Below are 54,822 nucleotides of genomic sequence, written 5' to 3'. Positions count from 1 at the left end.
CGCGGCATGTGGTCACGCCAGGACGCCATCGGGCGCCCGAGGACGCGCAGGCTCAGCCCGGCCGCCGCGGCATGGGACGCGATGGACAGGCCGTACGGGCCGGCTCCACTTGGCCACCAGCGGCAGCCCCAGTTGCCAGGCCGCCGCGCCCGCCTGCGCCGGGCTCTGCGGAATCAGCGTCACCGGGTGCGGAACGCCCACGCTCTCGCAGACGGTGGCCAGTTCGGCCTTGTCGGCGACGCGTCCGGCGAGGGTGCCGGACTGCCGTGTGGCAGCAGGTACCCGGCGGCGAGCCCCTCGCCCAGACGGCTCACCGCGAGGGCGCTCGCGTCATCCATCGGGACCAGTACGGCAGGTCGGGAAACCCGGGCGGCCACTCGGCGCAATACCGCGGCGATGTCCGCGACGGACGAACCGGGCGGGGGTGGAGGGTGCATCTCGCTCACAAAGCGCGATCTGCGGACGGGACTTCCCGCGTAGTCGGCGACGAGGTGCACCTCCACACCGGCTCGGCCGAGCGAGCGTACGGCTCCCGGCGTTCCGTGGTGAAAGGGATTCCGGTCGATGCGCAGCAGCACGGCGGGGACCCGGTTGTCGAGGTTCGGCACGGGCTTTTCCTTCGGATCGGTGACTGGGCCGGCGAAGTGGACGGGATCAGCGACGGGATCGGTGACTGGGTCGGCGATGGGATCTGAATGGCAATCAGGATAGGGAAGCAGGCTCAGGACCGGGATTGGGATCGGGAGCCGGGAGCCGGGAGCGGGATTGGAATCGGCGACCGGGTCGGGCGGAATCGGGACGAGTGCGGTGATCAGGTGGATCACCCTTGCGAGTGATCATCAGGACTGGAGGCCGGAACCCCGGTTGGCTGAATGAGTATTCATATGACTGAGTGTCAGTAATCGGAAATGGAAATCCGAGGATCAAGAGGGAGAGAGGAGCAGGCATGGCCCCACAGCAGCAGCGGCCCCGGAGCGGAAGACTGGCGTTCATCGCGGCCGGCATCGTCACGTCGGTGGCCCTTGCGTCCGGCCCGGCATACGCCGTGGGCGCTGGGGCGGTGCGGGTCGGTGACCCGCCGGCTCCGACACCCACGGCGGCGACACCGCCCGCGAACTCCTCGGCCACCGGCGGCGTTCCGACTCGGACTCCGGCCCCGACTCCGACCCCGATCCGGTCGTCGGGGTCGGCGCCCACCGAGCCGACCAGGACCGCCGCCGTACCCGCAGGGCCCGGCGCGACCGGGGTGAGGCCCGTGCCGCCCGTCAGGCAGGCCCCCGCTCAGCCGCCCGCCTTCGGCGCCTACCTCGACTACGGCACCGGGGGTATCGCCCGCATCGAGCAGTTCAGCCAGTGGCTGGGCGGTACCGAACTGCGGGTCGGGCACACGTATCTGCCCGGCGACCGCTGGAGCAACATCGAGGGTGCGCCCGGATTCCTGGACGCCTGGGCGGACTGGCGCCTCCGACGGGACGACCGGATGCTCGTCCTCAACGTCCCGATGATGGAGCGCAACGAGGAGGGGCTCTCCGACAGCCAGGTCCGCCGGCTGCTGCGTGAGGCCGAGGCCGGAGCCTTTGACCACCATTTCCGCGCGCTCGCCGAGCGGCTCGTCGAGCTGAAGGTGCCCGACACCGTCATCGTGCTCGGCTGGGAAATGAACGGCGTCACGTACACCCATCGCTGCGGTCCCGACCCGGAGGCCTGGAAGAAGTACTGGAACAGAATCGTCACCGCCATGCGGGCGGTGCCGGGACAGAAATTCCGGTTCGACTTCGCCCCCAGCCGCGGCCGGGACGGTATTCCCTGGACCCAGTGCTATCCGGGGGACGACACGGTCGACATCATCGGCATGGATTCGTACGACCAGCCGTCGGGGCTCTCGTTCGACGAGCAGGTGAAGGAGCCGTACGGGCTTCAGGAGCAGGTGGACTTCGCGAAGGCCCACGGCAAGTTCATTTCCTATCCCGAATGGGGTCTTTACCACAACGGAGACAACGCGGCGTACATGAAGGACATGCTCGCGTGGATCGACGAGCACAAGCCGCTGTACAACACGCTCACCGACTACTGTCCGCACGGCGTGTGGCAGTGCGAGGACAATCCATTGGCGGCCCAGGCCTACCGCGCCGCGCTGTCCCACTTCTCCGATCCGGAGACGACCGTTCCGGCGCCGGACGCGACGCCGACATCCGACCAGACCTCGACGCCCACATCCGAGTCGACGCCTACGTCTGAGCCGGTCTCGACGCCGACGCCCGAACCGGTTTCGACGCCGACGTCTGAGCCGGTTTCGACGCCTACGCCCGAACCGGTTTCGACGCCGACGTCTGAGCCGGTTTCGACGCCTACGCCCGAACCGGTTTCGACGCCTGAGTCGACCCCGACCCAAACGCCCAAGCCGGTTTCGACGCCGACGCCTGAGCCGGTTTCGACGCCTACGCCCAAGCCGTCTCCGACGCCGACGTCCGAGCCGGTGCCGGTCAAGACCCCGACGCCCAAGCCGGCCTCCACGCCGACACCCGAGCCGGCCCCGACAGCCGAGCCGACCCCGACGCCCGAGCCGGCCCCGGCACGTGAGCCGGCCTCGAATGCGACGCCGGATCCGGACACGTCCGTGTCCCCGGCCACCTGTTCGTCGCTGGAGCTCGGCGACTGGGTGGAGTACTGGATCGGCGGGAAGGTGTGCATGCCCGTCGACCTGTCGAGCGACTGGTGGTCGCTCGACTGGTGACACCCCGGTGGCGGCGGGTCGTTCAGGGCCTGCCGTCACCGCGCTTCTTCCAGCTCCGCAGCAACTCCTTGCCCCGTCGGCGCGCGGCGACGTCGCAGACGACCACCGACATCAGCGGCGCCGTACGCCGACGGGCGAGAAGGAGCCGCTGGTTGACGACGGGATCCGGGCGCCAGTGGTGCTTGTAGGGTTCGTCGCCGCGCAGCAGGCTCAGCGTCCCGCGGCCGCCCGCCTCGGTGTGCCGGGAGCAGGCGTCGAGCAGTATCACCGCCACGTCCGCCTTGCGTTCACGCAGCTGCGGATGGGCGCCGTAGAGATAACCGCCTGCCAGGCGCGGCGACAGCAGGGTGAGGTCCACGGCCATCACGGTGTCGTCGAGCCGGAACTCGGTGACCACCGCGTCCCCGGACCGCACCATCGGACCCACCGAGCGGACCAGATGCTCCGAGAACCGCTCGTGGAGGTGTTCGGACGTCACCTTCCGGCCCACCCACTGCAACCGGTGCAGTTCGAGCAGCCGGCCGAGGGCCGCGTCCACCTCGTCGTGGGCCACGACCCGTTGTTCGACTCCGAGCGCGGTGTGCTTGCGCAGCTTGGCCCGGACGCGCTGTTGGGCCTTGGCCGAGGGGAGGCGTTCCACCAGCTCGTCCATCGAGGTGGCGGGCAGTTCCAGGCAGAGGGAGTCCTGGAGTCGGCGGCGCGGCCCGTGCCAGTGCTCGTAGATCCGCTCCACCGCGGCGCCGGGACGGACCTCGCGGAAGTCGATCAGCGCAGTGCGGGCCACGGCCGACAGGCCCTCGGAGAGCGCCGCCGCCGCCCGGTCGGCGTGCTCGTCGTCGAGGAGCACGTCCGCGTAGTCGGAGATCGCCCCGCCGAGCGGCACGAGCGTCGGCAGCGGACGGCGGGCCCGCATCAGGGGTGCGACGGCGAGCAGTTCGTCGCCCTCGCGCACGACCACCAGACGCAGTCGCCCCGGTGTCCCGTACGACAGCCACCAGGAGTGCAGCCAGGCGTGGCTCTGGAACGCGGTGGCGGCGCCGCACCGGCGGTACAGGCGCCCCCAGGCCGCCGCCAGCCCGGCGAACTCCCGCTCGTCGGTGACGAGTTCGGCTCGCGCGGTGCTCCGTACACCGGTGTGGAGTGTCCCGCTCACAGCTGGCCGTGCACATCGACGGCAGTGGCCGGGCCCGGCACCGAGGCCGGACGGGCGGGTTCGCCGGACCGCCGGGGACGGACCAGCAGCACGAGTCCGCCGATCAGCCCGCCCGCGCTCGCGCCGACCAGACCTGTCACCGTCGGGGACGCCGAGGACGCCGAGGTCGGCTTCACCGCGCGGGAGAACGACAGGAGTTCGACGTGGGTGCTCTTCTGGCTCGCGTTGGCGTGCTGGGTCAGTGAGCGGGTGACGGCGTTGGCCATGTCGGCGGCCCGGTCCGGCCGCGAGGAGGTCGCCGAGACGGCGACCATCGGAGCGTCCGGGGAGGTCGCCGTCCGCACGCTCGCCTCCAGGGTCTTCACCGGCACACCGGCCCACACCTGCGCGTCCCCGAGCACCGCGAGCTGCGTGGCGACCCGGCCGTACGCCTGGGCGAAGCCGAGCGCGGCCGACGGATCGCCCTTCTCCGTCGGTACGGCGATGACATAGCTCGTGGCCGTGTAGGTCGGGGTCTTCACCACGCCGTACGCGCCGCCGAGCGCGCCGCCGAGCACGGCTCCGGCGACGAGCAGCGACCACTGCGGCATGGTCCTCGCCCGGGAAAGGGGCGAACCCGAGGAGCGGTGGCCCCTGGTGAGGTTTTCGGACATGTGGAACTCACTCCAGTCAGGTGCGCGAGACAGCGGCCGCGTACACGTCCATGAGTTGTGCGGCGCTGCGGGTGATGCAGTAGTGGTGGGCCGCCTCCGCGGCCGAGCGAGGGGCGGGACCCTCCGCTCGGACGCCGGTCAGGGCGCGGGCGAAGGAGTCCGCGCCGCCCCGGACCCGGACGGCACCGCGGGCCGCCTCGGGCGGCAGGTCCTCGACGGCCGGGCAGGAGACGTACAGCACCGGCAGTCCGGCCGCGAGCGCCTCCACGACGGCCAGCCCGAACGACTCCTCGGGGCTGGGCGAGGCGAGGACGTCCATGGCACCTATCAGCGACGGCAGATCGGCGCCGGGAAGGCCGCCGGTGGGGCGCTCGCCGGTGAACAGGACCCGGTCCGCGACCCCGGCGTCGTGCGCGGCTCGCCGCAGCACGCTCTCCTCCGTGCCCCCGCCGACCAGCAACAGCCAGCAGTCGCCGGGCAGTTCGGCCAGTGCGCGGATCAGGACGTCGAACCGTTTGCCCGCCGCGAGCCGGCCGACGCCGCCGATCACGTACGCGCCCTCCGGCAGCCCGAGCCGGCGGCGGGTGCGTTCGCGCAGCACCGGGTCGAAGTGGAAGCGGGCGAGGTCGACGCCGTTCGGCACGATCTCGATGCGCGGTCCGGGCACGCCCCAGCGGCGCAGCCGTTCGGCGACCGTGGGCGAGACGGCGACGGTGGAGCGGCCGAGCCGCTCACTGGCCAGATACAGGGCGCGTACGCCCGGGCTGAGCCGCCGTCCCTCCATCTGCGAGTCGCCGAGCGAGTGCTCGGTGGCCACGACGGCCTTCACCCCGGCAAGCCGGGCGGCGAGCCGTCCGTACACGCAGGCCCGGTAGAGGTGGGTGTGCACGAGGTCGTAGCGGCCCGCGCGGATCACCTTCACCAGGCGGGGGAGCGCGCCGAGGTCGCGGTTGCCGGTCATGCCGAGATGGATGACGCGCACACCGTCCTCGGTGAGCCCGTCGGCGACCGCGCCCGGGTTGGTGAGCGTGACGACGTCGCATTCGACGGGCAGATGCCGTAGCAGCAGCCGCAGTTGCTGCTCGGCGCCGCCGACGCCGAGACCGGTGATGATGTGCAGCGCCTTCATCGGCCCGCCTCGACCGGGCGTCGGCGCAGGCGGTGCAGCCTGTGCTTCAGGAACAGGCGTACGAAGGTGTCGTTCTCGCCGATGTGCACGCGGGGAAGGGCGTAGGTGCCGGTCAGCGGGCCGGGGTCGATCGCGCAGCCGTAGCTGTATCCGGCCTGGCGGACGGCGTCGACGACCCGGCGGTCGACGGTCCCGTACGGGTAGCAGAAGCCGCCGACGGGAGCGCCGATCAACTCCGAGAGCACCGCTCTGCTGTCCGCGACCTCGGCATGCAGCACGGCGTCGTCGGCCTTCGTCAGATCGACATGGGTGAGTCCGTGCGAACCGACCTCCATGCCCTCGGAGGCGGCGGCGAGCCGGATGCCCTGCTTGCTCAGCAGCGGCTTGCGGGGACCCAGCGGATCCCAGGCGTTGTCGCCGCCGAGTCGCCCGGGCAGGACGAAGAGGGTGGCGCCGAAGCCGTGGCGCTGCAGGAGAGGGAGAGCGGTCCCGACGAAGTCGGCGTACCCGTCGTCGAAGGTGAGGCCCACCAGATCGCGCCCCTGGCCGCGGGCGCGCGCCGCGAGCAGGTCCGTCATGCGCACCCCGCGCAGACCACGCCGACGCAGCCAGCCCAGCTGCTGGTCGAGCCGGTCCGGGGAGACCGTGATGCGGTACGGGTCCTCGGAACAGTCCCCGACGGAGTGGTACATCGCCACCCAGGGCGGTGCGTCGAGGGAGCTCGTGCCGGTACGTCTGCTGCTGTCAGCGGAAACGGGCATACGGAACCCTTCGTTTGACGGAACGGAGTGCGGATGCGAATCCCTCGACCCGGAAGACCCAGGCCAGCAGGACGAAGACGACGGTCACGACCGTGCCGCCGCCGACGAGTCCGAGCAGCGGGGAGTCGGCGCGGCTCGCGCACAGGTCACCGGCCGCCGCGGCGACCAGCGCGGCCCGCAGCGGTTTGCCGATCTCGGTCACCACCTTGCGGGTGCGGATCGGCACACTGCGCGGCCCCATGCCGTACAGCAGGAGCAGGGCGCTGAGGGTGATGCCGGTCGCGTTGGCGGCGGCGATCCCGCACACCCCCCAGCGACCGACGGCCAGCACGCCGATCCAGCAGGTCGCGACGATCCCGGCGGTCATCGCGAACAGCGGGTACCAGGTGGGCCGCCCCGAGGAGAAGTACGAGCGGATGAGCGCGCCGACCAGGGTGTGGCCCAGCAGCCCGAGGGCGTACACACGCATGACCGCCGCCGTCGCCGCCGTGTCCTGGGCGGTGAACGCGCCTCGCTGGAACAGCAGTTGGATGATCTGCGGGGCGCACGCGACGACCGCCGCCGTGCCGAGGAGCACCGTGCACGAGATGAGCGTCAGATCACGCTCCACCCGGTTGCGGGCCCGCTCGGTGTCGCCCTCGGCGATGGCCTGCGCGACCACCGGGAAGGTGACCGTGCACAGCATCAACGAGAGCACCATCGGCATCTGCGCCACCTTCTGGGCGTAGTTCAGATGCGAGATGGCCCCGGCGGGCAGCGACGAGGCCAGGAAGCGTTCGACGAGGACCTGGGACTGCCGGCACAGCGCGAAGAGCAGGACCGTGCCGATGAGGGTCAGATCCATCGGTCGGGCCGGCTCACCGGCCGGCGCCTCGCCCGCCGTCTCCCCGCGCCGCAGCTGCCCCCACAACGAGGGTCCCTGCGCCACCACCATGAGCGCGCCGCCGACCGCGACACCGAGAGCCGCCGACCGCACACCCCAGCGGGCGCCGAGGACGAACATCGCCGCGATGATCCCGGCGTTGTACGCCACGTAGATCGCCGCCGGCGCCACGAAGCGCCGGTGCGCCCGCAGGGCCGCGCTGCAGTACCCGGCGAGCCCGAAGGAGAACACACAGGTCGCGGTCAGCCGGGTGCAGTCCACCGCGAGCCGGGGATCGGGCAGGCCGGGCGCGAGTGCCTCGACCAGGTACGGTGCCCCCGCGATCAGCAGCGCCCCGACGGCCGCGAAGGCGAGCGCCAGCCGGGGCAGCGTGGCGGCGACCAGCGCTCGTACGGGATCACCGGCTGCTCCCTGTGCGCGCCGTGTCACGGCCATGCTGAACGCCGGGATCAGCACGAAGGCCAGCCCGTCCTCGATCAGCAGCGTCGCCGCGAACTCAGGCAGCGTCCACGCGACGAGAAACGCGTCCGTGTCCGACCCGGCCCCGAACAGATGCGCCAGCGCCTGATCCCGGCCGAGACCCAGCACGGCACCGGCGATCGAGAGGGCGATGGTGACGAGGGCGGCCTTGGCGAGAAACCGGTTGGAAGCCGGCTGGGGCCGGCCCGCACCCGCTTTCTCACGGGACTCGGAGGGCACCGCGGCGACGGGCGCGGACGGAGGGAGAGGGGAATCTGTGGGGGAGTGGATCGGGGAGCTGACCGGAGAGCCGGTCGGGGAGTGGATCGGGGAGCCGGTCGGAGAGCCGGAGGTGCGGCCCGAGGCACGGGCGGAGGGCAACCGGACAGCGGACTCGAAGCCGGTACCCGTCCCCGGGCCGGTCCCGGTGCTGATGCCGGTGCCGGTCACTGCCCCCATGTCCGCCCCCGTGCCCATGTCCGCCCCCGTGCCCGTGTTCATCCCAGCGCCCCCCAAGCCCGTCCCCACACCCGTGTCCGCCCCTCTTCCCGTCCCGAAACCCGTGCCGGTCCCCCCACCCGTGTCCGCCCCTCCGCCCGTCCCGAAGCCCGTGCCGGTTTCCGGGTCTTCCCCCGCCCTGGGCGGCGTCGTCGTCATCGCGCCGCGGCCTCTTCCGGTACGGAGGCGGCCGGTGCCGTCGTGTCGGCGACCGCCGGTGCCGACGGATCCATCAGCGCCCACCAGCCGATGACACCGAAGACGACGGCCGTCAGGACCGTGGAGGGGCCGCCGATGTCCGCGTACACGAAGTCGACCAGCTGCCAGACGATCAGCCCGCACGCGACGAGCGCGCAGTCCGTGCCGGGCGGGGTACGGCCCGTGGCGAGGTTGGGCCCTGCGGCGTCCTGTGGCGTGCGGCGGACGCGGACGAGGCCGCGCAGCGCGCACACCAGGAGCGCGAGCCAGCTGCCCGCGAGGGCGAGCAGCCCGATCAGGCCCTGTTCGCCGAGGACGAGGAGATACATGTTGTGCGGCGAGAGCAGCGGCTGCTTTTGAAAGGCGGCGCCCGCGCCCGCGATGTCGCTGCCCGAGGAGAGTGCGAGCGAGGCATGACCGTCCCGGTTGTCCGGGAAGCCCTTCAGCCCGACGCCAGTCAGCGGGTGTTCGCGCCACATGTCGGTGGCCGCCGCCCACATCGTGTACCGGTCGGTCACTGACTGGTCCGGTGCGTCGGTGACCTGCGTGATGCTGGCGACGCGATCCTGGAGCATCGCGGTGCCGACACCCAGCCCGCCCACGAGGATCATCCCGGCGGCGGCCACCGCCGCGCCCACCTTCACCGCGCGCCGCATCCCCGCCAGCACCAGCTGCGCGCCGCAGGCCACGGCCGTCGCGATCCACGCGCCCCGGCTGAACGACAGCGCGAGCGGCGGCAGCAGGGCCAGCGCGCACAGCGTGGCGACGGAGCGCTGCCGCGCCTCACCCGTCCCCAGGGCCAGTGCCACCGCGCACACCAGCCCGAACGCGACCACCGTCGCCATGCCCATCACATCGGCCGGCCCGAAGGTGCCGACCGCCCGGACGCTCTCGCCCTGGTACGAGGCGCCGGTCCCGGTGACGTACTGCCGCACCCCGACCGCCCCCTGCCACAGCGCCAGAGCCACGAACGACCAGGCCAGCAGCCGCAGATCGCGCCGGTCGCGCACGAGCAGCAGGACCGCGGCCGGTACCAGAACGAAGATCTGCAGATAGCGGGTGAGGCCGGTGATCCCGGCCCCCGGGTCCGCCGCCCCGGCCGCCGAGACCGCGATGCCGACCACCGGGAGCCCGAGGACCAGGGCGGCGGTCGCGGACAGGGGGCGCCGCCGGGCCCGTACGAGATGGATCGCGCAGCAGAGCACCACGAGACCGGACATGGCGTCCGCGATGGTCGCGCCGCCCTCGGCGCTCGGTGAGGGCGGCAGCCCGAGCAGCGCGATCACGGCGACGACGGGCAGCACCGGCAGCGCGCGCCGGAGGGCGGCGGTCACGGTGTCCAGGGGGGTGACGGGCAGGGCGTGGCTCATCGGTTCAGCTCCCCGTCGGGCGCACGAGCGCGACGGCCGTGCGCAGCAGGATGCAGATGTCCTGCCACAGCGACCAGTTGTCGATGTACGCGTTGTCGAACCGGCAACGGTCCTCGATCGAGGTGTCGCCGCGCAGCCCGTGCACCTGGGCGAGCCCGGTGATTCCGGTCTGCATCCGGTGACGGGCCGCGTAGCCCGGGTAGGTCTGGCTGAACTTGGCCACGAAGTACGGCCGTTCGGGGCGCGGTCCGACCATGCTCATGTCGCCCCAGAGGACGTTCAGGAGCTGGAGCAGTTCATCGAGCGAGGTGCGTCTCAGGAAGTGGCAGAAGCGGCTCATCTCCTGTTCGCCCGCCACACTCCAGCGGGTCGCCGCCTCGTGCGCGTCGACCGGCCGGTGGGTGCGGAACTTCAGCAGCGTGAACGGCCGTCCGTCCTTGCCGATGCGCTCCTGCCGGAACACCACACCGGGCCCGTCGGTCAGCCGCAGGACGACCGCGCACATCAGCAGCAGCGGACTGACCAGCAGCAACAGCGTGCCGGAGACGGCGACGTCGAGGAGCCGCTTGCCGAAGGCGGTGCGCCCGCGGCCGATCGACAGGCGGCGACAGGCGAACCCGGCCAGCGTGTGCCGGCCCTCCCGGTCGTACGACGAGGAGTCCGGGTCGACCTCCCACAGCTCGCAGCCCGCGAGGGCCAACGCCCGCAGCATCGGCCCGCGTTCGCTCGAGGGTTCCACCACGAGCACAGCCCGCACACTGTTCTGGATGAGCGCCCGCTGCACTTCCTCGCCGGTGGCGAGGACCGGCAGCCCGTCGATGCCGGCCGACTGGCCGGAGACGACACCGACCGGCCGTACCCCGCAGTTCGGATGACGCAGGAAGGCCGCGGCCACCCGCTGCGCCGTTCCCACGGGACCGATCACCAGGGCGGCGCCGGGGCGCTGCACGAGGGCCCGGCGCCGCCGCCAGTGCACCGTGCCGCGGCCCGCGCAGCTGATCGCCGACTGCGTGGCGCACCCCAGGGCCAGTGTCTGTGCCGACAGCGCGCCGTCCGGGGCGAACGCGGCGAGCACGGCGGCCAGCGTGCACCAGGTGACCGCGATCCGCGCGCAGACGGCGGGCAGTTCGTCGAGCAGGGCGGGCAGCGGAGCCGGCCGGTACAGTGACGCCCGCGCGTTCAGAGCGACCACTCCGAGCAGCAGTGCGACGACGAACAGCGGGTGCCGCTGGATCTCCGTGAGCGTCTGCCCGGCCGCCAGCGCCGCGACGGCGTCCATGGCGGCCAGCGGCAGCCAGGAGGCGCTCCGGGGCGCGGTCCGCGGACCGGCCGGGAACCTGAAACCGCCGCCGGCCTCGCGCGAAGGCATGACCGAGACGGGCGAGAATCCGTACTCCCGGGGCTGTCCGCCGGGGGAGGGAACGGTGCTTTCCGCAGTCACGAGTGGATGGACTCCCTGCACTCGGTGTGGTCCGCGCACATGACGCTCCCAGCGTGCTGCGGCTGTCGGCCGACCAGCAGTTCGCGGTACACCCCCGCGACCGCGTCGGCCGTGAGGCGCACGTCGTGCGTGGTCAGTACGTGGCGGCGTCCCTGGTGACCGAGCGATTCGCGCAGCAGCGGATCGGACAGCAGTGCGCCGATCGCCTCGGCCAGCGGTTCGGGCTCCGGCGAGGGCACCAGGCAGCGGGAGTCATGCCCTGGCGGCAGGCTCTCGCGGGCGCCGTCCACGTCCGTCATGACGACCGGACGCCCGCAGGCCATCGCCTCCAGCGGAGCCAGCGCCATGCCCTCCCAGCGGGACGGCAGCACCACCAGATCGGCGGCCTGGTACCAGGGCACCGCGTCGGCGGCGGCGCCGGCGAACAGCACGTCACGCGGTGCCCCGGCGCGCAGCCGCGTGGCGTCCGGACCGTCCCCGACGAGCACGAGCCGGGCCGTGGGCACCCGTCGCAGCACCGAGGGCCACGCCTCCAGCAGGATGTCCTGCCCCTTCTGCCGGCACAGCCGTCCCACGCACACCACCAGCGGTGCCGCCGGGCCGACCCCCGCGAGCAGCGGAATGCCGGCCCGTACGGTGTCCACGGACGCGGGGTGGAAACGCTCCGGGTCGACGCCGTTGGGGATCACTCGCCAGGGAGCGCGCACTCCGGCGCGTACGCCGGTCGCGCGCTCCGCCTCGCTCACGCACACCACTCGGGACGCCCAACGCGCCCCCCACCGCTCCCACCGCAGCGCGAGCGCCGCGGCGGCACCGTCGACGGCCTCGAACGACCAGGCGTGCGGCTGGAACACCGTCGGCACCCGTCCGCGCAGCGCGAGCCGGGCCGCGAGCCCCGCCTTGGCGCTGTGCGCGTGCACCACATCGGGCCGCACCCGCGCCAGGACACGGCCGAGCCGCCGCACCTCCTGAGCCAGCTGCGGCCCCGGCGCACGCGTCGCGTGCCAGGGCCGTACGTCCGCGCCGAGCGCCCGTACCTCCCGGGCGAAGCCGTTGCCGTCCGGGCAGGCGAGAGTCACCCGTGTTCCGGCGGCGAGCTGTGCCCTGACGAGGTCGGTGACCACCCGGGCGACGCCGCCGTCGATCGGCTGCGTGACATGAAGGACCTGCGGCGGAGGGTCTGTTGGCAGATGCATGCGCGGTTCCTTGCTCACGGGCGGCACGCCGGGGCGCGCGTCACTGCTTCGCGTCGACGGCGGCGAACAGTGCTCCGACCCAGGCCGCGTCCCGCTGCGAAACGATCCGGAAGGCCAACTGGTCACCCCCGCGACGGATCCCCTTGCCGAGTTCGAGGACGTCCGAGTCGTAACCGAGCGTGTTCTTGTACGCGGGCACTCTCTTGACGGCCCCGGGTCCGGGCTCGCCGATGGTCGAATTCAGCACGTCGTCCCGGGGGTTGGCGGAGTCGCCCAGCACCGTCGGCGCCCCGCGGCCCGTCGAGACGGACAGCGAGTCGCCCTTGCGTCCGCGGTCGCCGTTGTACGCGACCAGGCCCACCCGGCCCCGCACGTTCCGGGGAAGGTTCAGCCTGCCCAGCGGGACCATGCGCTCCCCGCCCGGGCCGAGCACCCCGAAGCCGTCCCACATCGCCAGATGTCTGAGCGGCTCCGACTTCTTCTCGTACGCCACCATCAGCGTCCAGCCGCCCCATGCCCCGGCGGCGGACCGGCCCATCGCCATGTTGACCTGGGCCACCGTGTAGAGCCCCGAACCGCTCGCCCGCACCAGCCTCGTGACGTCGGCGGAGGCCTGGAACGCGTCGGCCCCGCGGGCCACCCGGTGTCCGACCGCACGGTCCGCGACCAGATCCTTGTACGCGCCGCCGGGCTCGGCGATCAGCACCCGCCCGTTGTCCTTCGGCGGCTTCTGCTCGCCGACACGGAGGTTGCCGCCCCAGTACAGCCGCGCGTACGTGACATGCGCGCCCTTGGGCAGACGGACCTCCGCGCGGCTGGAGTTGTAGGTGTTCGGGTCGTTGTCGACGTCGATGCAGAACATGTCGAAGTCGCCGTTCGCGGCCCGCCCGCCCCGGCGCGCCGCGGAGCACGCGGGCGCCGGAGCGCGGGTGATCCCGGCTGTCCTCACGGGGCCGCGGGGCAGGGCGGTCTTCGCGGAACTCCGGCAGCTGATCGAGGAGTTCGCGGCCCGCACGATTCCGCCGTGCTGGAGTGTGTGGTACCGCTGCGTGAACGCCGGCGTCCGAGCCTCCGCGGCGGGCGCCCTGTCGGCGGGCGCCTCCGCGGACGCGGGGCCACCGGGCGCCCAGAAGGTGGTGAGGGCGGAGCAGCCCACGATCGCACGGCGCAGCAGCAGGCCCGGGGAAGTACGCATGACCGGCGGTGCCCTTTCGGGGGAAAAGGTTCTGGACCAGCGGAAGGACGGAAGTCTGAGGATCAGAGGGGTGCGCGTCGGCCCCCCGTCCGCTCCCGACGCCGGTCGGCGCCTGCTTCCAGACGCCTTGGAGGAGCCCGACTCTAGCCGGTGTCCGTATTTATCCGGGAAAGATTGCATGTGTGTCGGAATCGTCAAGCTCGACCGTTTGCGAGATCACCCCTTTGGAGGCACAACCCGCGTGTGCGCCGCGCGTTGAATCCAGAGCCGGGCATCCCGCCCGGATGTTGTGTCGATTTCCAAGGAGCACTTCCCCATGTCGCGTATCGCGAAGGGCCTGGCCCTGGCCTCCGTTGCCGCCGCCGCTGTGGCCGGCACCGCCGGCATCGCCGCCGCCGACAGCGACGCGCACGGCGCGGCCGCCCACTCCCCGGGCGTCCTGTCGGGCAACGTCGCGCAGGTTCCCGTTCACGTTCCGGTCAACGTCTGCGGCAACACCATCAACGTGATCGGTCTGCTGAACCCCGCGGTCGGCAACGCCTGCGTCAACGACTGACGTCAGCGCGGACCCTTCTGGCCGGCCGTCACCCCGAGAGGGGGGCGGTCGGTCCGCGTTTTCTCGCACGGGACAGAAGGACGGGGTCCTACGGGGTCGTCCGGGGTCCTATATGAGGATGAGACGCCCCGTTCGTCCGGTCGGGTGCGGGTGGGGCGCAGGGATTTTCTGCTCGCGGAGTTTCCGTCGCGTTCGGTGCTCGTTAGGCAGCGCAAAGAGGAATTCCCTCCGGTGACATGAGTCGCCGAAGAAAGGAACACGATGAAGTCTCTCAAGGTCGTCGCTGTAGTCGCCGGGTCCCTGGCCGTGGCCGGTGCCGCCGCGCCCGCGTTCGCCGCCGGAGCCTCCGGCCTCACGCCCTCCAGCCTCAACGGCGCCCTGGAGACCGTCACCAGTCAGCGTTCGCTCAGCGCGCAGGACGTCCTGCCTCTGCAGCACCAGTCGAACGCGCTCGACACCGAGAACAAGAGCTCGCCGCTCAACGGCGTGAACGGCGCGACGAAGAAGATCAACAAAGCCGTCGGGCCTCAGCAGCTTCTCGGCGGGATTCCCCTTCAGGGTTAGTCGTATCCATTGCGTGCGTGTCTTTCCGTAATGCCCGTCGATATTTCTCTAGGCTCTGGAGAAAATCTCCGAGAAAATCTCCGAGGAAAGGACTGACAATGAACACTGCCAAGAAGGCCGCGCTGATTTTCGCCACCGCCGGAATGGCCGCGGGTGCCGCAGCGGGGAGCGCTGCCGCGGACTCCGGTGCCGAGGGTGCGGCGGTCAATTCCCCGGGTGTCCTGTCGGGCAACGTCGTGCAGGTTCCCGTTCACGTTCCGGTCAATGTCTGCGGCAACACGGTCGACGTCGTCGGCCTGCTGAACCCGACCTTCGGCAACGCCTGCGTCAACGGCTGAGGTCGTACATCCGATGCGGTGAAAAGGTCCGGTTCCGCGGGCGCGGAATCGGCCCTTCGCGCTGTTCGAACCAAATCCCTCGTTCGTGTGGTCACGCTCCCGGTCATCGCCCGGTCGGGTGATTTCGGGTCAGAACCCGAACGGGCGCATCGATAAGGTTCCGCGGTGACCTCAACCTCAAGCGAAATGCGGCCCCTTCGGGTCGCCGATCTCGGCACGCTCGCCGTCATGGCCTTCAGCGGTGACGCCCCCGACGGAGACATGCCCTATCTCCTCGCCTATTCGCTGGGCGACGGCGAAGGCGGCCCGGAGGGATCCGCGGCCGCCGTCCGGCAGCTGCTGATCGACAACGGACTGCCCGTGGGCGACACGCTCATCGACGGTTCACAGCACCCGAGCCTGCCTCTCACCCTGCTCGTCGAGGCCGGCCAGGCCGTCGTCAGCATGCCGCACCTCAACGCCCAGTGCATCGCTCCGCCGGAGTGGCTCGCCGCGGTGGCCCAACGCGGCTACGCCTACTTCCTGTTCGCCACCCGCGCCTGGCCCGTGGCCGTGCCCGGCGAGCCCGTCGCGCCCGAGAACCTGACGGCTTTCGCGGGCGACGAGGAGACCCTGCTCAGCGCTGCGCACGTGCTGCTGCCCGCGCGCAGCCTGCGCAGCTGATGGCGGCCGCCGCGGGACGGGGGGCGGGCGGCGACGGCGGCGGTGCGCACGGGCGCGCCGTCGGCAGCGGCCGTGCCCTCGCCCTGCTGCTCGTGATCACGGGGGCGGCCGGCCTGCTGGCCGCGTGGGTCATCACGATCGACAAGTTCAAACTGCTGGAGAACCCGAACTTCGTTCCGGGATGCAGCCTGAACCCGGTGGTCTCCTGCGGCAACATCATGAAGAGCGAGCAGGCCTCGGCCTTCGGGTTCCCCAACCCGATGCTGGGCCTGGTGGCGTACGGCGTGGTCATCTGTGTCGGCGTGAGCCTGCTGACCGGTGCGGGATTCCCGCGCTGGTACTGGCTGACCTTCAACACGGGCATGCTCTTCGGTGTCGGATTCTGCACCTGGCTCCAGTTCCAGTCGTTCTACCGGATCAACTCGCTGTGCCTGTGGTGCTGTCTGGCATGGGTCGCCACGATCATCATGTTCTGGTATGTCACATCCTTCAACGTGCGGAATGATTTCCTGCCCGCTCCGGAGTGGCTGAAGGTATTCCTCGCGGAATTCACCTGGGTTCTTCCGGTGCTGCACATCGGTGTTATCGGAATGCTGATCCTCACCCGATGGTGGGATTTCTGGACGGGCTGATTCTCCCTATCGGACGACTATTGAGTCCGTCGGTGGAGTCTTTAGCTGATGACGTTCCCGGAATCGTTACGTGGTACAGACGCTGAGCCCCGAATCCTGAATGGGACCGTACCTGAGATGAAGCCGACCGCACGAGGAACCCTCGCCGCCGTCATGACCTGTGCGGCGGCGGTGGGTGCCGCCGCCACGGCCCCCGCCGTCGCGGCCGACGCGGTCCCCATCCCCGTGCCGCTGAACGGTGTCGAGCAGTCCCCCGGCCTGAAGGCACCCAGCATCGCGGGTGAACTGCCGTTGCCCCTGCCGGGCCGGGTGGAGGGGCCCCGGTACGCCGAGGGCCGGATGATCCCCGACCGGGCCGTTCCGCAAGTGCCGCTCAGCGGTGGGCTGCCCGGGGCGGACGTCCGTACACCCCTCCCGTACGTCCTCGGTGACGGATTCGACCACCTCGGTCTCTCCGCACCGGCGGCCGACCTGCGGACGCTGACCCCCGGAGCGTCCCTGGACGGCCCGCTCGGCGCGCCCAACCCCGACCGCCTCGGTCTCCCCGGTCTGAAGGTGCCTCAGGCCTCCGTGCTCACGCCGCTGCTGAAGACGGTGCCGGGGGCGAACCTGGAGATGGCCCCGGGGGCCTAGGGCCTAGGGCCTGTCGCCTGGGGCCTGGTCCGAACGACAGGCCCTAGCCGACCCGTCCGGGGGAGCGGGCCCGGGAGTCCGGACAGGGCCTGCCTGCCTGCCGAACCATCGGGGGCCGCCGTCGTTGACCCGCTGAAGCCGACCGAAACATCCTGAATTCGTCGAGGAGAGAAGCATGTTCGTCAGCTGGGTGTCGAGCAGAGCGCCGAGGCGCGGACCGGGCCGGGTGCCGGCCCGCTGGGGGCGCCGCCGCGGGGAGGAGCGGGTGGCGGGTGGAATGGCGTTGACCCGGCGTGGTGCGATGCGGGGTCTGCTCATGTCGGCCGTCGGCGTGGCACTGGCCCCCGTCGTCGCGGCCTCGCGGCCGCCGCGCCGGCTCCGCCCCAAGGACCTCTCCTTCGACGAGGTGTACCGCGGCCGGCACATCCTCGGCACGAAGAGCGGTTCGGACGGCCGGGCGGCGTTCACCGGCAGCGAATGGCAGGTCACGGTGGACAGCCGGCCGCTGCATCTGATGCGCCGCGCGGACGGCAGCTATCTCAGCATGGTGGATCACTACGAGTCGTATCCGACACCGCTGACGGCGGTACGCGCGGCCGTCGACGAGCTGGGCCCCGCCGAGCATCTCAGAGGCATGGACGGCAAGGCGGGCGGAGCGGCCCCGGGTGGCGTGCGGGGGACCGGCGGGCGGGGGAACGGCGCGGAGGGGAGCGGCCACCACCATGGTGTACACGCGTAAGAACGTCAGCACCCTCACGAGCGCGGAGCGGCGCCGCTTCGTCACCGCGATGCTGGAGGTCAAACGCCGGGGGGAGTACGACGGATTCGTCCGGACGCACATCGAGTACTACGTCTCGGACGGCGAGGGCGGACTGCGCGCGGCCCACATGGCGCCCTCGTTCCTGCCCTGGCACCGGCGGTTCCTGCTGGACCTGGAACGGGCGCTGCGCCGCGTGGACCCCGGGGTGAGCGTGCCGTACTGGGACTGGACCCGGGACCGCACGCCGTCCACCGCGCCGTGGACCAAGGATCTGCTCGGCGGCGACGGGCGGCGTTCGGACCGGCAGGTCATGACCGGACCCTTCGCCTACGCGCAGGGCAACTGGAAGATCAAGGAAGGTGTCACCGACGGCGAGTTCCTCATGCGCGAGTTCGGCCGCCCGCGGAAGCCGCTCCAGCTGCCCACCCGAGGCGAACTGAACTCCGCCCTGGACGACCCCGTCTACGACACGGCTCCCTTCAACTCGACCTCCACGCGCGGTTTCCGGAACCGGCTGGAGGGGTGGGGACACGGGCCGGGGAACGCCACCTGGGCCAACCACAACCGCGTCCACCGCTGGGTGGGCGGCCACATGCTGGGCGGGGCCTCCGTCAACGACCCCGTCTTCTGGCTGCACCACGCCTTCGTCGACCTCCAGTGGTCCCGCTGGCAGAAGCGGCACGGGGGCGCCCGCTATCTGCCCGAGCGGCCCCCGGGGCCACGTGACTCCCAGTACCGCCGCGTCGTCGCCCGGCACGAGAAGATGCCTCCGTGGGGCGTGACGCCGGACGCGATGGAGGACCACAGCGGCATCTACCGGTACGCGTAGCGGGCACCCACGGGTACGGACACCCACGGATGACGGGCACCCACGGGCAGCGCGAGCGGGCATCACCCCGTGCGCGCACCGGGCACGGCGAGGCCCCCGGCAGTGACTTCCTGCCGGGGGCCTTTCGCGCGCTGGGCTCAGTTGCCGTAGCCGTGGTCGGCGTGGCGCGCCTTGTGGTGACCGCCACCGGTGGCGCCGTGGCGCTCCTTGTGGTGACCATCACTGCCGTTCACGCAGGTGTTGCCGAAGGCCGGGTTCAGCAGACCGACGACGTTGATCGTGTTGCCGCACACGTTGACCGGCACGTGGATCGGCGCCTGGATGACGTTGCCCGACAGGACACCGGGGGAGCCGACGGCCCCGCCCTGGGCGCCGGCGTCAGCCATGGCCAGACCGGCCCCGCTGAGCGCCACGGCACCCGTGCCGACGACGACTGCGGCGGCCTTCGCGATGCGAGACATCACGTTCTCCTTCGAATCGATGAGCGCGGTGGCACAGACGCGACCGCACTCCCCCTTCAACGCGTCGACCCACGCCTGGTCACGGGCGTTCACCAGGAGATCCCTCTTCGAACGGGGTCCGGACGAGCGGCCGTTCATTCGGTTCGGGCCGAGCGGTACCTCAACGGGCTCACCGGGCATGCCGATCGGGTGGACGGATGGACGGATGGACGGATGAGCGGGGGACGGGCGGACGGTCTGGGCGGACGGACGGACGGTCTGGGCGGACGGACGGCGAGCGGCCGAGCGGCTGGCCGAGCGGGCCCCGGTCAGCCGAGGCGGCGCAGTGGTGCGCCCGCGAGGAACGCCTGGATGTTCTCGACCGCCGCGCCGTAGTACGTCTCGTAGTTGGAACGCGACACATAGCCGAGGTGCGGGGTCGTCAGAAGACGGGGGGCCGAGCGCATCGGATGGGCGGCGGGCAGGGGCTCGACGTCGAACACGTCGAGGCCCGCTCCGGCGATCCGACCGGCGTGCAACGCGGCCAGCAGGGCGTCCTGGTCGACGATCGCCGAGCGCGAGGTGTTGACGAGGAAGGCGGTCGGCTTGAGGAGGGCCAGTTCGGCGGCGCCGACAAGACCCCGTGTGCGGTCGCCGAGCGCGAGGTGGACGGAGACGAAGTCGCTTCCCGCCAGCAGCTCTTCCTTGGAAGGGGCGAGCTCCGCCCCGACCTCCTCGGCCCGCTTCTCGGTGAGGTTCTGGCTCCACGCGCTCACCCGCATGCCGAAGGCGAGGCCCACCTGGGCCACCCGGCCGCCGATCTTGCCCAGTCCGAGCAGACCGAGCCGACGGCCGTGCAGATCGGCGCCGACGGTGCTCTGCCAGGGACCGCCCGCCCGCAACGCGTTGTGCTCCGTGACGATTCCCCGTGCCAGGCCGAGCAGGAGCGCCCAGGTCAGTTCGACCGGGGGTGTCGAGGAACTCGGCGTGCCGCACACGGTCACCCCCTGCGCCTCGGCGGCGGCGTAGTCGATCACCGTGTTGCGCATCCCGGAGGCGATCAGCAGCTTCAGCCTGGGCAGCCGGGCCAGCAGGGACGCCGGGAAGGGCACGCGTTCGCGCAGCGTGACGACGATGTCGAACTCAGCCAGCGCGGCGGCCAGCGCGTCCTCGTCGGCGAAGTGCCGGTCGAAACCGGTGACTTCCACGGTGTCCGCGACGGGCGACCAGTCGGCGATCTCGGTCGCGACGCTCTGATAGTCGTCCAATACGGCACAGCGAAGTCGCATGTCGGTTTCCCTTCCAGGCTCAGCCGGACCCTATCCGAGTGGTGACCGGGGGAGCCGGGCAGCCCGTGACGGACCGCTCCCCCGGGCAAGCCGCGACGGTCACTCGCTCCCCATGGCAGTATCTGGGCTTCATGAGTGCGTCCCTGGCGGTACGGAGTCTGCGCGCGGCGGTGTTCGCCGTGCTGTGCGTGCTGCTGGCCGCCGGGGGGCACGTGCTCGCCACCGGGCAGGCGCCGCCGCGCTGGGCGGACGGTGCGGGACTCCTCGCCGTCTTCGCCGTCGGCTGTCCGCTGGGCGGCCGCGAACGGTCCCTGCTCGGGATAGGCGGCGCGATGCTGGTCGCGCAGGCCGGACTCCACCTAGGCTTCGAGGCCGCCCGGCCGCGCATGGCGATGGACATGCACGGGGCGTCCATGATGTCCCCGCACGCACACGCCCTGACGCCCCACGCCACGGCCGCACATGTCGCGGCCGCCCTGCTGACGACCTGGTGGCTGCGGCGCGGAGAGGCCGCACTGTGGTCCCTGCTGCGCCGGGCCGTGGCGTTCGTGCCGGGGCTGGCCGCGTGGTGGAGGGCGCGGACGGGACCGCCCCCCGTACGGCCGCACGGGGATCCCGCGGGCCGGACACCGGCCGAGCCGCGGCCGCTCCGGCAGGCACTGCTGCGCCACGCGGTGTCGCGTCGGGGACCGCCGGCAGGGCTCGCGTACACGCCCTGACCACGTCCCCATCAGTACGGAGTTCCCCAGATGTCCCCGATGAGCACCACTTTGCGCCGCACCGGCACGGTCGCCGCCCTCGCCACCGCGGGCCTCCTGACCGCTGCCCCGCTGGCCTTCGCGCATGTGACGGTCCACCCCGAGAGCTATGCCAAGGGAGCCACGGACGGTCTCCTGACCTTCCGCGTCCCCAACGAGGAGGACACCGCCAGCACCACCAAGGTGCAGGTCTTCCTGCCCACCGATCACCCGGTCCTGGGTGTCCTGGTCACCCCGCAGGCGGGCTGGACCGCCAGGGCGACGACCATCAAGCTGAAGAAGCCCATCAAGACGGACGACGGCACGATCACCGACGCCGTCTCCGAGATCACCTGGACCGGGGGCAGGATTCGCCACGGCGAGTTCCAGGACTTCGAGGTCGCCTTCGGTCAACTTCCGGACGACACCGACCAATTGAGCTTCAAGACCCTCCAGACCTACTCGGACGGCAATGTGGTCCGCTGGATCGAGCAGCCTCAGAAGGGCGCGGAGGAGCCGGAGAGTCCGGCTCCCTCGCTGATGCTCACCGCCAAGGGCACGGGAGAGGACACTTCTTCGACCGGGACCGGGACCGGGACCGGGACCGGGACCGGGGCCTCCGGCTCCGACTCTTCGTCCTCTTCGTCTTCGGCGGCCAAGGAATCCACCGCGAGTGACAAGAGTGGTGACTCCACCGCGCGCGCCCTGGGCACAGCGGGCCTGATCGTCGGTGTCCTCGGCCTGATCGCGGCCGGATTCGCCGTCGTGCGCGGCCGGAGCCCCCGCTCCTAGCCGCTGTGCGGACGCCGCCCCGCCGCGGTCAACTTCCGTCGGCGGGGCGGAAGGTCCCTACGGCCACACTCCCGTACCTCGCGGATCACCACGCGCGATGCCGTGGCCGTACCCTCCCCGGTGGCCCGGTGGCCCGGTGGCCCGGTGGCCCGGTGGCCCGGTGGCCCGGTGGCCCGGTGGCCCGGTGGCCCGGGGATGCCGGGGAGCAGAGCAGCGGTGTGGCCGGCGAGCCGAGTGGCGCCGAGATGCCGTGCCGATCAGGCCTGCGGCGGTGTCTGCTTCCTGCGGACGAAGACCACCACGGCCCCGCCGATCAGGACGAGGGCGATGGCCGCACCCGCGATGATCGGAGTCGCGCCGGAGCCGCCGGTCTCGGCGAGGTCGGTCCCGGAGGTGCCGCCCACCGACGCCGGGCTAGGCTCGCTGAGCGTCTGCGTCGAGACGTCGCTCGCGGCGCCCTGGGTCTTGCAGTCCAGTACGCCCTTGAACCGCTTCTCGACGCCGTTCTGGCCACCGATCGTGAAGTCGTACGCCTGGTCCTCCTGCAGCGGGACGGTGACCGTCTGGGACGCGCCCGCCGCGATGGTGTGCTCGACGCCCATCAGCTCGAACGTGAACGCCGCGTCGCCCTTGTTGGCCGCCGTGATGTCCACGCCGCCCTTGGCACAGTTCTTCCGGGCGGACAGGGCAGGTATCGCGCCCTTCGCCGCCCAGTTCGCGGTCGCCGTGGCGGAGACCGTGGACTCGCTGGAGCCCGCGAGGATCTGCGTCTGGCTGCGGGTCTCCGAGGTGAAGGCGCGGCCGACCGGCACGGTCGTGGAGGCCTGCACGGTGAGCGAGGCGGAACCGTCCGCGCTGTCCTTCGGCACGTCGAAGAAGAGCAGGCTGCCGTCGACCGCGGAGGTGACCGCCTTGCCGTCCTTGTCGACGATCTTCACCCCACTGGCGGCGGTGTCCGTGGGTGGTGTCACCGTCACGCTGCTCGCGTTGGTGTGCACCGAGACCGGGCCCAGACGCTCGCCCGCGTGGCCGGAGACAGCGGTCGGGGCGACCGTCAGCGAGGCCTCGGGCTCCGGCAGGTTCCGCGCGTTCTTCTGCAGATAGTCCGCGAGCTTCTCCGCCGGCGGGTCCATGGCGTCCACGTCGGCGCCGTCGGAGTACCGCCAGATCGCCACCTGGGTGCCGGCTGCCGCGTCCTGCTCGGTGAGGCCGGTGACACCGGCCTTCTGGGCCAGTGCCGCCAGGTCGTTCACCTGCGGGTAGGAGTTCTGCAGGATCCAGCGGATCCTGCCCGCGTCCTTGTTGCCGTTCAGCGATGTGCCGCTCCAGGAGGTCTCCTGGTACTTGGCGTCCCGCTGTGTCGGGTTGTGGAGGTCGATGCAATAGGTCTGCAGCATGCCGCCGTTGTCGACGGACATCTCGAACAGGCCGGCCGAGACCCAGGAGTCCTCGCCGTTCTCATGAATGACCGCCGACCCGTATGTCTTCAGGTCGCCTATGGTGGCGGTCGCTCCGCCCTGGCTCTGCGGGGTTTCGTCGGCGGCGGCCGTACCGGCTGCGGCGATCGTCCCCGCGGTCGCGAGCCCCCACACCAACGCCACGGCGGCGAGGCGGGCTGCCCCTCGACCGCGCGCGGACAACACAGAGAACGCAGAAGACACAGAATTCCCCTTCGAGCAGGACCCTTTGACATGGGGGACGGTCCCGCCAGCAGAATCAGAAGCCCCGAGAGCTGTGTTCGGCATCCTAAAGAAGCGCTGCATCGCTCCCCCCGGTCATGTCATCCGATAACCGATCCGACTCGGAATCGTTATCGCGATCACGTCTTTGAGCTGCGCCTATCGACAAATCCACGAGGGTCGGTCGCTGTGTATTTGTCGATAAGCCGCAGTTCGGTCAGATCGTTGCTCTCTCTGACATCACGTCACTCCGGCAGGTTCGGGATGCTGTTGGGATGCGTCCTCGGGCCGGGCGTCCGGCGCCGATTCCCAACTGGGCTCGGGACGGTGCGCCGGAGCCGGCTCGCCCTCCTTGGACGGACGCCGGAACGCCGACGTACCGCGGGACAGGTCGTGGCCGATCGCCACCGCGTCGATGTCCGCCGACGTCCAGCTCTCCCCGTCACGTGTCTCGCTGCGCACCTTCAGCCTGCCCTGCACGATGACGGGATCGCCCACCGACACCGAGGCCCCCACGTTCGTCGCGAGCGCGCGATTGGCCCACACCGTGAAGAAGTTGGTGTGCCCGTCCGTCCACCCGCTCTTCTCGCGGTCCCAGTACCGCGAGGTCACCGCCAGCCGGAACCGCGCCGACGCGCCGTTCGCCGATTCCCGGTACACGGGCCGTGTCGCCACGTTGCCCACCGCGCACACCATCGTCTCGTTCATCGTGAATCCCTCCCGTGCGAATACGTCTGCCGCGGCGAGCGCATGCGCTGCGATCGCCGCGGGATCAGACTGCCTCCGCCGGGCCCGGCCCGCTGGGTGCTGTGCACTACCGGCAGGTTGTGGAAAACCGCGTCACCCGACCGGGGCACCCACGTCATCCCACCCGGGTACCCGGGTCATCCGACCGGGGCGCCTGCCGAACTCGGCCGGGGCATTCGCGTCACCTGACCGGGGCGCCCGCCGTCGCCGTCCCCAGGACCCGCCCGTACTGCTCCCGCACCTCGCGGTACCGCAGCAGTTCCGCGGCCACGGGATCCAGTACCCGGGCTCTTCCGCACCCGGCGGCCGCCTCGCGCAATCGGCGTTCCGCTTCTAGGCCGTAACGCCGGGCCGGTCCGCGCGCCGCCATTCTGCTGCCCCACTCGACGACCGGGCCGCCGACGATCCCCGAAACCATCAGCAGCACAGGAACCCCGAGGTTCGGTGACATGACCCCGATGATCTGTCCCACCAGCCAGAGCCCACCGATGACCTGGAGGATCGTCATCGCGGCCTGCGCCAGCACCGCGACGGGCCACCAGCCGGGCCGCGGCGGCCGTCCCGCCGGTGTCGTCGCGCGTGCCGCCATGTCGTCCAGCGCCTCGGGCAGCCCCTGCGCGCCGCGTACGGCCGCCTCGCGCACCGCCTGCGCCCAGGGCGCGGGAAGCCCGTACGCGGCCCGGTCCGCGACCGTTCGCACCGCTTGTTCGACGCGCTGGCGCGCGGTGGCCTCCTCGTCCGCGGGAGCGCGCACGGGCAGACGTCCGGTCGGGGGTTCGCGCCGGTCCAGATACCAGCGCCACAGCCGCAGCCAGGGCGTGCCGCAGGCGCGGTTGGCGTTGCGGCGCCAGGCCCGCTCGGCGGCCTCACCGCTCGCCACGGCGCCCACCGCGTCCGCGAGCCGGTCCGCGAATTCGTCGCGCGCCTCCTCGCTGAGCCCGACCCGCCGACCGGCCGCGTAGACGGGGCGCAACCGTGCGGCGGCCGCGTCGAGATCGGCCGAGATCCGCCGTGCGGCGGCGCCGCGTTCTGCCACGAACTGGCCGAGACATTCGCGTAGTTCGGGGACTCCGGCCCCGGTGAGCGCGGACAGCGAGAGGACGGTCGCGCCCGGTTCGCCGTACTCGCCGAGTGCGATGCCGTCCTCGTCGAGCAGCCGCCGCAGATCGTCGAGCACCTGGTCCGCGGCTTCGCCGGGGAGCCGGTCCACCTGGTTGAGGACCACGAAGGTGACCTCCGCGTGCCCGGCCAGGGGCCGCAGATAGCGCTCGTGGAGGACGGCGTCCGCGTACTTCTCCGGATCCACCACCCAGATCACCGCGTCGACGAGCGCCAGGACGCGGTCCACCTGTTCGCGGTGCTGGACGGCCGCGGAGTCGTGGTCGGGCAGGTCGACCAGGACCAGGCCGCGCAGCTGTGCCTCCGCCTCCGCGCTCTGCAGCGGGCGTCTGCGCAGCCGCCCGGGGATGCCGAGCCGGTCGATGAGGGTGGCCGCGCCGTCGCTCCAGGTGCAGGCGATGGGTGCCGCGGTGGTCGGCCTGCGCACGCCGGTCTCCGAAATGGCCACGCCCGCGAGCGCGTTGAAGAGCTGTGATTTGCCGCTGCCCGTGGCCCCGGCGATGGCGACGACGGTGTGCTCCCCGGAGAGCCTGCGGCGGGCCGCCGCCTCGTCCAGGACCCGGCCCGCCTCGGCGAGCGTCCTGCTGTCGAGACGGGCGCGGGAGAGGCCCACCAGTTCGCGCAGGGCGTCCAGGCGTGAGCGCAACGGCCCGTCGTACGCGAGGGGGGCCGGCACCGCCGGGACAGTGGCTTTGGCCTCCACCAACGGCGTCTGGTACCGGCCGGGGGCCGCCTCGGTCACGCGTCGCGCGATGAGGCCGTCGTCCCAGACGGGTCCTTCCTCCGCGCGCGTGGGGTCGTTGCCCTCCCCCCGCGCGCGGGGCTCCGATTCGGACGCGTCCTGCCGGGTGCCCTGTCCGGCCGCGCCGCCGTTCGGCGCGGTCTTGCCGCTCCCGCCCCGATTTGCTTCCTGAGAGTCCTCAGGGGACCCCGCCCCGGAGCTTGGCGCGCCGGGCGGACCGTTCTCAGAACGGTTCTCCGAAGTGGTCTCGGTGTCTCCGGCACGGTTGTCGCTCCCGGTGCCCGCGGTGCCCGAGACGGCCGCCCCGGAGGAGGCGCTTTCGGGGGCACCGTCTTCGGAGTGGTCCTCTCCGGGACGACCATCTGTGGAACGACCATCTGCGGGACGGCCGTTTCCGGGACGGCCGTTTTCGGGTCGCTCGTCTCCGGGGCGGTCGGCCTGATCCGTGTGGTCAGTCACGGCAGTCACCGCGGTCACCTCTCCTTCTGCAGTACGGACAGCGCGGCGATGAGTTCGGCCTGGGGTTCTGGATGGACGTCGAGCGCTTCAAGGGGTGCGAGACGGCGCTCGCGTTCGATCTGCAGGGCCTTGTCGACGAGGTCCGTGAGAAGTCGGCCGCCCTTGTCGCGCAGCCGCAGCGCGCCGTGCGCCCCGATCCGCTCGGCAAGCCCCTCTCCCGCGCTGCGCGCCCTCCGGCCGCCCAGGAGAGCCGTGGCGACCAGCGCGGCCACCACCGCGGGGTCCGGCGCGACACTCTTGTCGAGGTCGCGCACTTCGTCCTCGGCGTACTCCTCCAGGACGCGCCGCCATCGTCGTACGGCCAGACCGATCCGGTGCTCGGCGCTCTCCAGCGTCGGATCGCGATCCGTCAGCCCCGGCGCGCCCGCGGCCGGTTCGCGGCGCCAGGCGTCGTCCACGCGTTCGTCGGCGGCCGTGACAGAACACAGCAGCAGGGCGGACAGGCTCTCCACGAGGGCGTCCAGCAGTTCCTCGGTGGTGCAGTCGAGGGGATAGGCACGCCAGCGCTTGAGAGCGTCCCCGGAGAGCACGGCCCCGGCCTGCAGACGTCCCTTCGCGCGTGTGTGCTCGCTGTCGTACGCCCCGTCGACGGCCGCGGTCAGCCGCGTCGCGGCCGCGTACTGAGCGGCGGCGGCGCTGGCCAGTTCCGGCATCCGCGACTTCAGGGAGTCGAGGACACCGTGGGCGGTACGCGCCATCGCCCCGTGGCGGGCTCCCGGGTCCTGGGCCTGGTGCGTGAGCCATGTACGCAGCGGTGCGACGGCCGTGGCGGGCAACAGGCCGCCACCCCAGGCGGACTCGGGCAGTTCGGGCACGGTGAAGCGGGGTGCCTCACCGAGTCCCGCCTTGGCGAGCAGGGCGCCGTACTGCCGCGAGACCTCGGACACCACCTGATGCGGCACCCGGTCCAGGACCGTCACCAAGGTCGCCTTCTGTTCCTTGGCGGTACGCAGCAGATGCCACGGCACGGCGTCGGCGTACCGCGCGGCCGTGGTGACCATCACCCAGATGTCGGCCGCGCAGATCAGTTCGGCGGCCAGCACCCGATTATCGGCCACCAGGGAGTCGACGTCGGGCGCGTCGAGGAGGGCGAGGCCGCGGGGGAGCGTGTCGGCGGTCTCGATACGCAACACACGCTCCCCGCTGTCGGTGAGGGCGGGAAGATCGTCGCCGGATTCCTGATGGGGCACCCACACACGCGTGAGCTGGGGCAGTACGCGCATGCCGCTGAACCAGTGATGGTCCTCCGGATGGCACACCAGCACCGGTGTCCGGGTCGTCGGGCGCAGTACGCCCGCTTCGCTGACCCGGCGCCCCACAAGGGAGTTGACGAGGGTCGACTTGCCGGCACCGGTGGACCCTCCGATGACGGCGAGAAGGGGTGCTTCGGGTTCTCTCAACCGGGGCACCAAATAGTCGTCGAGCTGTGCGAGCAGTTCATCGCGGTTGGCACGCGCGCGTGGAGCCCCTGCCAGGGGCAGCGGAAAGCGTGCGGCGGCGACACGGTCGCGCAGGGCGGAAAGTGCGTCGAGCAGCTGAGGCCGTACGTCCAAGGTCACCACATGCGAAGAATGCCCAATTTTGGAGTCTTTCTGAAGCATATGGGTATGTCTGCGCGCCGACAGGACACACGGGGCGGAAGGGATGACTGGGGCGCAGGCATAACGAGTGCACAACACCCGATGCGCGAGACGCCAAAAGCGGTGCACGATTCGTACCCGCCTGCGATTATCAGGACCGCTTCACTGAACCTCCACAATGAGCCACGGAGGCGAAGCGTGAGGGACAGGGATGCGGGAGCCCTATTCTTGTCCCCGGCAAGGTCGCGGATCAGCCCACACCCGGGCACCAGGACACAGGCCGACACACCCGGCCCCCGTAGCTCAGTGGATAGAGCAGGCGCCTTCTAAGCGCTTGGCCGCAGGTTCGAGTCCTGCCGGGGGCGCCAGTCTCCGCCCTCCCATTCGGGAGGGCTTTTTGCTGGTCAGGACATGTTTCACTCGATACCGCGAAGCCCCGAACACCTCCCTGACGATCAAGGGGAAGGTCCGGGGCCGTCCGGCTGTCGCCGGGTTTTCGCGGGTGGCCGTGTCGAATACGTGTCGAAGTTTTCGGCCGGAGACCTCAGCCCGGGTCGGGTGGCTCGGGAAGATCTCCGGCGTCTTCGAGGCGCCTTTTCAGGTCAGGCAGCTGCCCTTCAACGCACCGCGCGTAGGTGGCCAGCAGCACCGGCATGCTGTTCCCGGCCCAGTCCGCCACCTGAGCGGGCGGGATCCCGTCGTTGAGCCACTTCGTCAGGCACGTGTGCCGGTTGTCGTAACCCGCCTTCCTGTGGGCGACGTCGAAGACGTGCGGGGGCAGGACCGCTTTGCGCGCACTGCGCCACGCCCGACGGATGACCGAACGTCCGAGTCGGCAAAGCTGATCGCTGAGCCTCAGCCCGTTGTCGTCTCTTCCTTCGAAGGTGCGCGGCGAGGTGGCGCACCGTCCAAATGGACCGCCACGCTGGTGTAGAAGCGGTTCACCGCGTCGTCGACGCTGCGGATGAAGCCGGACTCGGCGTTCCCGCGGCTGCTTCCCATGCTCTTGAGGAGAGACAGGCGGAAACCGACGATCTGGGTTCCGGTCTCCTTGGGCAGCAGGTCGGCCGGCTCGGGACGGAGACGTTCGAGCGTTCCCCGTGGGCCGCCCGCCTCCCCTTCGACGAGGGTTTCGATGTGAAGATCCGCCGGTGCCTCGGCCAAGCGCCGGACGAGTCGCTTCGCCCACGACAGGGGGTAGCCCTGCTCGGGTGCCGGGATTTCGATGGACGTGCGGAGCTTGCCTGTACGCAGGTCGGCGCTGATCGCCAGGACGCCGGGCGTTTGCTCGATGCGCAGCTCCGATTGAAGTCTCCCGTCGAGACAGAGCTGATCTGCGAGGCGGGCGCGGAGTACTTTCGGATCGATTCCGCGCTTGGCGCGGTGGTCCGGTAGTACTTTCTGCCCCAGTTCGCCGCCCAGCCGTAGGCAGACCTGGCGGATGAGGCGCTCCCAGCTCTCGACGACCTCCAGCGCGCGCGGGTCTCCCTGGCGGAGGGTTTCGTCGTCGATTCCGTTGCGCACCGGCACCCATGCCGGTCCCATGTTCTGGAAGCCGTGGCAGCCGGAGTTCTCGTGCCGCAAGTAATGCAGCAGTTCCTGGAGGAGCCAGGCGTGCGCCGCATTGCCGACGCCCTCGTGCCTGATCAACATCTGTGCCTGATGGGCGACCTCCGCCCATGACAAGTGCCAAAGGGCAACTTTGTGTTTACGCCTCCCGTCGATCTTGACCTCGACGAGCGGGCTGCCCTCCAATGCAACGTCGTTCGACAGGGTGATCACGGCCTCGTAGCCGCGGCGCGCGGCGATGTCCATGTACGCCTGTACCTGATCGGCCTTGAGCGCGCTGCCGTTGGTCTTCGTCTCGACGAGTGCCGTCCACAACTTGCCGGCTCGTGCGACTCGGATCACTCCATCGGGGCGCCGCGGGGTGTCGCCGTGCGGCAGGGTGACCTCTGTGAAGGTCTCCATGCGGCCGGCCGGCGCTCCGAACGCGGCGGTGAGCCTCCTGCCGAATTCAGGAACCTGGGCCATTACGGACAGTAGTACCGAGGTCGCACGCGTTTCACGCTCCCGGTCGCTCTTGAGCGCAGACGCGGGGAAGAGCCTTGCGTCTTTCCATGACTCGTTCTCCGCCAGCGCCTTCTTGGCCGCCTTGGGAAGGGTGACCTTCTTCTTGGCCGTACGAGGCCGCGCGGCCGACTTCCTCGGCTGGGCTTCACCTTCAGGTTGACGGGGGGAGGGGACCGCCCTCAGCGTCTCTTGCCGCTCGGGTTCGTCGGCCCACACTGTTGCCGTCGCGTCCGCCTGGTTGTCGCCAACGGTCTCGTCCAGCGTCTCCTCGGCCGTCGCATCGTCGTCGATGTCGACTCCGAAGTCCGTGGCCAGACCGGCGAGGCCCGCATCGTAGCCCTGACCGACGGCGCGGAACTTCCACTCTTCCGCACGCCTGTACAACTCGCCGAAGATGATCGCGCTCACCGAATCGGCGTCGTCGATGGCGAAGCGGAGGAGTTCCTCACCTCCGCCGTCCGACAATGCCAGCTTCACGCCCTCCAGCTCTCCGAAGCGAGCACCCTCGTAACGGCTGGCGGCCAGGACGATGCGATCGACTTCGGAGGACACCGCGGTCAGGTCGAAGCTGATCCGGTCCTCGTTGCCGTCCGCCGTGGGCGTCTTGCCCAGAAGCTGCACGCTCCCGTCTGCGGCCACCGGGTTGTTGTAGAAGTGGAAGTCGGCGTCGCTGCGGACCTTACCGTTCACGTTCAGCAACAGGACGGACACATCGGCATCCCCTTCGCCGGTCGAGCTCCCCCAGCTCAGACTGACGATCACCGAATCGATGTTCTCGCTCAAAGTCGCGAGAGATACGTTCGACCCTTTGATCATTTCATGCATAAAACCCCCCAAACGATCCAACTTTGTCGCGCTGGCACCGCTGCCCCGGCTGTTTGATGCTCGGCGTTATGTGGTGATCGGTGCGCAGGTGACTGTAGTGCCCGCGAAGCACGTCTGTAGGAGTCGTGTGGAATCTGTGCAGGATTCGCGGAAAGATCCTTAAGATATCCACCCTGGTCAGCCCCGGCAATGGCGAAGACCCCGGACAAGTCCAGGGGTCTGAAGCGAAACGGCTCGTCTCGTGATCAGTAGTGCTCGCGCAACCACTCTGGCGGAGGGGAAGGCGGCCCGAGTCCTGCCGGAGGCGCCGGTTTCCGCCCTCCCCGCGGGAGGGCTTTTTGCTGTTCAGGGCGGCTTCCGCTCAACATGGCGAAGCCCCGGACACCTCCCCGACGATCAGGGGAAGGTTCCGGGGCTGTCCGGCTGTCACTGGGTTTTCGCGGCTGGCAGTGTCGAATACGTGTCGAAGTGCTCGGCGAAGAGTGTCAGTCGGCGTCGGGCGACTCGGGAAGATCCCCGGCGGCTTCGAGGCGCCTTTTCAGGTCGGGCAGCTGTCCCTCGACGCATCGGGCGTAGGTGGCCAGCAGCACCGGGACGCTGTTCCCGGCCCAGTCCGCGACCTGGGCGGGCGGGATCCCGTCGTTGAGCCACTTCGTCAGGCGCGTGTGCCGGTTGTCGTACACCCGCCTTCCCGTGGGCGATTCGAAGACGTGCGGGGGCAGGACGGCCTTTCGTGCACTGCGCCACGCCCGGCGGATGACCGAACCCGCGAGAATCCCGCCCGTCTCCCCCTGGAACAGCAGGTCACCGGGCTTGAGCTGTTCGTCCTCGATGTGCTGTCGCAGGATGCGCGTCAGCGCGGGATGCCCCGGCGTGGTGCGCGTCTCGCCCTCGGCGCGGCCCTTCAGATCGCGTTCCTCGTGGATCTCTCCGGTGTCGGTCCATTGCCTGCCGACCTCCGGGGTAGCCGTGTGGATCAGCAGCTCGCACCACTGGTCCGCGGCGTCGAGGCCGGGAAGCGTCACGTCTTGCACTCGCATGGCTACGGCTTCCTCCGGCCGCAGACCGCAGTAGTAGAGCGTGGCGAAGAAGGCGTGCAGCCGTTTTCCTCCGCGGGGCCGGCTCCGGATCCAGTCGAGGAGCGCCGCCGCCTGTTCCGCGTTCATCAAGGACCGCTTGTCCACGGCGTTGCTGGTCTTGGTAACAGCCGTCGATTCCTTCCCCTTGGGGAGGGGGTTGGTCCGCAGGACACGTCTCCGGATCGCGTGCTTCATGACCACGTTGAGGATCCGGCGGTGCCGCTTCCTGGACCAGGCCGCCGCCTGCTTGCCGTCGAGGCGCGTGTCGACGGCTCTCAGGACCCCGTCGGTCCTCTCCGCTTCCTCCCAGGCCGAGACGGGCAGAGAGTTGCGCTCCACCCACCTGAGGATGGTCACCACGTCTCGCGGAGCGTCCGCACGACGGGTCGCGTTGAACGCCCACTCACGTAACGCGGTCCGCACGGCCACCGGGGCGAACTGGGTCGGCTGGACGCGCAGGAGGGCGATCGTGACCGCCGTCAGGGTCTTGGCGGTGTTCTTACGGCTGTTGCCGCCGAGCTCCGGCCAACGGGCGTCGACATACTCGACGGCGAACGTGTACCAGCTCATCGAAGCCGACTTGGAGCGGTGGGACACCGGCAGCCCGGTGCCGATGACGAAGGCCTCGCCCTTGCCCGTCGCCCGAATGAGTTCCGAGCGGAAGCCCTCGGCGAGGGCGACAGTCCCGAAGGGCTCACGCCAGCGCTTGCCCGCGACCGTCCAACGCACGGTGTACGTGGTCTTCCGGGCGCCCTTGTAGGTGAGGATCTTGTAGATCTTCACGTCGTACGAGGTCTCCATCACGCGGCGTCCTCACGGTCGTCGAGCCAGTGATCGAGATCGCTCCGCCGGATCCTGAGATCGCCGTTCGGGAGCTTGATGCAACGGGGCGCACGCCTCTTCGCACGCCAGTCGTAGAAGGTCGAGCGAGACACACTCAGCTCCTCGCAGACCTCCGCGAGGGTGAGCATGTTGCGTGCCCGGAGGGCCGTGATCATGCCGCGCTCCCTTCGCCGAGCAGGGCGTCTCGGGCTGTCTCGCGGTTGGCCTGGAGGTCTCGCGCGATGGTCGCGGCGAGGGCGGCTTCGCCCGGGGTGTGGCCGTGGCCGGCGTACTGCCAGTCGGTCAGGACGAGGACGGTGTCCGGCTCGCGGTCGTCGAGGCCGAGGACGGAGGCCTCTTGCGCGGCCCGGTAGTCGGCGCGTTCCTGGCGGAGAGCCCCGAGGGTGGTGGAGTACGTGCGCGACTTGGACGAGAAGTGCCCGCGGAAGCCGAGCATGTGCGCCCAGGCCCACAGGCGCCGGTCCGGATAGAGGCTGTCCAAGTCGCGGCACGCGGTGATGAGCCGCCGGGTGTGGTCGGGCACCTGGTGGCGGTCGAGTTCGGAGAGTTCGCCGATGCGGCGGTCCAGCGTGCCGGTGTTCTCAGCGGCTTTGGTGGCGTACTTGGCCACGTACGAGGCAACGGCCCGTTCGGTGATGTCGGAGCCGTCACCGAAGGCCTTGACCGGGCGGACGTCGAGCTGTCGGCCCCATCGGAACGTACGGGCGGGTTGGTCGTCGGCAGCCGGGACCGAGACGGACGTGTACGAGTGCGCGGCGGCGGCACGTATCGCGCCCGTGAGCAGGTCGACGGTGGCCCAGGCGGGCGGCGGTGTCCCGGGCCCCTCGGGGCCGTCGAGGCGTACAACGGCGTGGAAGTGGAGGGCTCCGCGCTTCTGGAACTCGGCGACCTTGCCGTACGAGACGCGCAGGTGGGCGGCGAGCTCCCTGCGAGCCAGGCCGGCGCGGGCGGCGAGTTCGCGGCGGAGCCGGGTGGTGAACCGCTGCCAGAGCTGTCCGGCGTGGTTGTTGAACAGGACGGCGCCCGCGTAGTCGTAGGCGTCCGGGTCGAGGGCGGTACCCAGCTCCGAGGCGTCGGACGCATGCCGGTTGCCGCACCGGCAGGAGCCGCCGTGATCGGGCCGGTTGTGGACCGGGCCGAACGAGGGAGCTGTGAGGGTGGCGAAGACACGCGGGTGATCGCGGACGGCGGCGGGGATGTCCCGGCGGTCGTCCCCGGCCAGACCGGCACGGATCAGGTGGTACGTGTCGCCCGCGTACGTCCAGGCGCAGGAGGGGCAGCGGGATGCGCGGCGGTTGCCGCACGCGAGGCGCAGGCGTCCGCCCGGCTCGTTCTCGGTGGAGTAGTGGTGCAGCGTCTCGCCGGTGGTCTTGTCCTTGGTGAGCGTCCAGCCCGTCAGATGGATCGGGTCGGAGCAACCGCCGGTGCGGCGGACCTGGTCCTCCCAGCGGGTGTAGTCGGGGGCCGAGGCGACTCGGAGGACGTCTCCGAGGGTGATGGGATCGAGCAGCAGGGCAGGCGCCTTGGGTGTCGCGGGGGAGGCCCGGTGGGCCATGCTGGGGGTTCCTTCCGGTTGCGAGATCGGGCAGGGACGGCTTCCGGGCGGCGGATGCTTGGCGGTATCGAGGCCGCCCGGGGGCCGGTCAGCGTCGCTTGGCGTCGGAGGCGAGCAGGGAGCGCAGGACGACCGCGCAGACGGCGACCGAGGCGCCGGTGATGGCGACGGCCAGGAGCAGCGAGACCAGGACGGCGCCGACGACCAGGACCACGGCCGTGCCGCCGCCCACGAGCGCGAGCGCGGTGCCGGGGGTGAGCTGGACGGCCGGGCGGGACGGCGCGGGGGCGACGGGGATCGGCTGCGGGACCGGGGCGCCCGAGGTGATGGTGGTCGGTTGGATGACGGCGGGCGGGGTGGTCAGGCCGGTGGGCTGGGGCATGGTCGGGAGCTTGGGCCGGAACATGGGCGGTTCGCCTTTCGCGGTTACTTGACGGCGGTGTCGATGACGGGGGCCAAGACGCTGTCGGCGAGGAGGAATCCGCCGAGGAGCAGTACGGCGATGAGCCACCAGGGCGGGCGGATGAGCTTCACGCCGAGGTAGCCGACGCCGAGGAGCGCGAGCCAGAGCGGAACCTGCACGTGGGTCTCCTAGCGGACGCGGCAGCGGTGGGTGCGGGCGGCGAGTTGGGCGGCGGTCTGGCTGGAGTAGTCGGCCGACCAGCCGCAGCGGTCGGCGGTGCAGACGGCGGCATGCGCGGTCCGGCCGGTGCGGTCACGGTGGGTGCCGATCTGTACGGGGCCGATCCGCATCACGGAGTGGAAGTTGTCGCGGGCGGGCATTCGGCGTCTCCTTCCTGGTCAGGCGAGGTGTGAGGCGATGGCGTCGGCGAGGTGGGGCGGGACGCCGAGGCGAGAGCGCAGGGTGTCGGTGTCGATCGGGGAGCCGGTACGGGCGCGGTACTCGTCGGCGACCTTGCGGGCGTGGTCGAGGAGGACGGCAGGCACCGGCGGAGGGGGCGTCGAGGCGGGAGCCGGAGCCTCTATCGGGGCCGGGGCCGAGCCAGGTTCGGGCACGGCTGCTTCCGGAGGCCGGGGTTCGGCGTCTGGCGTGTCCGGGACGGGTGCTGGCGGAACCGGCTCCGTATCCACAGCAGACGAGTGGGCGAGCAGCGTTCCGCCGAGGAAGGCGAGTGCGGGCCATCCGGCGATGCCGAGGCGAAGCGGGGCGGGTGGGTGGGTCAGGTCGAGGAAACCGGCGGTGGCGACGTTGGCGCCGAGAGAGGCGAACAGCGCGACGAGGAACCAGCACCAGGCCAGCCGGGACGGGCCCTCACTGCGCAGGCGCCGCCAGGCCGCGACCAAAAGCAGATCGACACTGACCGGGTAGGCCCACGCCTTCCAGCCGTCCTGTCCGGCAGCGGCGGCCAGGTCGTGGAGGTGGGCGAAGGAGAGGGCACCGGCGATCACGGCTTGGATCAGTACCGCGTCGATACGGAGACCGTGACGGGCTCCCATCAGGAGTCCTCACCCGGGTAGGCGGGGCCGTCCTCCGGGTCGTAGTCGGACGGGAACATGCCGGGCGGCGGCTCGGGCAACGAGGCGGCGAGGGACGGGCTGACCGCCTCCACGAAGTCGAGGTCGGCGCCGTCCACGTCGGCGTACAGGGCGAGTTGGCCGAGGAGGAGCACGGTCCGGGCGAAGTCCTCGCAGTTCGGGCACATGCCGAGTTCTCCCTTCATCAGGCATGGCGGGGGTAGGGACTTGGCGCGAAGGTGGCCGCGCCAGCCGATGCGAAAGGCGATGGATCAGGCGGTGGCCGGAGAAGGCTTGACCGAGAGCACGGGAACGGCGGCGGGACCGGAGAGAGCGGGACGGAAGGGCTCCAGCTCGGGCAGGTCCGGGGTCCGGTCGGCGTGCCGGTTGCAGAGGTTCACGGCCTGGCGGAGCGAGGTGTGCGGGGCACGGATGCGGTGCCAGCCTCCGGAGGAGTCGCCCGTGATGGCGATCCCCCGCATCTCCGCCGGGATCTGGATGGCGGCGAGGACGGCGTCCGGAGAGATGTCGCCGAAGGCCATGTTGGCGGATGTCTCGTCGTTGACGCGGTGGGCTGTTCGTCCGGTGAGCTGGGCGCGGAGCATGGTGATGCCCTTGCCGAGTTCGGACCCGAAGCGCTGTCCGCAGATTTCGAGGTAGATGCCGGCGGCGCGGCCGAGCTGGGCGAGGCGGACCAGGGCGGTGATGATGCGGTCCCGCCGCTTCTCCTCCTCCTTGTTGGCGTACAGGGCGAGTTCGGCCACCTCGTCGACCAGGACGACGACCGGGGTCGGACGCAGTCCGTCGGGCAGGTCCCAGATGTCGGCGGCGATCTCCGCATCAGGCACGGCGGCGGTGATCCGCTGTTGGGCACGGATCAGCCGATAGACGTCTCCCATTCGGACCACAAGCGCGTCGAGCAGTTCCGCGGCGGTGTCGGGGTTGTCGGCCAGCGCGGAGAACCTGCGGGCCAGCGGGAACAGCTCAACCCCCTGCTTGCAGTCGATGCCGACGAGGGCGACATCCATCGGGGCGAGTCCGGCGACGAGGTTGCGCTGGTAGACGGACTTGCCGGATTCCGTGGCGCCGAGGGTGAGGGCGTGGGGTATCGCCCGGTAGTCGCGGTAGTGCACCGAGCCGTCCTCCCTCAGGGCGACGGGGACCCGCATGGACCGGACCTCGGTCGCTGTGGGCATCTGCACCCGCTTGAGCACGTCGTAGCCGGTCATCCGTACCTCGACGACACCGGAGCGCAGCTCTCGCGAGGTCACGCCGTACATCGAGAACGAATGACGGAGCCGGTCCGAGGCGGCGGCGATGTCGAACGCGTCCTGACCAGGCCGGAGTTTGAGCCGCAGGACCAGGCCGGTGCGAGTCGGCCGCAGTCGCAGGATGCGAGGTGGACGGGACTCCGGCATCGGCCGGTTGGTGGCCCGTGCCAGGGCGAGACGCCACCGTGAGGGCGGCACGGTCAGGCCGCACGCGTCCATGACCGTGCCGTATCGGACCAGGACCCGTAACGCAGCCAGGGTGACCCCGAAGGCCAGCCAGTACCAGGCGGGGCGCCGCCACCGCAGGAGACCCGCGGTGGCGACGACCAGCACCAGAGCGACCGTGAAAGCGGTCATGATCAGGCTGCCTTGGGCCCTGTGGCGGCCCCGGCGAGCGAAGTGACCGCCACCGCACGGAAGGCGATCCCATGCCTCTTCTGGCCGTTGAAGTCGTTCTCCCAGGGCCGGGCGATCAGGCCGGTGAGCGCGACCGGCGTACCCATGGCCAGCTCGCCGCTGATCCCGGGCTCCGGGACGGTGATGGACAGGATCTCCACCTCTTCGTTCGCCGCGAACATCACGTCGACCGTCATCAGCTTCGAGCCGGACTCGATGTCCATGGCGATCTCGCCAGTACGGCGGTCCTTGACCTTGGGCTGCGGGGTTTTGGCGACCATCACGATGGCGGTGGAGGTGTCGACGGGAATCTGACGCACAGCAGTCACTCCTCTATAGATACTGAACTCCGTCACTTATGTATATGAGTGACATGAAGAAGAGTGCCTCACTCCTGTACATGAGTCAACCCGCCGCGAAGAAGAACTCGCGACGGGCTGAGGGGAGTTGAGTCAGTGTCAGTCGTCGGCAGGGATGCGGTACTCGAAGACGAACTGGTCGGCGGCCATGAGCGTGTCGCACACCTCGACCACGAGACCCGCGGTCGTACGGGCTTCCCGGATCAGGTGAACCACGGGCGCACCCGGGCTCAACGCCAGTTCCGAAGCTTCCGACTTCGCGGCCGGCCGTGCTTGCAGCGTCTCGACGTACTCCGCGAACTCATGCCCGTGGTCTTCGAGTCGGGCGTAGATGCCACCACCGCCGGGGTTCTCGGCGAACAGCTCCGGGATGTCCTTCACGACGTCCCAGGGGAGATATGAGGTGGCGACCTCGACCGGGGTGCCGTTACGGAAGTAGAGGCGCCGACGGGCCAGCACCTGTGAGCCAGCGGGGACGCCCAGGCGTTGGGCGGCATCCTCGGGTGCGTCCATGGGGCCGATGTAGAGGACGCTGACCTTGGCGGTGGCGCCGGACTGGGCGGACTCCGCGAGGTAGGCCGCCTGGCCACCCTGTCGGAGCGAGCGCCGGAATCGGTCGGAGGACCGGTGCCGTACCGGAGGCCGGTCCTTCACGATCGAGCCCTTGCCGTGTCGAGTCTCGACCAGCCCGCTTGCCCGCACCTCAACCATGGCATTGCGGATCGTGCCGCCGGACACGCCGTAGCGGTCCACCAGTTCGGATTCGCTCGGCACCATGTCACCGGGCTTCAGGATCCCCGCCCGGATCTGCTGCACGATCTCTTCCGCGATCTGCACATACCGAGGCCCGGACGAGCCCCCTCCAGCAGCAGTTCCCATAGTCCTTCTCTGCCTCCTAAGCTCCTCTACATGAGTCAACCACAGGAAGCGACAGCGCCTCCCCTGCACTCCGTGTCCGTAGCGGGAGTAGTGGTGCGCGAGGACGGCCGCCTCCTGGCGATCCGCCGAGCCGACAACGGCACCTGGGAGCTCCCGGGCGGCATCCTCGAACTCGACGAGACCCCGGAAGCCGGCGTCGCACGCGAGGTCCTGGAGGAGACGGGCATCCACGTCGAGGTGGACGAACTCACCGGCGTCTACAAGAACTTGACCCGCGGCGTGGTGGCCCTGGTCTTCCGCTGCAAGCCGTCAGGTGGCACCGAACGGACCTCTACCGAGTCCACGGCGGTCTCGTGGCTCACGCCTGACGAGGTCAGCGAGCGCATGGCGGAAGCCTTCGCCATCAGGCTTTTGGACGCCCTGGACGGCAACGGTCCTCATGTGCGGAGCCATGACGGACAGCGCCTCATCCCAGCGGGATAAAACCTTCTCTCCTTCATCAAGCCCCGGCTGCGCTCCGCTCCGCCGGGCGGGCTCCCGGCTCCGCTCGGGGCGCCGCTCCTGCCTTCGGCCCGCTCCGCCCCGGCTGCGCCGACGCCCGCCCACAGGTGGATAGGCCAGGCGGCAAGCGTCGAGCACCCGACATACGCGGCCACCGGTCACGGACCATGCCTCCGGCGGGGGATCGGCCGGCACCGGGATGGAGGGGGCGCCGTTCCCGGCCGCGGGCACATCGTGGCGAGCGTGGCGGGCTCCCATCCCGTCCACCATCGCCCCAGGCAAAGCCGAGCAGACGCGGCCCATGGCGTCCAGGTCGTTCGTACAGTGGCGCGCTCCACCTGGACGCCATGAACCACGCCCGCTCCACGGTGTGTGGGTCGACGGCGGACGGGATGGGAGCTGGGGTAGGTGGTGGGTTGAGGTAGGACGGGGGCACCCGCGAGCCCCCACACAACTGTCGCTAGGGTGCCGCTTGAAGGAGGCGAGATGGCAGACAAGAACAGTCGGTGGCATCACCCGCATTGGCATCTGGTGTTCTTCGTGATGCCGCTTCTGATCTTCCTGACCATCGAAGACGACCGGATCATGCGGTTCCTCATGGCCTCATCGCTCACGATGGCGGCTATCCAGTACGGACGCGACTCGGCAAGGTGGGCGCGTGACAAGGCCGCCTCTAACCATGACATCAGCAGCTGACACCAACAGCCGCGAACGACAGCGGTCGAGGCCGAACCTGAGCGACCGACCAGCCGCGGTGCAGCACACGAGGACCGGCGTCGCCAGCTCCCCGTGATCGACCTGATAAGGATGAGGCCAGACCTCAAAGCCTGGGTCCGACGCGAGCATCGCCCTCAGCCGATCGACTGCGCCCCGCCGGCTTGACTCGGCCATTGAGACTCCGCCGACCTCGATGAAAGGTGTTGTACAAGGAGGGATCAATGCCAAATTTTCCGTGACCCTTGTCTCGTATTTGACGGCTCTCATCCCGCTGACCAGCGGTTTATGATCTCGGACATGCGTCATGCCATACCCCGTCTCGCCTTTCTCCTGCCCTTGATCGGATTGATCGCAGGGTGCGGAAGCGCCCAGACCCCCCAGCCCTCCCCGAGCCGAGCAAAGGTGAGCATCGACCCTTCAGCGGCACAGCACCGCAAGGAATACGAGACCGTTCGGGGGGAGCTGCTTCAAGCGGTGGCGCAGGTGGACGTGCCCGGTGGGTTTAGAGGAGACGGCGAAGAAGAGCCATCCGGCGATTACTGCTCGATCTTTCTTGACGGATTTGTGTCGGCGAAGAGTGCGGCTCACTCCCGAGAGGATGTGGCAGCGGCACTTCGGGCAGACGGCTGGAAGCAGATCCACTCCGGGGGCACTGATGAGAGTCTGCTCGCCCGTGGCACCTGGGCGGTTTTCGTCACACGCACAAACGCACCTCTCCTGGGTGCCGATGGCAAGGTGCTTCACGAACTCACGATCAAAGCCGACTGCAAGGGGAACTTGTAGTAGTGGAAAGTTGATCTGCGGTACAGCAGTGAAGTACCGCAACGACAGCAACCGACCATGACCCGCGGCACCCCTGAGGGACCTCACTGCGACCGCTATGGCCTCCGTTGACCGCTCTCTCTAGAGCTACGGATCAGAAGGTATAGCGTGGTTGGCGGTGAGGTCGTCCGCACGGTAAAGGCCGCGACCCGGGGTGCGACAAGGGTCGGCTGCCTCACCACCACCTCAAGCCCGTGCCACTCTCGTGCCAGAACGGGCGGGGACTCACGGGGACTCGGCGACAACAACGGTGCATGAGCGTGCACTTACCCCAGTGCACGTCTCCGCAGCTCACCCCAGCAACCACCCAACCTCGCTCCTAAAGCGGTGCTCAGCGGCAACCTCTTCGAGGCAGACGGTGCGGCTACTCGAAGGACGGAGCGGCTGCGACCAGCAGACTGCCCGTAACTGCGGTGGCTGTGGTGGGGTTGATGCTGCATTCATCTGCAACCGTCGTAGCCCAGCAATCCCCCCAGGTCGCTGCCCAGTCGCCGGCCAGGTCACTGTTGGGGTCGAGATCCTCGGGCTTGCCTGTGATGCCATAGGCATCGAGGAGCCGCCGCTCGACACCGAACGGTTCGCCCAGGGCGAGTGCCGGGTACTCACTGATCCAACGCCGGATGATCCGTCCTCCTTCGGCGATCAGCCATGCTTCCCCGTCGTTCTGCTCACTGTGGAAGAAGAGTTGGGCTTTGCCGAAGTGGCCGCTCAGCTCTCGGCACAGGTCGGTGATGTGCGCCGTCTGCTGTGGATAGGGCAGGCCGAAGTACGGTCCGACGACCAGAGTCCACCCCTGCATGGGTGGAGTGACGACGACGGTGGAGAACGGCTCCTCATCGTCGTGCGCCACCTCGTCGATGAGTTCCACGCCATCGGCCCAGGTGGTCTCCCGTACATCCGCCAAGCCGAGGACCTTGACCACTTCCGCCTGATCGGCCGACTCAACCGCGAGCCATGAGAGCCAACAAGCACGTATGCGCGGTGCGGAATCAGTAGTCCCCATGGCCTGCATCGTAGAGACGGGCAGAGCTCGCGCTCCTGGCCGGCAGCGGGCGAGCCACTGCACGGACGTGCCACAAGCGTGCCAGATCTCACGGAGAACCACGGGGAACAGCGGGGACCGAGTCGGCAACCCCGCAGGACCGCGTCCAGGTCCACCGCAGGTCAGAACAAGTTCTGCCTCCAGAAAACACAAGCTTCCCAAGCTGAGGTCTTGTCGCCTTGATCAGAGCGAGAGCGTCACGGTGCCCGTTCACTCAAAACTGATGGCTCCAGTCGGGTGGCCAACAGTAAAGTTGCGTCAGGTAACGGGAGTTAGGGCGCGATGTGGACTTCTCTGACCAAATTAGCCGACTGGCGCGAGCGCATCAGCTGGGAGCAGAGCTGTCGGCCGACATGCAGGCTTGGACGCGCAGTGACTCTTGTGGTGCCCGAGCAAGCATCGCCGAAGATCGACTTAGCTGGGAGCTGCGGCTCCAGGTCTCTCAGCCTCCGCCACTCGCCGAATGGGGCTTCCGCTTCGGTGAATCCGTCAACCACCTGCGGGCCACCCTCGACAATCTGGTCGTGGCCATCGCACGGCAGTCTGGTGTGACGGACGAGAGGCAGCTCAAGACGCTCATGTTCCCTATCTGCGGCACACCCAAGGAGTGGAAGAGCCGGCAGAAGGCGCTGGCTTGCTTGCCCGACTGGTGCCGCGACGCTCTAGAGCAGTTGCAACCGTTCCAGCGACCCGAGCACGGCGGCACGCTTGATGAAGACCTGCTATTGGCGCTGCGCGACCTAGACAACAGCACCAAGCACCATCTGCAGGTCAAGCCCGACCTGGCACCACAGGCCATCCAGCACGCGCCGGCGATCGAGTTCGAGACCGAAGAAGGGGCAGCCGCCAGCGTGCCGCCAGACACTGAAGTGATGGTTGCTCCCCTTGAAGATGGTGCCGTCTTGCTCCGGCATCGGACCAACGGCCGCATCAAGTCCGTCGAGGGGCGGTACAGCATCACGGTTCAAGTCCAGGTCGTCCTACCCGATAGTCGCGCTTTCGGCGTCACGGACCTGCTGGCAGCCCTGTGGGAGTACACAAGGGTCGTTATGGACCATGTGATCGGCACGGCCGAGCAAGCCTGGGCCTAGATGGTCGGCGGTCCGTCTCAGTTTCCGTCTCATTCAGCCCGATTCACGGCCGTTCAGAGAGGACCACACGCGGGGCGAGCGCCATGGGCCGACCGCACATGAACGCAGGTGAACGCCCCCGCACAAGCCCCGCTGGACCGCCAACACAGTTGGAAAGCGTGCGCCGACCGACGCTCACGCCAGAAGTGGTACGCGGCCGGCGCTGGCAGGTCACCTCGTGGCCATCGACGAAGCCCGACCGCCGGTTAGGTCCCGGACAAGTCTCCGGGCCGCCCCCAGACAGGCCGGGGATGAAACCATCCCTTCAGAGCTGGAACCCCCGGAAGCCGACCGCGCGCTTGAAACCATAGGCGCAGGCACTGACAACGGACCTGCCGGTGATCGACCGTTGAGCGGTGAGTGTCTAACTGCGTGACAACGCCGACGTACGGCAGCGGACGAGCGCACACACCTGCGGACCCTCAACGCAGGTGAGGGGCTCACCAGCTCAAGGCAGACCGTCCGCCCAAGTTGCTTCGGGACGAAGAGGTCGCACGGCTGCGTAGGTCACCGAGGTCAACGTCTCTGCCGAGCAACGAGCGCGCGAGACAAGCAGGCTCCGGATGGCGCAACCTTCAGGAGCCTGCTGCACGCCTACCTAGTCCCCGTTGGTCGAAGATCCTTCGGCCAACTCAATCCCTCGAACTCGCTGGAGCCAACGAACGACGGCGAACATCGCAGCGCCGCAGCCGCCAATCCAGCCCCACCCTTCCGTCAGGAGGGTGTGAACGCCGTCGTGTTTCGCGATATAGAGCACGAGCAATGCCGGTGGCAGTCCAATGAAGGCTTCCCGTCGGTTCCGCGTGGCCAACAACCAGTCGCAGGGACCCCACAGGCGGCCGAAGGCGTCTCGAAGGAAGAGTCGAACAGCGGCGACGAGGAACCCGAGTGCATATCGCCTCTGCTGCCAGGCTGTTAGGGGTGCACCATCCTCGGGCCGGCCTTCGAGGTCGGCCAGCCAGGCAGTGCGCATGTCGCGTCGTTCTCCGGCGATTCTGGCTGCGAGGGAGGTCCACGATTCTGCTCGTGGTTCTCGCCGCGGCTCGGCAGAAACGGCCTGTTCTTGCGGACGGGCGAAGTGGTGTCCTCCGTCGTCCTGGTTTTGGTCCTCAAGTCGGTTGGGAAAGCTCAGAATCGCCGTGGCGAGGTCGTTCTTGAGACGCCTCTGCGCTTCGGCTTCAGCCTTGCACTTCTCGCAGGTCGCGAGGTGCGCGAGTACGCGGTCTCTGCTTGTTGCACCGAGCTCTCCGTTGACCAACTCCGCCAGGCGTTCGTCGAGATGGCCATCCCGATCCCGACCCGGCTCAGGCTGGGGTTCGTAGCTCCCTGCCGACGTCATGCGGCACCGCCTGCAGGCCGGAGGCTGAACCGGGCACGGCGCGCGGCGCGAGCTTCCAGAGCTTCCACTGCCTGAGCACGCCCGGCGCCGGTGAACTCGTAGAACCGTCGGGCCGGACGCCCAGGATGAGCTTCCACTTCGTCACGGCTCGTGAGCCAGCCACGCTCAAGAAGACGGTCAAGAATCGGGTAGACAGTGCCAGGGCCGAGGTCCGCTTCACGGCAAATACTCAAACCCCACGCAGGCGCATCGGGCTTCGCGTCGAGGAGCACCCCCAAGACCGCCATGGTCGGCTTGGTGAGCCTGATATTGGTCATGTCCCAAGGAGACCATGTATCGAGTACGAACAACAACCGTATATCGAGTACGACCTATGTGAGTGATGGGCTGGAGTGCTAAACACAGTGTGGGAATCATCGGGGCGCCGCAAGTTGGAGAGCGCAGGTCAAAGGCCGTCCATGGCGCGCCCTGTCGGTTGGGGTGGTGCCTGCTCCTGCCCCTCGGCCTCCCTCACGGTTCGAGGAGAATTCTGGGAGAAGGTCTTCTCCCAGCGGCACCCTTGCGCCCAGCGAGACGACGTCATACCAATGGCTTGACCTGCGTAAACGTCAGCGAGGTCCGGTACGGGTCACACCCTGGCCTTATTCGGGACGAAGAAGTCGCCGCGCCAAAGCCTCGTCACCACGCTTCCACCGTCGCTACTTGCTCTGGTGGACGTCACCGGACTGCATGGCTGAGCACGGTGGGGGTGCAGCGAGGCACACGCGCGCCTGGTCGGTCTGCGCACCCGCCATTTGTGGCTGACTTTCGTGGGCTGAGGTTCAGACATCGCGGGACGGGTTCGCCTCGGCGTCGATATGCGCTGTGCCCGCAGCAGGCTGGCACAGCGCGACGGGGAGGGGAGTCCGATTGGTGTTCGGGCTCCCCTCCCCGTGTTGAAGGGAGGGCCGTCATCGGCAGGCGCCGGTGTGCGGACGCTTCTTCAGGTTCCGTGTGGTTCGTTCACCGCCAGCAGGTGACCGCGGCTGATCGCGACGCGGAGGACGTCTCGGAGGGCCCCGGTCAGTTCCTTCGCCAGCCGGTGCTTTTCCTCCGAGTCCGTGTCCTGGTCGTCGAGCGTTTCAGAGGCTCGCTCCAGGAGCTCGGCGGCCGTGCCGAGTTGGACCGCCTCGATGTTGTCCGCCAGGCGGGACATGAAGCCGTCCCGGTCGTCGGTGCTCAGGTAGCAGGGGTTGCCTCCGGGGCCCGACCATGGGAGAAGCCGCAGTTCGTCTTGTGTCGTCATCCTTGCGTCTGCCTCTCGTCGATCACGTGGTGGGTGGTGAAGACCGCGTCGATGCGGTCGCCCGGGAAGGCCAGCAGCGCGGCTTCGACAACGCGCCCGGCGGAGTCGGTCGCGGTGCGCGTGATGGCGAGGACGGGCACGGTGGAGCCGATCCGAAGGGCCGACGCTTCAGCCGGTGTCGGTGGGCGGGCGCATACCGTCTCCCGGACAGCGGCCGGCGGAGGACCGAGCACGGAGAATCTCGTGGCCGCTTCTCGGTAAGCGGATTCGTCGTCGAGGACTCCGGTCGGTGCCAGGTCGCGCGGGATGTAGATGCGGGCCAGTCCGTGCGGTGACGCTCCTTCGAGGCTGAGGCACGAGAACTCGGCGAGAGGGCTGCCCGCAGGGACGTTGAGCAAGGCGGTGAGCTGTCCGTGCGCTTGAACCGTGGTGGTGCGAACGGTGACGCGCAGAGCTGTTTCGGCCGCGGTCCACGGGTCCAGGGTTCCCCAGCCGCCGACGTACATGATCTTGCGGAGGGGGGGACGGACGAAGTTGCCCTTGCCGTGGATCTTCTCGACGAGGCCCTCCACCTGAAGCACGGAGAGAGCTCTCCGTAGCGTCACCGTGCTGACCTTGTACCGGTCGGCCAAGTCGGCTTCGGACCGCAGGCGTTCACCGGGCTGGATGCGGCCGGTCGCGATCTGGCGGCGGAGGTCGTCCGCGATGTTGTGGTGACGAGAGGGCACGGACACGGTCACCGCCTTCTCATCGACCGCACGGCGACGAGCCGGGTACGCGCGTGGATGGTCAGCAGCTCGCCCGACTCGAAGACCAGTTGCTTGGCCCCCTGGGAAAGCTGGAAGAGGTCTCTCACCCGGCAGGCACGGCCGCCGAGTTGGATGACGTCGCCGCGCTGCACGGTGGCCGCGGTGACCTCGACTCTGGCGACCAGCGCACCGCCGGGGGCCCATGCGTTCATCGCTCCACCTCCGCGGTGGGGAACCGGTCGGCTGCCGGGTGGCACGGGCAGTCGCACGCTTCGTAGATCACAGGAAGGTCGACCGCGGCCGAAGCCGGGGAGGACTCCGCACAGGCGGGGTGCGTGCCGATGCGGCAGGCCGTCGAGCGGCAGGGAACGGCCGAGGCGTCCGCGCTACGGAGATGTCGGCGAGACGGCATTGAGGACATCGAGGGCATCAGTGGACCCCCGCCAGGGCCGCCCACGCTCTGATCGGCAGATGGCGAGCGACGACCACTGAGCGTGTGCGCACACGCTTCTCCCAGGCCAGCACGTACGGGCGGACGAGGGCGATTTCCTCACCGGCGAGCGAGTGACGGTGGTCCGCGTCGATGGAAGCCCGGCCGAGGATGACCGTCAACGGGTCAGCGGACGCGGGAAAAGCGGAAGCGCTCGGTGGTCGGGCGGGCGTTAAAGGGCGGCGGTGCCTGCCCTTGGCGGAGTGACGCGCCCTGGTGAGCGAGACGGCACGGCGGATACGGTTGAGCACGCTGCTCAGCTCCTATCGCTGATGGCTCGGTCCCCCGACGTCGCCCGTCGTGGGGACCGCTTTGCGTACGACCGCCCAAAGGGTGCGGCCGTTCAGGCTGGTGGCGAGGAGCCCGAATCGATCTGCCTCGGCCACCACTTCCAGGACCTCCCGCCATGACTCCGCGGAGAGTGATTCCGGCACCTCCGCCTCGATCGACGTGTGTCGGTTGTGTTCCTCCAGGCGCGTGGAGAGCCCGGCGGCGGACAGCCGTGCGGCGATGGCCGCCGCGCTAACTCCCGAAGCGGGCACAGGGCAGCCTCCGTCACCGGCAATCACTTTGCGTGAAGCTAGTTAACTAGATTAGAGCTAGTGGACTAGATTTTCCATATGTCTGAGCAGCCGCCTTATCTCCGCATCGCCGACGAACTCCGGCGGCGTATCGCGGAGCACGTCTGGGAGCCGGGGGACCGCCTCCCCTCCCGCGCCCAGATCGGCCAGGAGTGCGGTGTGGGCGAGAACGTGGTGCGCCGGGCACAGGAGTTGCTGATCTCCCAGGGCGTGTTGGAGGGGCGGGCTGGTTCGGGCACGTACGTCGCCGAACCCCGGCGGCGGGTTCGGGTCGTCCGTTCATCGGCGCGCGAGCAGCCCGACGGGTCACCGTTCCGCGCGGACATGAAGGCTGTCGGCAGACAGGGGGATTGGGAAAGCCGGACCGATGCCAAGGTGCCGGCACCAGCGGAGATCGCGGCGCGTCTCGGCATCGTCGACGGCGAGCTGTGCGTCCGGACGGCGTACGAGTTCCTGGCCGACGGCAGGCCGGTGCAGCTGTCCACGAGCTGGGAGCCCTACGACCTCACCGCCGGCACTCTCGTCGTCCTCCCCGAGGGAGGGCCGCACGCCGGAGCGGGTGTTGTGAACCGGATGGCCGCCATCGGTATCACCGTCAGCCATGCCGTGGAACAGCCGGAGCCGCGGCAGGCGTCCGCCGAGGAGGCGTCGCTACTCGGCATTCAGAAGGCCGCGCTCGTCACGCACATCCGGCGGACGTACTACAGCGACGACGGACGGCCCGTGGAGACAGCGGACATCGTGGTGCCCGCCACTCACTGCGAGATCGTCTACGAGATCCCGATCAACCGCTAGCCGACGCACGCTTGGCGACAGCTGAAGTGGTGCCTAGCAGCCAGCCGTGCCCTCAACTCTCCTGGTCCTCAACCAGGCCGATGGCGAAGGGGAACCCCTTCAGGAAATCGCGCCTCGCAGGGTCTTGCTCCGCTTCGGCCAAGTCCGCGAGCGCTCGCAAAAGCCGTTCGCGTTGGCTGGAGGGCAGGCGCAGCAACTCTCCGCCGACGCTCTCCATCATCTTCACCGCGGAATCGGGATCTACTTCCTCATCCCCGCAGCTCTCCAGCCACCACACGACATCGACGAGCACGCCGGTGAGTGCCGGCACGAGCGGATCCCTGTCATTCATGGGTGCAACGTAGCCGAGCCCTACGACAGCGCTTCGCGGGTCGGTGAGTGCCTGACGACGTCGCTGCGGGACGCAATCGTCGTTCCGCTAGGGTGCGCCGCATGACCGGCGACGCCCCGGCCTGCCCTGATTGCGGCCAGCCCATGGAGTCTGGGGGCTTCGTACTGTCCCTGCGGGAGGACGACGGCCAAAGGATCTGCCGGTCGCTGTGGAGATGTGCCGGTCGGCACGTCTGGTGGGGCTGGGCAGACCGGCCGCACGAGCCATTGGATGCCTGTCCGGTGCCAGAGTTGTTCCGCTGACCTTCAACTGCACGCGGTATGTGCGGGCGTAGCCCCAGGCGCGTTGGCATCCGGATCTGTCGAATGCGTGTCGAAGTTGCCGAACACCCGGACCTGGCGCCCGGAAACGACCAGGTCAGGCATGCCCGCGAGAGGGTCCGCTCCAGCGCCTTCTAAGCGCTTGGCCGCAGGTTCGAGTCCTGCCGGGGGCGCCAGTCTCCGCCCTCCCCTTCGGGAGGGCTTTTTGCTGGTCAGAAGTGGTTCGTCCGATCGCGTGGGGTACCTGATCACCCCCAGGGGATCATCGAGGGCAGCCTGGCGCTGTCCGGCTGTCACCGGGCTTTTTGCGGGTGACCGCGTCGCATGCTTGTCGAGGTTCCGGCGGGGCGGCTCGCCCGTCAGGACACCTCGGGGAGGTCCGTCCCGGCCCTGATGTCCAGTTTCTTCCCGATCTCTGGGTGAGCCGTGCGGAACAGCAGTTCGCGCCACTGGTCTTCTCCGGTCTCTTCCGCCGGTAGACGGACGTCCGTGACGACCATCGCCGCAACCTCCTCGGGTGGCGGCTCGGCGTAGTCCATCGTGGCGAAGAAGACGCGTGCAGCCGCTTGCCGTCGCGAGGACGCCGGCGTACCCGGCCCGGCAGACGAGCCGCCTGATCCGGGTTGAGGTTTTCGTCTCCCGACCGCGACCCATCCGCCGGACCTGCGCCCGGATGGCCGAGGGCTGGCCAGCTCGCGAAGGGCTGGGGCGAAGGGGGCCCGCGATGACTACGACTGTGCGTCGATGTCGACGTGGGACAGGTCGCCTGCCATGTCGTTTAGCTTCGAGCCGGGGTGGGCTCGGGCGGGGCGCAGGATCGCGGCACGGGCATAGCTCACGGTGTGGTCCTGGTCCTGCGCCGGTCCGTCCAGCAGATGCCAGGCTCCGGAGGCAGGTTGGAAGCAGAGGGCGTATTCGGCCTCGTCCACATCGTGGCCGGGGCTGCTGCATAGATTGCCTGTGGGATAACTCGCTCGGAAGACTGAGATGATCGGAAGACTGGGATGAGGTGAGGCCCGGCATTGCTGGGGCTCTCGCCTCAAGATTCGCTCAATTTTGCGTACAGCATACTTTTTGATCCCTAGGCTCTGTGATCGACGGTCTGACCAACCGTTTCCGCCTACAGGAAACCAGGGGGGCAAGTGCGCCTACTTGCAGACTCGATAGTGTTCGCAAGGGTCGTGGTCTTGGAGATATCGACCCCGGAATTTGTTGCTGACTCAACCGCATCTCCCGCGGCCGCCACGGCAACGCCTCAAGACGGCGACGGCGATAGCGCAGAATTGCGATGCAACGGCACCAGCGAAACGGAAAACATGGACTTCACGGCCAAGGTGTCTGAGGCCGTCGGCGACGGCTTCAGTGGCCGGATCGTGATTAAGGGCAGTGCCGTACTGGCCGAAGTCGGTCCCCAGTGCAGTGTCACGTCGCACGCATCGGTAACCGCCGAACTCGGCAACGTGGTCCACGTCCACGTCAAGCACGTTCCTCCGCGCAAGGCCGTCCATGCGCGATACGGCGTGTGGCGCCGCAAGTTCACCGGCACCGCCGACTATCAGCACCACACCTGCTGCCTGACGCAGAACAAGGTCACAGGCTACGGCCCCATGCGTGCCGGGTGGTGCACATGGGGAGAATAGGGATACTCGTTCCGGTAGTCCTGCTTGCGTTGACCGGGTGTACCGGTGCGACGTCAACCAGCAGTCGGGCGACTGCGAGTGAGGCGCCGGTTGAAAAGGCTTCGTCCGGTACGCCCTCCGCCGCTCCTTCCGTCACATTCTCCGTCGCCTCGGACTCTCGCATTCCACCTCAACTTCCAGACGCACAGAAGATTTTTATCAAAACAGGCGGAAAGGTCGGCCCTCACTCATTTCCGGCGATCCCTCAAATTCGACGGGGAACTCTGGAGGTCGCGGTGAGTTGTTCGGGTTCCGGGACCATCGAAGTCGATGTCGGCGCTCTCGTGAGCTTTACCGTCGTCTGCGTAAACGGAGATCCTGGGCAATTCAATGAAGTGGATCTAAGTCGCAGCCACAAGAACGTGGCTGTTTCGGTTACTGGCAAGACAAGTGGGTTCTGGGGACTCTCGGTGGGATGGACAAAGGCCGTCGGCCCTCGCGATTAGCTTCGATCTTCTGTAGCGGCCCGGCGGCTTGTCCGGCGGGCTGTTTCGGAGGGCTGGCTCGTGCCAGACGCCTGCCAGATCGAGCGGGGAACACCGGGAACACCGGGGAACGCAGTCCGCGGCCATAGAGTGCCGCCACCCGTCTGCCGCAGGTCAGTCAGGTGCCCGCCCTTGAATCACCCAAGTTCCCCAAGCTGATGGCACTCTCTCCTGCGCTCCGCCGTCATCGGACTCATGTCCGAGTTGCTCTGGCCTTCGAAGGCTCCTACTTCAGAAGACGTTCGTCGGTATTGGGCAAAGACCGCAGCCGCTCTGCCCGTCGGAGCCCACGTCGCAGGACCCGTCATCGGCAGGCAGCAGGTCGGTGTCGTCAGCCGGATCGACGGGGACGCCGATGTGGTTGGCCTTGCTGAAGTCGGGATGAGCGTGCCGCGCCACATGGAGTTGCCCGACCAGTGGCCTGTCGGTTTCGAATCGGCCCAGCCCTTTCCGGGTGCTCGGCCACATGTTTGAGTCCCGCCGGGGGTGCGAGTCTCCAGGGGGCGAGTCTCCCGGCCCGGCCGCCCGAGCCGGTCCACCCGGCCGTCCCGGTCACCTCAGTGTGTGTGATGTCCTGCCCGAGGCCGCGTCGATCTCGTCGTGGGCCTTGGTCAGGAGTTGCATGGCGAGTTCGTTCAGGGCCCTCGCGCCCGCGACCTCCTCGCCGACCCTGGGCTGGTTCGAGTCGGAGGGGTGACGGCTGGCGTACCCGTGGGCGCGTACTTCGCTTCCGTCTGGGAGTCGCAGGAGGGCGGCCGCGCGGGTGCGGTGGTCGTCCTCCTGGAATTCCATCTCGACGTGCCATCCGACCGTGGTCCGTGCCTGCGTCGCTGTCATCTGTGTCATCGCGATCACCTCCGAAGCCGCCGCCCCCTGGTGAAGCCCCTAGAAGAAGTGTGCTCCTCGGGCAGGCCGGGCACGAGGCGAGGACGCCGAGGGTCACGCGACGTGGCCGGGTGGTGCCGACAGGTGGTGACCGGTGGCCGGGCGGTCGCTCGGCATCGGCCTGATGCCGCTCGGGCAGGCACGCCCGCACGGCGAAGCCTGCCAGGCGACCGTGGGTGGACGCGTGAGGGTGCGTGGCGAGGTGCCTGACCGGGCGGGATCGGCAGGATTTGAGGCGGGCAGGCGGTCATCCATGGCCGCAGTGAGCATCGAAGTCGGCTCGGTCGTTGAGGCTCCGCCGATCTGGACTTCGAGGTCTCGCGCCAGGGCGAAGCGTGGAGGGCGCCGACCGGAGACCTCGGACGCTCAAGTTCTCCTCAGGGAATCGATCATGTGATCGTCGCGTGCGTGGTTGCCCCGTAGTGTCCAAGTGCTCGACCGCCACGGGGCGGTCTCCCGGAAGGTGTCACATGGGCGTCGGTGCCGAGGCCTCCGGAAGCGTGACGGTCGGAGCGGGACACGACTACTCCCATGGCATCGGCCGCGGGAAATACGGACACGTGGATGGAATGACTCGATGACTCCGGAGGCCTCGGCATGATCGATTCGAGCCCGCGGGCCTGGCTCGCCGTGTGCGTCGTGGCGGCGTCGGTATTCCTGCTCACCTCGTGCACGTCCGACAGCGGTGAGGACAAGGCCGCCGGCACTCCGTCGTCGCAGTCCGCGTCGAGCGAGCCTCCCGCGGAAACCGGGCCGTCCGAGAAGAAGCTCACCGAGGAGGCCCAGGCCGCCCTGGCCGCCGTCCACGGCGGGAGGATGATCGAGGCCGGAGCGGAGCGCGTGACCGACGGCATCCACACCGAGCCCACCCTGAGCGAGGGCAAGACGTACAGGCTCGACCTGGTTTGCGTCGGCGGTGGAAGCGCACGGTTGGCACTCTCACCGGTGAGTACTGGCACAGAGACCGAGATGCCGTGCGATCGGTCGGTGGTCCAGCAGCGGATCACCGCGCACAAGCAGGTACGCGTCGACGTCGACGGCGTCGAGGGATCGACCGGCGTGATCGCCTGGCGGATAGACGCGAGCTGATCCGGGCATTCATGAGCGACGTCCGCTTGGTTGCCGGGCGGCGTCAGGAAATAGCGGCGTACGCATCAGGCCCTTGAGCGGTTCTCGGTGCAGGGGATCGGCTGATCCGCGAGCCCCAGTCGTAGATCGGCACCAGGCCGGCGTGACGCGGCCGGACGGATCCGGGCTGTCCTGGTGCGGCTCGGCGCTGTCCGCAGAGTGGTTCGGCGAGGGATGGAGCCGACGGTCACTCTCCGGTGCGGGCATCACTCGGTCGGGTCCTCGACCGTCCCCGGGCCGTGCGAGGCCGCTCGGCTGCGACCGTCGACGACGGTCAGTGACAGGGCGGCTACGAGCAGGGCGGTGAACGGCCAGGTCACGGCCCCGGGACCGAACGCGTTTCCCCCGAGGGGTAGCCGTCAGGCAAGATGGGGTGTTACTTGCCGAACGAGGGCATGAAACAGCCCCTCACCAGCGGTTTTCCCGTCGATGAGGGGCCGTGTCAGGCGGCTTGGGCCGTCTCTGGGCCGTCGTGGGCGTGACCGGCGGCCCGGTACATCGCGCTGATGGCTTTCCGGGTCCTGGTCTCGCTGCTCGGCATCAGGTGCGTGTACACGCGGAGCGTGAAGCCCGGGTCACTGTGGCCGAGGTAGAGGCTCAGCGCCTTGATGTTCTCTCCGGCGTCCAGGAGGACCGAGGCGTAGAAGTGCCTCAAGGCATGCATTCCGTGCTCACGGGCCGCCGCGTACCGCTCTCCCCTCTCAGGGGTCGGGATGATGCCGGCCGAGGCAAGCGCAGGCTTCCACCGCTCGTCATTGAAGCCGTTGCTCCAGAGGGCCGTGCCGACGCTGCTCGTGAAGAGGAGTCGGTGCGCCACCTTGGGTCCGGTCGGCGTCACCCACGGCAAGGTCACCTCAACCGGTGGGAAGCGCTTCATGTGCTCGATCAACGCCGTGGACACCTCGGGATCCAGCGGAACGTCCCGGAGCTTGCCCCGCTTCGGGGGAGCGAAGACGAGGGAGCCGCGGACCTTCTTCACCTGCTGCCGCACGTAGAGCCAGCCGAGATCTCCGAGGTTGTCGACCGCGAGACCGAAGATCTCGCCTTGGCGGAGTCCGCACCCTGCGCCGACGTCCGTCATGGCCTGGTAGCGATCGGGCAGTCCCGCACGTACGGCGAAGACCTGCGAGGCCGACCATGGACGCACACGTGTGGGCGCGGGACGAGGCGCTTTGACCGATCGAGCCCGGCAAGGATTCAAGCCCCGGCTGCGCTCCGCTCCGCCGGGCGCGCTTCCCGGCTTCGCTGCGCGCCGCGCTCCTGCCTTCGGCCCGCTCGCGCGCGCTGCGCCGACGCGCGCCCACATGTGGATAGGGCGGTGGCCATGAGCCGATCACCGCATAGCGCGGCCACGGTCAGAGCAGTGCCTCCGGCGGGGGATCGGCCGGCACCGGGATGGAGGGGGCGCCGTTCCCGACCGCGGGTCCCTTGTGGCGTGCGCGGGGTGCTCTCATCCCGTCCACCGTCGACCCAGGCAGAGCCGAGCAGACGCGGCCCC

The 54,822-nt window shown here is 69.4% G+C and carries 56 protein-coding genes, 2 tRNA genes and 4 pseudogenes (1 of these 62 only partly in view); 20 read left to right on the top strand and 42 right to left on the bottom strand.

What is annotated here, in order from left to right:
• Together N4G66_RS09230 and N4G66_RS09225 are read right to left on the bottom strand one after the other, a co-directional pair.
• A pseudogene (locus N4G66_RS09230) lies at nt 1-89 on the bottom strand (SidA/IucD/PvdA family monooxygenase) (it extends 1,143 nt beyond the left edge of the window).
• 7 nt (nt 90-96) lie between these two features.
• Nucleotides 97-608, bottom strand: a pseudogene (locus N4G66_RS09225) (ATP-grasp domain-containing protein); the annotation flags it as partial.
• A 338-nt stretch (nt 609-946) separates the two neighbouring features.
• Here N4G66_RS09225 and N4G66_RS09220 point away from each other — a divergent pair.
• Nucleotides 947-2,281 (top strand): annotated as a pseudogene (locus tag N4G66_RS09220) (glycosyl hydrolase); the annotation flags it as partial.
• A 475-nt stretch (nt 2,282-2,756) separates the two neighbouring features.
• On the opposite strand, the gene N4G66_RS09215 reads toward N4G66_RS09220, so the two are convergent.
• The 9 genes from N4G66_RS09215 to N4G66_RS09175 form a co-directional block, all read right to left on the bottom strand.
• Complete coding sequence (locus N4G66_RS09215; RefSeq protein WP_261703513.1) at nt 2,757-3,887, bottom strand: GNAT family N-acetyltransferase; 1,131 nt, start codon at nt 3,885-3,887, stop codon at nt 2,757-2,759.
• On the bottom strand, nt 3,884-4,540 hold the full coding sequence (locus N4G66_RS09210) for a lipopolysaccharide biosynthesis protein (RefSeq protein ID WP_261703512.1): 657 nt from the start codon (nt 4,538-4,540) through the stop codon (nt 3,884-3,886). Before N4G66_RS09210 ends, N4G66_RS09215 begins: the two co-directional genes overlap by 4 nt.
• A 16-nt stretch (nt 4,541-4,556) precedes the next feature.
• Entirely contained in the window at nt 4,557-5,669 is a 1,113-nt protein-coding gene (locus N4G66_RS09205) for a glycosyltransferase (protein ID WP_261703511.1), read from the bottom strand.
• The gene (locus N4G66_RS09200) at nt 5,666-6,361 is read right to left on the bottom strand and encodes a polysaccharide deacetylase family protein (RefSeq protein WP_391858786.1); all 696 of its coding nucleotides are present in this window, start codon (nt 6,359-6,361) and stop codon (nt 5,666-5,668) included. The genes N4G66_RS09205 and N4G66_RS09200 overlap by 4 nt, the downstream gene beginning before the upstream one ends.
• A 52-nt stretch (nt 6,362-6,413) precedes the next feature.
• Complete coding sequence (locus N4G66_RS09195) at nt 6,414-8,273, bottom strand: lipid II flippase MurJ (RefSeq protein ID WP_261703509.1); 1,860 nt, start codon at nt 8,271-8,273, stop codon at nt 6,414-6,416.
• A 152-nt stretch (nt 8,274-8,425) separates the two neighbouring features.
• Nucleotides 8,426-9,838, bottom strand: coding sequence for an O-antigen ligase family protein (locus N4G66_RS09190; RefSeq protein WP_261703508.1), 1,413 nt, complete (start codon nt 9,836-9,838; stop codon nt 8,426-8,428).
• A gap of 4 nt (nt 9,839-9,842) precedes the next feature.
• Nucleotides 9,843-11,279, bottom strand: a complete 1,437-nt coding sequence (locus N4G66_RS09185; protein ID WP_261703507.1) for a sugar transferase — start codon at nt 11,277-11,279, stop codon at nt 9,843-9,845.
• Nucleotides 11,276-12,475: a glycosyltransferase gene (locus N4G66_RS09180; protein ID WP_261703506.1), complete on the bottom strand. Its 1,200-nt coding sequence runs from the start codon at nt 12,473-12,475 to the stop codon at nt 11,276-11,278. Before N4G66_RS09180 ends, N4G66_RS09185 begins: the two co-directional genes overlap by 4 nt.
• Nucleotides 12,476-12,515: 40 nt before the next feature.
• Nucleotides 12,516-13,670 (bottom strand): DUF3344 domain-containing protein, encoded by a 1,155-nt coding sequence (locus N4G66_RS09175; protein ID WP_261703505.1) that lies wholly within the window; start codon nt 13,668-13,670, stop codon nt 12,516-12,518.
• A 316-nt stretch (nt 13,671-13,986) separates the two neighbouring features.
• Here N4G66_RS09175 and chpG point away from each other — a divergent pair, with 316 nt between their 5' ends.
• From chpG to N4G66_RS09135, 8 genes are all read left to right on the top strand, one after another.
• On the top strand, nt 13,987-14,226 hold the full coding sequence (gene chpG, locus N4G66_RS09170; protein WP_261703504.1) for a chaplin ChpG: 240 nt from the start codon (nt 13,987-13,989) through the stop codon (nt 14,224-14,226).
• A gap of 261 nt (nt 14,227-14,487) precedes the next feature.
• The gene (locus tag N4G66_RS09165; protein ID WP_261703503.1) at nt 14,488-14,790 is read left to right on the top strand and encodes a hypothetical protein; all 303 of its coding nucleotides are present in this window, start codon (nt 14,488-14,490) and stop codon (nt 14,788-14,790) included.
• Nucleotides 14,791-14,888: 98 nt separating this feature from the next.
• Nucleotides 14,889-15,128 (top strand): chaplin, encoded by a 240-nt coding sequence (locus N4G66_RS09160; protein ID WP_391858782.1) that lies wholly within the window; start codon nt 14,889-14,891, stop codon nt 15,126-15,128.
• Between the two features lie 165 nt (nt 15,129-15,293).
• Nucleotides 15,294-15,791, top strand: a complete 498-nt coding sequence (locus tag N4G66_RS09155; protein ID WP_261703502.1) for a DUF5949 family protein — start codon at nt 15,294-15,296, stop codon at nt 15,789-15,791.
• Nucleotides 15,791-16,423, top strand: coding sequence for a vitamin K epoxide reductase family protein (locus tag N4G66_RS09150; RefSeq protein ID WP_261703501.1), 633 nt, complete (start codon nt 15,791-15,793; stop codon nt 16,421-16,423). The genes N4G66_RS09155 and N4G66_RS09150 overlap by 1 nt, the downstream gene beginning before the upstream one ends.
• 117 nt (nt 16,424-16,540) lie before the next feature.
• A complete protein-coding gene (locus tag N4G66_RS09145; RefSeq protein ID WP_261703500.1) occupies nt 16,541-17,056 on the top strand; it encodes a hypothetical protein in 516 nt (171 codons plus the stop codon).
• Between the two features lie 277 nt (nt 17,057-17,333).
• On the top strand, nt 17,334-17,795 hold the full coding sequence (locus N4G66_RS09140; protein ID WP_261703668.1) for a tyrosinase cofactor: 462 nt from the start codon (nt 17,334-17,336) through the stop codon (nt 17,793-17,795).
• Entirely contained in the window at nt 17,779-18,645 is an 867-nt protein-coding gene (locus N4G66_RS09135; RefSeq protein ID WP_261703499.1) for a tyrosinase family protein, read from the top strand. Before N4G66_RS09140 ends, N4G66_RS09135 begins: the two co-directional genes overlap by 17 nt.
• A gap of 137 nt (nt 18,646-18,782) precedes the next feature.
• Here N4G66_RS09135 and N4G66_RS09130 read toward each other — a convergent pair whose 3' ends face one another.
• On the bottom strand, nt 18,783-19,106 hold the full coding sequence (locus N4G66_RS09130) for a chaplin (RefSeq protein WP_261703667.1): 324 nt from the start codon (nt 19,104-19,106) through the stop codon (nt 18,783-18,785).
• Between the two features lie 308 nt (nt 19,107-19,414).
• Entirely contained in the window at nt 19,415-20,374 is a 960-nt protein-coding gene (locus N4G66_RS09125; protein ID WP_261703498.1) for a D-2-hydroxyacid dehydrogenase family protein, read from the bottom strand.
• Between the two features lie 131 nt (nt 20,375-20,505).
• Between N4G66_RS09125 and N4G66_RS09120 the strand changes: the two genes are divergently transcribed.
• Together N4G66_RS09120 and N4G66_RS09115 are read left to right on the top strand one after the other, a co-directional pair.
• The gene (locus N4G66_RS09120) at nt 20,506-21,093 is read left to right on the top strand and encodes a hypothetical protein (RefSeq protein WP_261703497.1); all 588 of its coding nucleotides are present in this window, start codon (nt 20,506-20,508) and stop codon (nt 21,091-21,093) included.
• A gap of 30 nt (nt 21,094-21,123) precedes the next feature.
• Nucleotides 21,124-21,903 (top strand): YcnI family copper-binding membrane protein, encoded by a 780-nt coding sequence (locus N4G66_RS09115; protein WP_261703496.1) that lies wholly within the window; start codon nt 21,124-21,126, stop codon nt 21,901-21,903.
• A 257-nt stretch (nt 21,904-22,160) separates the two neighbouring features.
• Here the strand turns inward: N4G66_RS09115 and N4G66_RS09110 are convergent, their stop codons facing one another.
• From N4G66_RS09110 to N4G66_RS09095, 4 genes are all read right to left on the bottom strand, one after another.
• Nucleotides 22,161-23,564, bottom strand: a complete 1,404-nt coding sequence (locus tag N4G66_RS09110; protein WP_261703495.1) for a Cys-Gln thioester bond-forming surface protein — start codon at nt 23,562-23,564, stop codon at nt 22,161-22,163.
• Between the two features lie 258 nt (nt 23,565-23,822).
• Entirely contained in the window at nt 23,823-24,290 is a 468-nt protein-coding gene (locus tag N4G66_RS09105; protein WP_261703494.1) for a single-stranded DNA-binding protein, read from the bottom strand.
• A gap of 220 nt (nt 24,291-24,510) precedes the next feature.
• Nucleotides 24,511-26,658, bottom strand: coding sequence for a GTPase (locus N4G66_RS09100; RefSeq protein ID WP_261703493.1), 2,148 nt, complete (start codon nt 26,656-26,658; stop codon nt 24,511-24,513).
• 5 nt (nt 26,659-26,663) lie between these two features.
• Nucleotides 26,664-28,271 (bottom strand): dynamin family protein, encoded by a 1,608-nt coding sequence (locus tag N4G66_RS09095; protein ID WP_261703492.1) that lies wholly within the window; start codon nt 28,269-28,271, stop codon nt 26,664-26,666.
• A gap of 310 nt (nt 28,272-28,581) precedes the next feature.
• Between N4G66_RS09095 and N4G66_RS09090 the strand changes: the two genes are divergently transcribed.
• Nucleotides 28,582-28,657 (top strand) — tRNA-Arg (locus N4G66_RS09090).
• Nucleotides 28,658-29,144: 487 nt separating this feature from the next.
• Here the strand turns inward: N4G66_RS09090 and N4G66_RS09085 are convergent.
• From N4G66_RS09085 to N4G66_RS09030, 12 genes are all read right to left on the bottom strand, one after another.
• Nucleotides 29,145-31,187, bottom strand: a complete 2,043-nt coding sequence (locus tag N4G66_RS09085) for a TerD family protein (RefSeq protein ID WP_261703491.1) — start codon at nt 31,185-31,187, stop codon at nt 29,145-29,147.
• A 485-nt stretch (nt 31,188-31,672) separates the two neighbouring features.
• Nucleotides 31,673-33,067: a tyrosine-type recombinase/integrase gene (locus N4G66_RS09080; protein WP_261703666.1), complete on the bottom strand. Its 1,395-nt coding sequence runs from the start codon at nt 33,065-33,067 to the stop codon at nt 31,673-31,675.
• The gene (locus N4G66_RS09075; RefSeq protein ID WP_261703490.1) at nt 33,067-33,264 is read right to left on the bottom strand and encodes a helix-turn-helix transcriptional regulator; all 198 of its coding nucleotides are present in this window, start codon (nt 33,262-33,264) and stop codon (nt 33,067-33,069) included. The genes N4G66_RS09080 and N4G66_RS09075 overlap by 1 nt, the downstream gene beginning before the upstream one ends.
• The gene (gene repSA, locus N4G66_RS09070) at nt 33,261-34,664 is read right to left on the bottom strand and encodes a replication initiator protein RepSA (protein ID WP_261703489.1); all 1,404 of its coding nucleotides are present in this window, start codon (nt 34,662-34,664) and stop codon (nt 33,261-33,263) included. Before repSA ends, N4G66_RS09075 begins: the two co-directional genes overlap by 4 nt.
• An 88-nt stretch (nt 34,665-34,752) precedes the next feature.
• On the bottom strand, nt 34,753-35,070 hold the full coding sequence (locus N4G66_RS09065) for a SpdD-like protein (protein ID WP_261703488.1): 318 nt from the start codon (nt 35,068-35,070) through the stop codon (nt 34,753-34,755).
• A gap of 20 nt (nt 35,071-35,090) precedes the next feature.
• The gene (locus N4G66_RS09060) at nt 35,091-35,246 is read right to left on the bottom strand and encodes a hypothetical protein (protein WP_261703487.1); all 156 of its coding nucleotides are present in this window, start codon (nt 35,244-35,246) and stop codon (nt 35,091-35,093) included.
• 9 nt (nt 35,247-35,255) lie between these two features.
• Nucleotides 35,256-35,447 carry a mobile element transfer protein gene (locus N4G66_RS09055; protein WP_261703486.1) on the bottom strand — a complete coding sequence of 64 codons (192 nt, stop codon included), beginning with the start codon at nt 35,445-35,447 and terminating at the stop codon, nt 35,256-35,258.
• A gap of 18 nt (nt 35,448-35,465) precedes the next feature.
• On the bottom strand, nt 35,466-36,122 hold the full coding sequence (locus N4G66_RS09050) for a DUF2637 domain-containing protein (protein ID WP_261703485.1): 657 nt from the start codon (nt 36,120-36,122) through the stop codon (nt 35,466-35,468).
• A complete protein-coding gene (locus N4G66_RS09045; protein WP_261703484.1) occupies nt 36,122-36,328 on the bottom strand; it encodes a hypothetical protein in 207 nt (68 codons plus the stop codon). Before N4G66_RS09045 ends, N4G66_RS09050 begins: the two co-directional genes overlap by 1 nt.
• A gap of 84 nt (nt 36,329-36,412) precedes the next feature.
• A complete protein-coding gene (locus tag N4G66_RS09040) occupies nt 36,413-37,768 on the bottom strand; it encodes an FtsK/SpoIIIE domain-containing protein (RefSeq protein ID WP_261703483.1) in 1,356 nt (451 codons plus the stop codon).
• Nucleotides 37,769-37,770: 2 nt separating this feature from the next.
• Entirely contained in the window at nt 37,771-38,127 is a 357-nt protein-coding gene (locus N4G66_RS09035) for an SCO3933 family regulatory protein (RefSeq protein WP_261703482.1), read from the bottom strand.
• A 138-nt stretch (nt 38,128-38,265) separates the two neighbouring features.
• Complete coding sequence (locus N4G66_RS09030; protein ID WP_261703481.1) at nt 38,266-39,045, bottom strand: GntR family transcriptional regulator; 780 nt, start codon at nt 39,043-39,045, stop codon at nt 38,266-38,268.
• A 30-nt stretch (nt 39,046-39,075) separates the two neighbouring features.
• Here N4G66_RS09030 and N4G66_RS09025 point away from each other — a divergent pair, with 30 nt between their 5' ends.
• The 3 genes from N4G66_RS09025 to N4G66_RS09015 all read left to right on the top strand — a co-directional run bounded on the left by N4G66_RS09025 (nt 39,076) and on the right by N4G66_RS09015 (nt 41,046).
• Nucleotides 39,076-39,528 carry an NUDIX hydrolase gene (locus N4G66_RS09025; protein ID WP_261703480.1) on the top strand — a complete coding sequence of 151 codons (453 nt, stop codon included), beginning with the start codon at nt 39,076-39,078 and terminating at the stop codon, nt 39,526-39,528.
• A gap of 504 nt (nt 39,529-40,032) precedes the next feature.
• A complete protein-coding gene (locus N4G66_RS09020; RefSeq protein ID WP_261703479.1) occupies nt 40,033-40,242 on the top strand; it encodes a hypothetical protein in 210 nt (69 codons plus the stop codon).
• Between the two features lie 318 nt (nt 40,243-40,560).
• Nucleotides 40,561-41,046 (top strand): hypothetical protein, encoded by a 486-nt coding sequence (locus N4G66_RS09015; RefSeq protein ID WP_261703478.1) that lies wholly within the window; start codon nt 40,561-40,563, stop codon nt 41,044-41,046.
• Nucleotides 41,047-41,449: 403 nt separating this feature from the next.
• On the opposite strand, the gene N4G66_RS09010 is transcribed toward N4G66_RS09015, so the two are convergent.
• Complete coding sequence (locus N4G66_RS09010) at nt 41,450-42,088, bottom strand: hypothetical protein (protein WP_261703477.1); 639 nt, start codon at nt 42,086-42,088, stop codon at nt 41,450-41,452.
• Nucleotides 42,089-42,411: 323 nt separating this feature from the next.
• Here N4G66_RS09010 and N4G66_RS09005 point away from each other — a divergent pair, with 323 nt between their 5' ends.
• Nucleotides 42,412-43,218 (top strand): hypothetical protein, encoded by an 807-nt coding sequence (locus N4G66_RS09005; RefSeq protein WP_261703476.1) that lies wholly within the window; start codon nt 42,412-42,414, stop codon nt 43,216-43,218.
• 637 nt (nt 43,219-43,855) lie between these two features.
• Here the strand turns inward: N4G66_RS09005 and N4G66_RS45855 are convergent.
• The 7 genes from N4G66_RS45855 to N4G66_RS08970 all read right to left on the bottom strand — a co-directional run bounded on the left by N4G66_RS45855 (nt 43,856) and on the right by N4G66_RS08970 (nt 47,662).
• Nucleotides 43,856-44,596, bottom strand: a complete 741-nt coding sequence (locus N4G66_RS45855) for an anti-sigma factor family protein (RefSeq protein WP_391858781.1) — start codon at nt 44,594-44,596, stop codon at nt 43,856-43,858.
• Entirely contained in the window at nt 44,593-44,913 is a 321-nt protein-coding gene (locus N4G66_RS08995; RefSeq protein WP_261703475.1) for a PadR family transcriptional regulator, read from the bottom strand. Before N4G66_RS08995 ends, N4G66_RS45855 begins: the two co-directional genes overlap by 4 nt.
• Nucleotides 44,914-45,578: 665 nt before the next feature.
• On the bottom strand, nt 45,579-45,881 hold the full coding sequence (locus N4G66_RS08990) for a hypothetical protein (protein WP_261703474.1): 303 nt from the start codon (nt 45,879-45,881) through the stop codon (nt 45,579-45,581).
• Nucleotides 45,878-46,621, bottom strand: a complete 744-nt coding sequence (locus N4G66_RS08985; RefSeq protein ID WP_261703473.1) for a GntR family transcriptional regulator — start codon at nt 46,619-46,621, stop codon at nt 45,878-45,880. Before N4G66_RS08985 ends, N4G66_RS08990 begins: the two co-directional genes overlap by 4 nt.
• Nucleotides 46,618-46,842 carry a hypothetical protein gene (locus tag N4G66_RS08980; RefSeq protein ID WP_261703472.1) on the bottom strand — a complete coding sequence of 75 codons (225 nt, stop codon included), beginning with the start codon at nt 46,840-46,842 and terminating at the stop codon, nt 46,618-46,620. Before N4G66_RS08980 ends, N4G66_RS08985 begins: the two co-directional genes overlap by 4 nt.
• Before the next feature lie 217 nt (nt 46,843-47,059).
• Nucleotides 47,060-47,242: a hypothetical protein gene (locus N4G66_RS08975; protein ID WP_261703471.1), complete on the bottom strand. Its 183-nt coding sequence runs from the start codon at nt 47,240-47,242 to the stop codon at nt 47,060-47,062.
• Between the two features lie 141 nt (nt 47,243-47,383).
• Nucleotides 47,384-47,662 carry a hypothetical protein gene (locus N4G66_RS08970; RefSeq protein ID WP_261703470.1) on the bottom strand — a complete coding sequence of 93 codons (279 nt, stop codon included), beginning with the start codon at nt 47,660-47,662 and terminating at the stop codon, nt 47,384-47,386.
• Between the two features lie 78 nt (nt 47,663-47,740).
• Between N4G66_RS08970 and N4G66_RS08965 the strand changes: the two genes are divergently transcribed.
• On the top strand, nt 47,741-48,496 hold the full coding sequence (locus N4G66_RS08965; protein ID WP_261703469.1) for a GntR family transcriptional regulator: 756 nt from the start codon (nt 47,741-47,743) through the stop codon (nt 48,494-48,496).
• Between the two features lie 52 nt (nt 48,497-48,548).
• On the opposite strand, the gene N4G66_RS08960 is transcribed toward N4G66_RS08965, so the two are convergent.
• Nucleotides 48,549-48,827, bottom strand: coding sequence for a hypothetical protein (locus tag N4G66_RS08960; protein WP_261703468.1), 279 nt, complete (start codon nt 48,825-48,827; stop codon nt 48,549-48,551).
• A 425-nt stretch (nt 48,828-49,252) separates the two neighbouring features.
• Between N4G66_RS08960 and N4G66_RS08955 the strand changes: the two genes are divergently transcribed.
• Nucleotides 49,253-49,323 (top strand) — tRNA-Arg (locus N4G66_RS08955).
• 183 nt (nt 49,324-49,506) lie between these two features.
• Here N4G66_RS08955 and N4G66_RS08950 read toward each other — a convergent pair.
• Both N4G66_RS08950 and N4G66_RS08945 read right to left on the bottom strand, forming a co-directional pair.
• A complete protein-coding gene (locus N4G66_RS08950; protein ID WP_261703467.1) occupies nt 49,507-49,686 on the bottom strand; it encodes a hypothetical protein in 180 nt (59 codons plus the stop codon).
• A gap of 189 nt (nt 49,687-49,875) precedes the next feature.
• On the bottom strand, nt 49,876-50,076 hold the full coding sequence (locus N4G66_RS08945) for a hypothetical protein (RefSeq protein ID WP_261703466.1): 201 nt from the start codon (nt 50,074-50,076) through the stop codon (nt 49,876-49,878).
• Nucleotides 50,077-50,334: 258 nt separating this feature from the next.
• Between N4G66_RS08945 and N4G66_RS08940 the strand changes: the two genes are divergently transcribed.
• Nucleotides 50,335-50,787, top strand: a complete 453-nt coding sequence (locus N4G66_RS08940; RefSeq protein ID WP_261703465.1) for a hypothetical protein — start codon at nt 50,335-50,337, stop codon at nt 50,785-50,787.
• Between the two features lie 1,076 nt (nt 50,788-51,863).
• Here N4G66_RS08940 and N4G66_RS08935 read toward each other — a convergent pair.
• Nucleotides 51,864-52,157 carry a DUF1876 domain-containing protein gene (locus N4G66_RS08935; RefSeq protein ID WP_261703464.1) on the bottom strand — a complete coding sequence of 98 codons (294 nt, stop codon included), beginning with the start codon at nt 52,155-52,157 and terminating at the stop codon, nt 51,864-51,866.
• Between the two features lie 636 nt (nt 52,158-52,793).
• Here N4G66_RS08935 and N4G66_RS08930 point away from each other — a divergent pair.
• The gene (locus N4G66_RS08930) at nt 52,794-53,285 is read left to right on the top strand and encodes a hypothetical protein (RefSeq protein ID WP_261703463.1); all 492 of its coding nucleotides are present in this window, start codon (nt 52,794-52,796) and stop codon (nt 53,283-53,285) included.
• A gap of 481 nt (nt 53,286-53,766) precedes the next feature.
• On the opposite strand, the pseudogene N4G66_RS08925 reads toward N4G66_RS08930, so the two are convergent.
• A pseudogene (locus N4G66_RS08925) lies at nt 53,767-54,522 on the bottom strand (tyrosine-type recombinase/integrase); the annotation flags it as partial.
• Nucleotides 54,523-54,822 lie beyond the last annotated feature (300 nt).

This window comes from Streptomyces rhizosphaerihabitans (assembly GCF_025399795.1).
Classification (GTDB): Bacteria; Actinomycetota; Actinomycetes; order Streptomycetales; family Streptomycetaceae; genus Streptomyces; species Streptomyces rhizosphaerihabitans.
Note: the sequence above shows the minus strand (reverse complement) of the source record. Positions and strands in the feature narration are given on the sequence as shown.

What these genes read in the sequence shown, in the direction of transcription:
- N4G66_RS09210 (WP_261703512.1), bottom strand. Translation starts at nt 4,540, where the DNA reads ATGTCCGAAAACCTCACCAGGGGCCACCGCTCCTCGGGTTCGCCCCTT.
- N4G66_RS09205 (WP_261703511.1), bottom strand. Translation starts at nt 5,669, where the DNA reads ATGAAGGCGCTGCACATCATCACCGGTCTCGGCGTCGGCGGCGCCGAG.
- N4G66_RS09200 (WP_391858786.1), bottom strand. Translation starts at nt 6,361, where the DNA reads ATGTACCACTCCGTCGGGGACTGTTCCGAGGACCCGTACCGCATCACG.
- N4G66_RS09195 (WP_261703509.1), bottom strand. Translation starts at nt 8,273, where the DNA reads ATGAACACGGGCACGGGGGCGGACATGGGCACGGGGGCGGACATGGGG.
- N4G66_RS09190 (WP_261703508.1), bottom strand. Translation starts at nt 9,838, where the DNA reads ATGAGCCACGCCCTGCCCGTCACCCCCCTGGACACCGTGACCGCCGCC.
- N4G66_RS09180 (WP_261703506.1), bottom strand. Translation starts at nt 12,475, where the DNA reads ATGCATCTGCCAACAGACCCTCCGCCGCAGGTCCTTCATGTCACGCAG.
- N4G66_RS09175 (WP_261703505.1), bottom strand. Translation starts at nt 13,670, where the DNA reads ATGCGTACTTCCCCGGGCCTGCTGCTGCGCCGTGCGATCGTGGGCTGC.
- chpG (WP_261703504.1), top strand. Translation starts at nt 13,987, where the DNA reads ATGTCGCGTATCGCGAAGGGCCTGGCCCTGGCCTCCGTTGCCGCCGCC.
- N4G66_RS09165 (WP_261703503.1), top strand. Translation starts at nt 14,488, where the DNA reads ATGAAGTCTCTCAAGGTCGTCGCTGTAGTCGCCGGGTCCCTGGCCGTG.
- N4G66_RS09160 (WP_391858782.1), top strand. Translation starts at nt 14,889, where the DNA reads ATGAACACTGCCAAGAAGGCCGCGCTGATTTTCGCCACCGCCGGAATG.
- N4G66_RS09150 (WP_261703501.1), top strand. Translation starts at nt 15,791, where the DNA reads ATGGCGGCCGCCGCGGGACGGGGGGCGGGCGGCGACGGCGGCGGTGCG.
- N4G66_RS09145 (WP_261703500.1), top strand. Translation starts at nt 16,541, where the DNA reads ATGAAGCCGACCGCACGAGGAACCCTCGCCGCCGTCATGACCTGTGCG.
- N4G66_RS09140 (WP_261703668.1), top strand. Translation starts at nt 17,334, where the DNA reads ATGGCGTTGACCCGGCGTGGTGCGATGCGGGGTCTGCTCATGTCGGCC.
- N4G66_RS09135 (WP_261703499.1), top strand. Translation starts at nt 17,779, where the DNA reads ATGGTGTACACGCGTAAGAACGTCAGCACCCTCACGAGCGCGGAGCGG.
- N4G66_RS09130 (WP_261703667.1), bottom strand. Translation starts at nt 19,106, where the DNA reads ATGTCTCGCATCGCGAAGGCCGCCGCAGTCGTCGTCGGCACGGGTGCC.
- N4G66_RS09125 (WP_261703498.1), bottom strand. Translation starts at nt 20,374, where the DNA reads ATGCGACTTCGCTGTGCCGTATTGGACGACTATCAGAGCGTCGCGACC.
- N4G66_RS09120 (WP_261703497.1), top strand. Translation starts at nt 20,506, where the DNA reads ATGAGTGCGTCCCTGGCGGTACGGAGTCTGCGCGCGGCGGTGTTCGCC.
- N4G66_RS09115 (WP_261703496.1), top strand. Translation starts at nt 21,124, where the DNA reads ATGTCCCCGATGAGCACCACTTTGCGCCGCACCGGCACGGTCGCCGCC.
- N4G66_RS09105 (WP_261703494.1), bottom strand. Translation starts at nt 24,290, where the DNA reads ATGAACGAGACGATGGTGTGCGCGGTGGGCAACGTGGCGACACGGCCC.
- N4G66_RS09085 (WP_261703491.1), bottom strand. Translation starts at nt 31,187, where the DNA reads ATGCATGAAATGATCAAAGGGTCGAACGTATCTCTCGCGACTTTGAGC.
- N4G66_RS09080 (WP_261703666.1), bottom strand. Translation starts at nt 33,067, where the DNA reads ATGGAGACCTCGTACGACGTGAAGATCTACAAGATCCTCACCTACAAG.
- N4G66_RS09075 (WP_261703490.1), bottom strand. Translation starts at nt 33,264, where the DNA reads ATGATCACGGCCCTCCGGGCACGCAACATGCTCACCCTCGCGGAGGTC.
- repSA (WP_261703489.1), bottom strand. Translation starts at nt 34,664, where the DNA reads ATGGCCCACCGGGCCTCCCCCGCGACACCCAAGGCGCCTGCCCTGCTG.
- N4G66_RS09065 (WP_261703488.1), bottom strand. Translation starts at nt 35,070, where the DNA reads ATGTTCCGGCCCAAGCTCCCGACCATGCCCCAGCCCACCGGCCTGACC.
- N4G66_RS09055 (WP_261703486.1), bottom strand. Translation starts at nt 35,447, where the DNA reads ATGCCCGCCCGCGACAACTTCCACTCCGTGATGCGGATCGGCCCCGTA.
- N4G66_RS09050 (WP_261703485.1), bottom strand. Translation starts at nt 36,122, where the DNA reads ATGGGAGCCCGTCACGGTCTCCGTATCGACGCGGTACTGATCCAAGCC.
- N4G66_RS09045 (WP_261703484.1), bottom strand. Translation starts at nt 36,328, where the DNA reads ATGTGCCCGAACTGCGAGGACTTCGCCCGGACCGTGCTCCTCCTCGGC.
- N4G66_RS09040 (WP_261703483.1), bottom strand. Translation starts at nt 37,768, where the DNA reads ATGACCGCTTTCACGGTCGCTCTGGTGCTGGTCGTCGCCACCGCGGGT.
- N4G66_RS09030 (WP_261703481.1), bottom strand. Translation starts at nt 39,045, where the DNA reads ATGGGAACTGCTGCTGGAGGGGGCTCGTCCGGGCCTCGGTATGTGCAG.
- N4G66_RS09025 (WP_261703480.1), top strand. Translation starts at nt 39,076, where the DNA reads ATGAGTCAACCACAGGAAGCGACAGCGCCTCCCCTGCACTCCGTGTCC.
- N4G66_RS09020 (WP_261703479.1), top strand. Translation starts at nt 40,033, where the DNA reads ATGGCAGACAAGAACAGTCGGTGGCATCACCCGCATTGGCATCTGGTG.
- N4G66_RS09015 (WP_261703478.1), top strand. Translation starts at nt 40,561, where the DNA reads ATGCGTCATGCCATACCCCGTCTCGCCTTTCTCCTGCCCTTGATCGGA.
- N4G66_RS09010 (WP_261703477.1), bottom strand. Translation starts at nt 42,088, where the DNA reads ATGGGGACTACTGATTCCGCACCGCGCATACGTGCTTGTTGGCTCTCA.
- N4G66_RS45855 (WP_391858781.1), bottom strand. Translation starts at nt 44,596, where the DNA reads ATGACGTCGGCAGGGAGCTACGAACCCCAGCCTGAGCCGGGTCGGGAT.
- N4G66_RS08995 (WP_261703475.1), bottom strand. Translation starts at nt 44,913, where the DNA reads ATGACCAATATCAGGCTCACCAAGCCGACCATGGCGGTCTTGGGGGTG.
- N4G66_RS08990 (WP_261703474.1), bottom strand. Translation starts at nt 45,881, where the DNA reads ATGACGACACAAGACGAACTGCGGCTTCTCCCATGGTCGGGCCCCGGA.
- N4G66_RS08980 (WP_261703472.1), bottom strand. Translation starts at nt 46,842, where the DNA reads ATGAACGCATGGGCCCCCGGCGGTGCGCTGGTCGCCAGAGTCGAGGTC.
- N4G66_RS08965 (WP_261703469.1), top strand. Translation starts at nt 47,741, where the DNA reads ATGTCTGAGCAGCCGCCTTATCTCCGCATCGCCGACGAACTCCGGCGG.
- N4G66_RS08960 (WP_261703468.1), bottom strand. Translation starts at nt 48,827, where the DNA reads ATGAATGACAGGGATCCGCTCGTGCCGGCACTCACCGGCGTGCTCGTC.
- N4G66_RS08950 (WP_261703467.1), bottom strand. Translation starts at nt 49,686, where the DNA reads ATGGACTACGCCGAGCCGCCACCCGAGGAGGTTGCGGCGATGGTCGTC.
- N4G66_RS08935 (WP_261703464.1), bottom strand. Translation starts at nt 52,157, where the DNA reads ATGACACAGATGACAGCGACGCAGGCACGGACCACGGTCGGATGGCAC.
- N4G66_RS08930 (WP_261703463.1), top strand. Translation starts at nt 52,794, where the DNA reads ATGATCGATTCGAGCCCGCGGGCCTGGCTCGCCGTGTGCGTCGTGGCG.